Source organism: Streptomyces sp. NPDC019937, assembly GCF_040631655.1.
Classification (GTDB): Bacteria; Actinomycetota; Actinomycetes; order Streptomycetales; family Streptomycetaceae; genus Streptomyces.
In genome coordinates, this window is sequence record NZ_JBEYAL010000053.1 from 1 (window position 1) to 50,636 (window position 50,636).

19 protein-coding genes are annotated in these 50,636 nt (G+C 72.9%); 13 read left to right on the forward strand and 6 right to left on the reverse strand.

Going from position 1 to position 50,636, the window contains the following annotated elements:
* The 5 genes from ABZ562_RS36325 to ABZ562_RS36345 all read left to right on the forward strand — a co-directional run.
* Positions 1-296 (forward strand): zinc-binding dehydrogenase (locus tag ABZ562_RS36325; protein WP_361488313.1); only part of this gene is annotated, 296 nt, incomplete at its 5' end.
* Positions 297-438: 142 nt separating this feature from the next.
* Positions 439-969, forward strand: coding sequence for a GNAT family N-acetyltransferase (locus ABZ562_RS36330; protein WP_361488316.1), 531 nt, complete (start codon positions 439-441; stop codon positions 967-969).
* A gap of 90 nt (positions 970-1,059) precedes the next feature.
* The gene (locus tag ABZ562_RS36335; protein ID WP_361488319.1) at positions 1,060-2,586 is read left to right on the forward strand and encodes an ABC transporter substrate-binding protein; all 1,527 of its coding nucleotides are present in this window, start codon (positions 1,060-1,062) and stop codon (positions 2,584-2,586) included.
* On the forward strand, positions 2,583-4,367 hold the full coding sequence (locus tag ABZ562_RS36340; RefSeq protein WP_361488321.1) for an ABC transporter permease subunit: 1,785 nt from the start codon (positions 2,583-2,585) through the stop codon (positions 4,365-4,367). The genes ABZ562_RS36335 and ABZ562_RS36340 overlap by 4 nt, the downstream gene beginning before the upstream one ends.
* A gap of 118 nt (positions 4,368-4,485) precedes the next feature.
* The gene (locus tag ABZ562_RS36345) at positions 4,486-5,946 is read left to right on the forward strand and encodes an aldehyde dehydrogenase family protein (RefSeq protein WP_361488323.1); all 1,461 of its coding nucleotides are present in this window, start codon (positions 4,486-4,488) and stop codon (positions 5,944-5,946) included.
* A gap of 11 nt (positions 5,947-5,957) precedes the next feature.
* Here ABZ562_RS36345 and ABZ562_RS36350 read toward each other — a convergent pair whose 3' ends face one another.
* Entirely contained in the window at positions 5,958-6,857 is a 900-nt protein-coding gene (locus ABZ562_RS36350) for a LysR family transcriptional regulator (RefSeq protein ID WP_361488326.1), read from the reverse strand.
* Positions 6,858-7,058: 201 nt separating this feature from the next.
* On the opposite strand from ABZ562_RS36350, the gene ABZ562_RS36355 reads away from it, so the two are divergent.
* From ABZ562_RS36355 to ABZ562_RS36370, 4 genes are all read left to right on the forward strand, one after another.
* A complete protein-coding gene (locus tag ABZ562_RS36355; RefSeq protein WP_361488329.1) occupies positions 7,059-8,456 on the forward strand; it encodes a M20 family metallopeptidase in 1,398 nt (465 codons plus the stop codon).
* 35 nt (positions 8,457-8,491) lie between these two features.
* The gene (locus ABZ562_RS36360; protein WP_361488331.1) at positions 8,492-9,802 is read left to right on the forward strand and encodes an MFS transporter; all 1,311 of its coding nucleotides are present in this window, start codon (positions 8,492-8,494) and stop codon (positions 9,800-9,802) included.
* Between the two features lie 62 nt (positions 9,803-9,864).
* Positions 9,865-10,983 (forward strand): PP2C family protein-serine/threonine phosphatase, encoded by a 1,119-nt coding sequence (locus tag ABZ562_RS36365; protein ID WP_361488334.1) that lies wholly within the window; start codon positions 9,865-9,867, stop codon positions 10,981-10,983.
* Positions 10,984-11,014: 31 nt separating this feature from the next.
* Positions 11,015-13,552, forward strand: coding sequence for an ATP-dependent Clp protease ATP-binding subunit (locus ABZ562_RS36370; RefSeq protein WP_361488337.1), 2,538 nt, complete (start codon positions 11,015-11,017; stop codon positions 13,550-13,552).
* Positions 13,553-13,555: 3 nt separating this feature from the next.
* On the opposite strand, the gene ABZ562_RS36375 is transcribed toward ABZ562_RS36370, so the two are convergent.
* The 5 genes from ABZ562_RS36375 to ABZ562_RS36395 form a co-directional block, all read right to left on the reverse strand.
* Positions 13,556-14,692, reverse strand: coding sequence for a CapA family protein (locus tag ABZ562_RS36375; protein WP_361488340.1), 1,137 nt, complete (start codon positions 14,690-14,692; stop codon positions 13,556-13,558).
* A 306-nt stretch (positions 14,693-14,998) separates the two neighbouring features.
* Entirely contained in the window at positions 14,999-16,882 is a 1,884-nt protein-coding gene (locus ABZ562_RS36380; protein WP_361488343.1) for a Xaa-Pro dipeptidyl-peptidase, read from the reverse strand.
* Positions 16,883-17,004: 122 nt separating this feature from the next.
* Positions 17,005-17,244, reverse strand: coding sequence for a DUF5988 family protein (locus tag ABZ562_RS36385; protein ID WP_361488345.1), 240 nt, complete (start codon positions 17,242-17,244; stop codon positions 17,005-17,007).
* Positions 17,245-17,296: 52 nt separating this feature from the next.
* Positions 17,297-18,067, reverse strand: coding sequence for an AfsR/SARP family transcriptional regulator (locus ABZ562_RS36390; protein ID WP_361488347.1), 771 nt, complete (start codon positions 18,065-18,067; stop codon positions 17,297-17,299).
* Between the two features lie 539 nt (positions 18,068-18,606).
* The gene (locus ABZ562_RS36395) at positions 18,607-19,419 is read right to left on the reverse strand and encodes a methyltransferase domain-containing protein (protein WP_361488350.1); all 813 of its coding nucleotides are present in this window, start codon (positions 19,417-19,419) and stop codon (positions 18,607-18,609) included.
* A 244-nt stretch (positions 19,420-19,663) separates the two neighbouring features.
* Between ABZ562_RS36395 and ABZ562_RS36400 the strand changes: the two genes are divergently transcribed.
* The 4 genes from ABZ562_RS36400 to ABZ562_RS36415 form a co-directional block, all read left to right on the forward strand.
* The gene (locus tag ABZ562_RS36400) at positions 19,664-26,890 is read left to right on the forward strand and encodes a beta-ketoacyl synthase N-terminal-like domain-containing protein (protein WP_361488352.1); all 7,227 of its coding nucleotides are present in this window, start codon (positions 19,664-19,666) and stop codon (positions 26,888-26,890) included.
* Between the two features lie 42 nt (positions 26,891-26,932).
* Positions 26,933-33,541: an SDR family NAD(P)-dependent oxidoreductase gene (locus tag ABZ562_RS36405; protein WP_361488355.1), complete on the forward strand. Its 6,609-nt coding sequence runs from the start codon at positions 26,933-26,935 to the stop codon at positions 33,539-33,541.
* A gap of 42 nt (positions 33,542-33,583) precedes the next feature.
* Positions 33,584-45,607 (forward strand): SDR family NAD(P)-dependent oxidoreductase, encoded by a 12,024-nt coding sequence (locus ABZ562_RS36410; RefSeq protein ID WP_361488358.1) that lies wholly within the window; start codon positions 33,584-33,586, stop codon positions 45,605-45,607.
* Between the two features lie 17 nt (positions 45,608-45,624).
* Positions 45,625-50,636: type I polyketide synthase (locus ABZ562_RS36415; RefSeq protein WP_361488361.1), on the forward strand; the 5,012-nt coding region annotated here is incomplete at its 3' end.

Below are 50,636 nucleotides of genomic sequence, written 5' to 3' on the forward strand. Positions count from 1 at the left end.
GGGGCTCCGGCAGCAGGCGCTTCCTGCGCACCCTCAAGCGCGGCGGGTCCCTCTACCCGGTGTACTTCGGCGAGTTCGACGACGAGGAGAACGCGGAGCTGGGTGTCACGGTCACGGCCACCCAGGTCCGCTCGAACGGCACGCAGCTCGCTGAACTGGGACGCCTGCTCGACGCGGGCGCGCTGCGCGTCGCGATCGACAGCACGTTTCCGCTCGCGGACGCCCGGGCCGCGCACGAGCGCGCCGCCCGAGGGCACATCCGAGGCAAGATCGTGCTCACGGTCGCCCAGGGCTGAGCCGTTTCCCCTCCGCGCCGAGGCCCGCACCCGTGCCATCCGCGCCCTCCTGCGCCCTGAGCCGGCCTGGCGGGCCGTCACGGCCTGCCAGGCCGTGACGGCCGGTTGATCGCGCCGGGGGCTTATTGCGTACGATCTGCAGGTGCATGAATACAGCATCAGGACCGCGACAGCCGACGACCTCGACGCCGCCCGCGGGGTGATGCTCGACACCGTCTACCGCGACTTCGGGACGGGATACGTGCCGCGCTGGCACGCCGACATCATCGATCCCGGCGCCGCCTATCTGCGGTCGCCGCGGCACACGCTGCTGGTCGCGGTGGACGAGCGGGACGGGGCGGTCGCCGGGACCGCGGCCCTCGACTCCCGGGGCCCGGTCCATCCTCCCAACCCCGCGTGGCTGGCGGAGCGGTACCCGTCGGGGGGGACCGCCCAGCTGCGCCGGGTGTACGTACGGCCCGAGTGCCGCCGCCAGGGGCTGGCCCGTCGGCTGGTGCGCGCGCTGCTCGACTTCGCCGCGGCCGACGGCGGATACCGCGCCGTCTATCTGCACACCGACCCGGGCGTGCCCGGCGCCGAGCCGTTCTGGCGGTCGCTGGGGAAGGTCGTGTGCGACGAGCGGGAGGAGCCGGGGGAGAGCCGGGTCCTGCACTTCGAGGTCCCGATGGCCTGACCGCAGGGCCGAACCCGGTGAGGTTGATGGAAATGATTATCATGTAGCCTCACCCTTCCCGCTCCGCGCAGCATCTGGAGAACCTGACCCATGCCCCCTGTCCGCCGCCGGACGGCCACCGCTCTGCTGCTCGCCCCGCTGCTCTCCGGCTGCTTCGCCTCCCCGGACGGCACGGCGTACGACGCGACGGGCGGCTCCGGCGGGGGAGGCGGCGACCGGCTGCGGGTCGCCATGGCCTTCCCGCCCGCCGAGCGCTTCTCCCCGTACGGCGCCGACGCCACCCTGCTCAGCCGGCTCGGCGTCACCGAAGGGCTGACCCGCCTGGACGGCAACGGCTCCGCGTCGCCCGCGCTCGCCGAGTCCTGGACCCGGGAGGGCCGCCGCGGCTGGCTGTTCACCCTGCGCGAGGCCCGGTTCCAGGACGGCGCGCCCGTCACCCCGAAGGCCGTCGCGGGCGCGCTGAACAGCGCGGCGCACGCCGACCCGGTGCCCGCCGCGCTCTCCGGGGTTCAGCTCGCCGCCAGGCCCGTGGGGAAGCGGCGGGTCCGGGTCACCACCGAGGCCGAATACCCCGCGCTGCCGCTCACGCTCTCCAGCCCGAGCCTGGCCATCCTCTCCCCGAAGGCGTACGGCTCCCCGAAGGCGCACGACAGGGCGGCCGCCCCCGACCCGGTCGGCACCGCCACCGGGCCCTTCGTACTCGGCCGGTCCGCCGGCGCCACCCGGGCCACCCTCAACCGCTTCGACGACTACTGGGGCGGCCTCGCCCACGCCTCCGGCATCGACGTCCGCTTCATCGCCGACGGCACCGCCCGCACCAACGCCCTGCGCACCGGCGAGGCGGACATCGCCGAGGCCGTGCCGGTCTCCCAGGCGGCCACCCTCGACAAGCCCACCGTCCGGGAAGTCCCCACCGCCCGGACCACCGCCCTCTTCCTCAACACCCGCTCAGGCCCCTTCGCCGACCCGAAGGTCCGCGCCGCCGCCCGCGAGGCCGTGGGGCCCGGCGTGTTCGCGCGGGGCGTGTACGAGGGCCACGCCGACCCCGGACAGGGCGTGTTCGGCCCCGCCCTGTCCTGGGCCACGGGCGAACACCCCGCGCCCGCGGGACGCCCCGCGGCCGCACGGGTCGAGAACACCTCCATCACCCTGGGCACCTACGACAACCGGCCCGAGCTGCCCGAGGCCGCCCAGGTGCTGCAACAGCAGCTGGAGAAGGCCGGGTTCACGGTGAAGCTGGAGGTCCGGGAGTACTCCCGGCTGGAGAGCGACGCGCTCGCGGGCAGGTTCGACGCCGTCGTCGCCGCGCGCAACACCATGCTCGACACCGGCGACCCCGTGTCCTACCTCGCCAGCGACTTCACCTGCCACGGCAGCTACAACCTGGCCGGGCTGTGCGACGAGGCGGTGGACCGGGCCGTCGCCGAGGCCGACTCCCGCGCCGACATCGACGAGCGGCACAGCGCCTCGCTCGACGCCCAGACCGCCATCCTCCGCACCGACGCCGTCGTACCGCTGGTGCATCAGCGCATCATCCACGGCGTCGGCGGCTCGGTACGGGGCGTGCAGCTCGACCCGTACGAGCGCACCCTCATCGGCCCCGGTACGCACCGTTGACCGGCATACGCCGCACCGCGGCCACCATCACCGGCGGACGGTCCACCGCGCTGAGCGCGCTGTGGCGCGCCGCGCTCGCCCTCCTGCTGCTGTGCGGCATCGGACTGCTGCCCTGGCTGTCCCGCACCGACCCCGCCCGCACCGTGCTCAAGGCGCGCGCGGCCGACCGCGATCCCACCCCCGAGGTGCTGGAGGCCATCCGCCGCGACCTCGACCTGGACGCCGGGCCGTCGCACCTCCTGGGGCATTGGCTCGGCGGGCTGACCCACGGCGACGCGGGGACGTCCTGGCTCTCCGGCACACCCGTGGCCCCCATGGTCGCCCAGGCCCTCGGCTGCTCGCTGCTGCTGACGGCCGGGGCGCTGGCGGTCGCGCTGGCCACGGCCGGCGCGGTGTGCGCGCGCACCCTGTGGCGCGGCGCGCGGCGACGGCCACTGCCGCGCGGCGCGGGCAGCGGCGGCGCGCTCCTCGCCGCGCTGCCGGAGTTCCTGATCGCCTCCGTCCTGGCCGCCGTCATCGGGGTGCGGCTCGGCTGGCTGCCCGCCGTCGGCTGGTACGGCTGGGCCTGGATGCCGCTGCCCGCGCTCGCGCTCGGCCTGCCCGTCGGCGCGGCGCTCGGCCGCGTCCTGGACGACGTCCTGCCCGGCGCCTTCGCCGAGCCCTGGGTGCGGGCCGCCGCCGCACGCGGCCTCCCCGCCCGGCGCATCGCCCGGCAGGCGCTGCGCCGGGCCGTCCCCGGGGTGCTGCCCAACCTGGGCCTGTTCGTGGTCGGCTTCACCGGCGGCGCGGTCGCCGTCGAGCAGGTCTTCGACATCCCCGGGCTCGGCCGGCTCACCCTCCAGGCGGCCCTGGCCCAGGACCTGCCGGTCCTCCAGACCGGAACCCTCGTGCTCATCGTGTTCGCCACCACCGCCGGTGGCCTCGCCCGCCTCGCGGCCCGGCTGCTGCTCGGCCCGGCGTTGCGCGACGGCGAACTGCCCACCCTCCACCACCCGTCCGGGCCGCCCGCCCGCGCGCTGCCCCTGCTGTACGGGGCCGTCCTGCTGGCCGTCGTCGCCGTCGGCGCGCTCCGGGACCCGATGGCCCTGGACACCACCGCCCGCCTCGACGGCCCGTCCTGGCAGCACCCGTTCGGTACGGACGCGCTCGGCCGCGATCTGCTGGCCCGGGTGGGGCACGGCGCCCTCACCACCCTCGCCCTCGCCCTCGCGGTGAGCGCCTGCGCCCTGGCCGTGGGGCTGCTGCTCGGCATGGTGCCCCGGCTGGCGGGCGGGCTCGTGGAGACCGCCAACGCCGTACCGCCCGTGCTCGCCGGGCTGCTGGTCGCGGGCACGGCCGGGGCCGGTCCTTACACGCCCGCGCTCGCCGTCGCCGCCGTCGCCTGGACGCCTCTGGCCGCGCACACCGCCGCCCTGCTGAACCAGGAGCGCGCCGCCACCCACCTCGCCGCGACGCGCGCCCTCGGCGCGGGCCGCCGCCATCTGTTCCGCCGCCATCTGCTGCCCGCCGTGCTGCCGCCGGTGGCGCGCCACGCGCTGTTGCGGCTGCCCGCCGTGGCGCTGGCCCTGGCCTCCCTCGGCTTCCTGGGCCTCGGCGCCCAGCCGCCGTCCGCCGAGTGGGGTCGGCTCCTCGCCGAAAACCACCCCTACGCCGAGCGGGCGCCCTGGGCCGTGCTCACCCCCGCCGCCGCGCTCGCCCTGCTGGGGATGGTGGCGGTCACCTCGGCCGGGGGAGTGCGATGGCCGGGGCGGCGGGCGCGGCGGTCGGCCGCCCGCGGCTGACACGGCTCTCGATTGACACATCTCGAAACGGCGACGGAGACTGGCGCGCACATCCGTGGTGAACTCAAGTTCACTGCGCGCACAGGCCGTTCGGCACGCGAGAGCGAAGGACACCGGAATGACCATCACCCGCGACCTGCTCATCGGCGGCGAGGACACTCCGGCCGCCTCGGGCCGCACCGCCGACGACCTCGACCCGTACACCGGCGAGGTGTACGCCACCGTGGCGGCCGGCGGGCCCGAGGACGTGGCGCGCGCGGTGGCCGCGGCCGACGCGGCTTTCCCGGACTGGGCCGCGATGGCCCCCTTCGCCCGCCGGAAGATCTTCCTCACCGCGGCCGACCTGCTGGAGTCCCGTGCCGCGCAGGCCGCGGAGATCATGCGGCACGAGGCGGGCGGCACCGCGCCCTGGGCCCACTTCAACGTGGCGCTGGCGGCCAACATCCTCCGCGAGGCCGCCGCCGCCATCACCGCGCCGCGCGGCGATGTGCTCAGTGCCCAGGAGGCCGGGGCGCTGGGCCTCGCCGTGCGCGAACCGATGGGTGTCGTCGCCGCGTTCGCCCCGTGGAACGCGCCGGTCATCCTCGGTGTCCGCTCGGTCGCGGCCCCGCTCGCCGCGGGCAATACCGTGGTGCTGAAGCCGAGCGAGGACGCGCCGCTGGCCTGCGGGCTCTTCGTCGCCGATGTCCTGCGTGACGCCGGGCTGCCCGACGGTGTGCTCAACGTGGTCACCAACGCCCCCGAGGACGCCGCGGAGGTGGCCGAGGCCCTGATCGCGGATGAGCGGGTACGGATGGTGAACTTCACCGGATCCACCGGTGTCGGCCGCGTCATCGGCGCCCACGCCGCGCGCCACCTCAAGCCCGCCGTCCTGGAGCTGGGCGGCAAGAACGCCATCATCGTGCTGGACGACGCCGATGTGGACTACGCGGTGGACGCCGCCGCGTTCGGCGTGTTCATGAACTCCGGCCAGATCTGCATGTCGGGCGACCGCATCCTCGTCCACGAAAGCCTCGCGGAGGAGTTCACCGCGAAGTTCACCGCCAAGGTCGCCGCGCTGCCCTGCGGCGACCCCGCCGACCCCTCGACCGTGGTCGGCCCGCTGGTGCGCGCCGAAGCGGCGCGGCGGGTGGCGGCGCTCGTACGGGACGCGGTGGCCAAGGGCGCGACCGTGCTCACCGGCGGCGGGGACCCCGAGGGTTCGGTCCACCCGGCCACGGTGCTGAGCGGGGTCACCGAGGACATGGATCTCTACCACGCCGAGGCGTTCGGCCCGGTGTGCGTGGTCGCCACCTTCGCCGACGACGCCGGGGCCATCGCCCTGGCCAACGCCACCGACCACGGGCTGACCTGCGGCATCATCACCGAGAACGGCACGCATGGGCTGCGGGTCGCGCGGCGCATCCGTACCGGCATCGTGCACATCAACGACCAGTCGGTGGCGGACGAACCCCAGGCCCCATTCGGCGGCATCAAGCAGTCGGGATACGGGCGCTTCGGCGGCCGCTGGGGCATCGAGGCGTTCAGCGACACCCGCTGGATCACCCTGGCCACCGAGCAGGCGCACTACCCCTTCTGACCGCCTCGGCGTCACGCCGTCTCCAGGCGCCGGATCAGATGGTCGCGGAAGGCGGAGACGGCGGCGGGCAGGGTACGGCGGGCCATGGACTGGATCTGGACGCTGCGCCGTGACAACTCGGGGTTGACCAGCGGCACCGCGGCCAGGCCGTCGGCGTCCAGTCTGCCCCGGTAGGTCAGATATCCCGCCAGCGTGACCCCGCCGTTCTTGCGGACGAAACCATCCAGCGCCCCGGAGTAATTACTGATGAAGGCGGGCTCGAATTCCAGGCCTTCCGCGGCGACGCAGATATCGAAGAGCTGCCGTACCGTCGTGCCCTGTTCCATGAGCGCCAGCGGATAGGGCAGCAGATCGGCGAGCGCAATCGCCTCCCGTTCCGCCAGCGGATGCCCGGCGGGCATCAGGGCATGGATCGGATGCGTTTGCGCGTACTCCACCCTGATGCCCTCTTCGGGGCCCAGCGAATAGGTGAGGGCGAGATCGGCGGCCCCGTCCCGTACTTCCTGGGTGGCGCCCGACGGCGAGGTGACCCGGAGCCGGAACCGCACCCCGGGATGGCTTTCGCGGAAGGTGACGACCGCCTCCGGCAGGACGTCCCGGCCGAAGCCCTCGGAACCGGCCAGCCGGATGGTGCTGCGGTACGGACCGCCGAGTCCGCGCAGGTCGGCGACGATCTGCTCGGACTCCAGCCGACTGCGCCGGGCGTACGCGGCGAGCAGTTCACCGGCCTCGCTGAGGACCATGCCCCGGGGCTGCCGCTCGAACAGCGGGACCCCGATGTCGTGCTCCAGCCGGGCGATCCGGCGGCTGATGGCGGAGGCCGCCACATGCAGCCGCGCCGACGCCTGGCTGATGGAACCGGTGTGCGCGACCTCCAGGAAACAGCGCAGCGAGGTCCCGGACAGATGCATGCCGGGTGACCCTACCCGCCCGGCCGTCCGCCCGTGAGACCAGGGCCGCCTTGCCGCACGGGCAATGCTGCCTTCTCGGACCGACAATTGTGCGCCCGAAGACCGCTCACTAGCCTTCTGTCGTCATACCGGCGTCATGCCGCCGTCCCACCGGAATTCATATTCCCGAAGGACGAACCCCCGCGATGAGGAAGGCCCTCGGTGACGCGTTCCGCAGCAATCCAGCATGCCTGCGACTATTTCGACTCCGGCGCGTTTCTCGCGGATGTGTCCCGACGGGTCGCCCTCCCCACCGAGAGCGGCGACCCGGCCTCGCTCCGCCCCTTGCGCACGTATCTCGAAGAGGAAATCGTCCCGGCCGTCGAACGGCTGGGCGCCACCGCCCGCATCGTGGACAACCCGGTCCCCGGCCACGGCCCGTTCCTGGTGGCCGAACGCCACGAGGGCGAGGGCCTGCCGACCGTCCTCACCTACGGACACGCCGACGTCGTCCCCGCCGAGGCGGACCGGTGGCGCACCGGCCTCCACCCCTGGCGCCTGGTGGTGGAGGACGAGCGCTGGTACGGCCGCGGCGCCGCCGACAACAAGGGGCAGCACACCGTCAACCTCGCGGCCCTGGAACACGTACTGCGCGCCCGCGGCGGCCGGCTGGGCTTCAACCTCAAGGTGCTCATCGAAACCGGCGAGGAGTGCGGCTCCCCGGGGCTGCGCGCCCTGTGCGCGGACCTGCGCGACGACCTCGCCGCCGATCTGCTGATCGCCTCCGACGGCCCCCGCGTCCACGCGGAGCGCCCCACCCTGTTCCTCGGCTCACGCGGCGGCGCCAACCTCACCCTGCGCGTGAACCTGCGCGAGGGCGCCCACCACTCCGGCAACTGGGGCGGGCTGCTGCGCAACCCCGCCACCGTCCTCGCGGGTGCGCTGGCCACCATCGTCGACGGCCGCGGCCGCATCCTGGTCCCCGCGCTGCTGCCCCCCGCCATCCCGGACGCCGTGCGGCGGGCGCTGGCCGGCCTCCCGGTCGGCGGCGGCGCCGAGGACCCGGACATCGACGAGGACTGGGGCGAGCCCGGGCTGACCCCGGCCGAGCGGCTGGTCGGCTGGAACACCTTCGAGGTGCTCGCCCTCGGCGCCGGAAACCCGGACAAGCCCGTGGGCGCCATCCCCGGGACCGCCGTCGCCCACTGCCAGCTGCGCTTCGTGGTCGGCACCGACGTGGCGAACCTCGGCAAGGCCCTGCGCGACCACCTCGACCAGCACGGCTACCCCATGGTCGACGTCGAGGTGGGCCGCACCATGCCCGCCACCCGCACCGACCCCGAGCACCCCTGGGTGCGCTGGGCCGCGGGCTCGGTGGAGCGCACCACCGGCGCCCCGCCCGCCATCCTGCCCAACCTCGGCGGCACCATCCCGAACGACGCGTTCGCCGACGAGCTGGGCCTGTGCACCGTATGGGTGCCGCACTCCTACCCCGCCTGCGCCCAGCACGCGCCCGACGAGCATCTGCTCGCGCCGCTCGCCCGCGAAGCGCTCCAGATCATGGCCGGCCTGTTCTGGGACCTCGGGGACACCACCGGGGACCCGACACCCCACGCCTGACCTCACCCGGACCCCGCACACCCCTGGAGCCCGCCTTGGACGCGACGAACCCCGGCACCACCACGGCCTCCGAGGCGACCGGCCCCGCCGGCCCCGGCACCCCGGTCAAACCGCATCGCGTCATCATCGCCGCATCGGTCGGCAACGCCCTCGAATGGTTCGACGTCGCGATCTACGGATTCTTCGCCGCCACCATCGCCAAGCTGTTCTTCCCCTCCACCGACGACACCGTCTCGCTGCTGCTGGCGTTCGGCACCTTCGGCATCTCGTACCTGGTACGACCGCTCGGCGCCGTCGTCCTCGGCCGCTACGCGGACCGGGTCGGCCGCAAGGCCGCCCTGATGCTGTCGATCAAGCTGATGATGCTCGGCACCCTGCTCATCGCGGTCATGCCCACCTACGCGGCCATCGGCCTGACCGCACCGCTCGGCATCCTGCTGGCACGGCTCATCCAGGGCTTCTCGGCGGGCGGCGAATTCGGCAGCGCCACCGCGTTCCTGGTCGAGCACGCGCCCCGGATGCGCGGCTTCATGTCCAGCTGGCAATTCGCCAGCCAGGGCGTCAGCACCCTGCTGGCCGCCTCCTTCGGCACCGTGCTCTCCAGCACGCTCAGCACCGGGCAGCTGGAGTCCTGGGGCTGGCGGGTGCCGTTCTTCTTCGGCCTGCTGATCGGGCCGGTGGGCTACGTCATCAGGCGCTACGTGGACGAGGCCCCGGCCTTCGCGGAGGACACCGGAACCGGGCCCGGCCCGGTGACGGAGGTGCTGCGCCACCACAAGGGGCGCGTCCTGCTGGCCGTCGCCGCCCTCGCCGTCTCCACCGCCATCACCTACCTGATCACCTACATGCCGGTCTTCGCCGTCAAGGAACTCGACCTGCCCGCCTCCACCGGATTCGCCGCGACCATGGTCACCGGCGCCGTCCTCACGGTCGTGACACCCCTGGTCGGCCACCTCTCCGACAAGACCGGCCGGATCCGCGTCATGGCCACCTCCGCCGCGCTGATCCTGCTGCTGATCCGCCCCGTGTTCGCCTTCCTGGTGGCACACCCCGGATTCGGGGTGATGCTCACCGTGATGTTCCTGATCGGCCTGTTGAAGGCCGGATACTTCGGGGCGCTGCCCGCCCTGCTGTCCGACCTGTTCCCGCGCTCCAGCCGCGCCACCGGGATGTCGATCAGCTACAACATCGGTGTGATGCTCTTCGGCGGAACCACCCCCGTCGTGATCGTCTGGCTCGTCGACCTCACCGGCGACAAACTCGCCGTCACCTGGTATTTGACCGCTCTCGCCGCCGTCAGCCTGGCCGCCGTGGCGATCGCACGCCGCCGGTTCGGCGTCCGCTGACCCGGCGGGCTGTGACGAAACGGGGGTGGCGCAGGAGGCAGGGAGAGGCGTAAGTAGTAGATGTGGATATTCGGCAGGGTGCCCCGGAACTCGGCCGGCCAGGGCAACAGGGGAGGCGGGCCCTGGTCGCGATCCCCCTGGCACTCATCGTCCTGATCGTGCTCGGCGATGTGTTCACTCCGGCGAGTGTCCGCCTCAGCCCTCTGCTCATCGCCGCCCCCGCCATGACCGCGTCCTTCGCCGGACCGCTGCTCACCGGCGGTGTCGGGCTGGTGGCCGTGGGTGCCCAGATCGGTATCAACGCCGGGCAGGACCGGCTGACGGCGCCCAACCGGATGGCCGAGCTCTTCACCCTGATCTCGGTGTCCGCCCTCATCGTGCTGTTCCGCGCCGTGCTCGACCGGCACGCCCGCGAGCTGAGCCGGGTCCGGGCGGTGGCCGACGTGGCGCAGAAGGTCCTGTTGCGCCCGCTGCCCGACCGGGCCGGCCCGCTGCGGATCGCCTCCGTGTACCTCGCGGCCGAACCGGGCGCGGAGATAGGCGGCGACCTGTACGCGGCGGCCCGCACCTCACACGGCACCCGCCTGATCATCGGCGATGTGCGCGGCAGCGGCCTCACCGCCGTCGCGGACGCCTCACTGGTCCTCGGCGCCTTCCGCGCCATCGCCCACTGGCCCGTACCGCTGCCCGAACTCGTCTCGCACCTGGACGCCGCCCTGTCCGCGGAACGCACCGAACCCACCGACCGGGCGCCGGGGGCGGGGGAGTCGTTCGTCACCGCCGCCGTGCTGGAGATCCCCGACGACCAGCCGGTGGTACGGATGGTCAACTGCGGACACCCGCCGCCGTTCCTGCTGCGCGACTCCACCGTCAAGGCCCTCGAAGGGCGAGCCCCCGCACTGCCGCTGGGCCTCGGCAGCCTCGCGGCCGGCCGCTACCGGGTCGAGGACTACCCCTTCGAACCGGGTGATCTGCTGCTGCTCTACACCGACGGTGTGATCGAGGCGCGCGACGCCGATGGCACCTTCTACCCGCTCACCGAACGGCTCCACATCTGGGACGGCGAGGGGCCCCGGCGTTTCGTGGACCATCTGCGCCGTGACCTGCTCGCCCACATCGGCGGCCACCAGGGCGACGACGCCGCCCTGGTCGTCCTGGAACGCCGCCCCCCGGAAAGCTGACCGCCGCGCGAACCACCGCTAAAGTGGTGATATGGGCAGCGGGAACGACGGCCCTGACGACTTCGGGCCAGACCCACTCGGCGACTTCCTCGCACGCTTCCTCGGAACCGGGCCCGGCGGGCAGCGGTCCGATCGGCATGTCGACTTCGGCCGGCTGATGAGCGAGACCGCACGCCATCTCGTCTCCTCCGCCGCGTCGTACGCGGCCGAACACGGCAGCACCGACCTCGACACCGAACATCTGCTGCGGGCGGCTCTCAGCGCCGAACCCACCCGCACCATGGTCTCCCGCGCCGGGGCCGACCCCGACCGGCTCGCCGCCGAAATCGACCGGCAGGCCGGGGACGGCCCGCCACGCGGCTCGGTCGCCGTCACCCCCGCCGTCAAGCGGGCGCTGCTCGACGCCCATGAGATCGCCCGGGCCCGCGGCTCCTCGTACATCGGCCCCGAACACGTACTCATCGCCCTCGCCGCCAACCGGGACTCCACCGCCGGGCAGATCCTCCACGCCGCCCACTTCGAACCCCGCGGCGCACCCACGGCCGGCCGCCCCGCCCCGGGCCCCGGCACCGACCAGCGGCCCGTGCCGGACCGCCGTGGCACCCCCACCCTCGACCGGTACGGCCGCGATCTGACCGACCTCGCCCGGGAGGGCCGCGTCGACCCGGTGATCGGCCGCGACGAGGAGATCGAGCAGAGCATCGAGGTGCTGGCCCGGCGCGGTAAGAACAACCCCGTCCTGATCGGCGAGGCGGGCGTCGGCAAGACCGCCGTCGTCGAGGGACTGGCCCAGCGCATCGCCGACGCCGACGTCCCCGACATCCTGCTCGGCCGCCGCGTCATCCAGCTCGACTTCGCGGGCATCGTGGCCGGGACCCGCTACCGCGGCGACTTCGAACAGCGCCTCACCGCCATCATCGACGAGATCCGCGCCCACTCCGACGAACTCATCGTCTTCATCGACGAACTGCACACCGTCGTCGGCGCGGGCGGCGGCTCCGAGGGCGGCACGATGGACGCCAGCAATCTGCTCAAACCCGCCCTCGCCCGCGGCGAGCTGCACGTCATGGGCGCCAGCACACTCCAGGAGTACCGCCAGTACATCGAGAAGGACGCCGCGCTCGCCCGCCGCTTCCAGCCCATCATGGTCCCCGAACCCACCCCCGCGGCCGCCGTCTCCATCCTGCACGGGCTCCGCGACCGCCACGAGGCACACCACCAGGTCCGCTACACCGACGAGGCGCTGCTCGCGGCCGTCGAGCTCGCCGACCGCTACCTCGCCGACCGCTTCCTCCCGGACAAGGCCATCGACCTGATGGACCAGGCCGGCGCCCGGGTACGGCTGCGTTCCAGCGCCCGCGGCACCGATCTGCGCGCCCTGGAGCGCGAGCTCGAACAGCTGACCCGGGACAAGGACCAGGCGGTCGCCGCCGAGCAGTACGAGCGCGCCACCGCCCTGCGCGACCGCATCGCCGAACTCGGCGCCCGTCTCACCGAGGGCTCCGGCACCCAGTTCCACGGCTCCCGGGTCTCCGAAGTCACCGTCGAGGACATCGCCGACATCGTCTCCCGGCAGACCGGCATCCCCGTCAGCAGCCTCACCCAGGAGGAGCGCGAGCGGCTGCTCGGCCTCGAAGAACACCTCCACAAGCGGGTCATCGGCCAGGAGGAGGCCGTCGCCGCCGTCGCCGACGCCGTGCTGCGCTCCCGGGCCGGACTCGGCGACCCCCACCGCCCCAGCGGCAGCTTCTTCTTCCTCGGCCCCACCGGCGTCGGCAAGACCGAACTCGCCCGCGCCCTCGCCGAGGCGCTCTTCGGCAGCGAGGACCGGATGGTCCGCCTCGACATGAGCGAATACCAGGAGAAGCACACCGTCAGCAGACTCGTCGGCGCGCCACCCGGATACGTCGGCCACGAGGAGGCCGGGCAGCTGACCGAGGCGGTGCGCAGACAGCCGTACGCGCTGCTGCTCATGGACGAGGTGGAAAAGGCCCACGCGGACGTGTTCAACATCCTGCTCCAGGTGCTCGACGACGGCAGGCTGACCGACGCCCAGGGCCGCACCATCGACTTCAAGAACACCGTCATCGTCATGACCAGCAACCTCGGCTCCGAGGCCATCACCGGGCGCGGCGCCGTCCTCGGCTTCGGCGGCGGCGACGCCGAGGCCGACGAGGCGTCCCGCCGCGAACGGGTGCTGCGCCCGTTGCGCGAACACTTCCGGCCCGAATTCCTCAACCGCATCGACGAGATCGTGATCTTCCGCAGGCTCGCCGACGAACAGCTCCGCCAGATCACCGATGTGCTGCTGGAGGAGACCCGCCGCCGGATGCGCGCCCAGGACATCCCGGTCGACTTCACCCCCGCCGCGGTCGACTGGCTGGCCCGCCACGGCCACCAGCCGGAGTACGGCGCCCGCCCGCTGCGCCGTACGATCCAGCGTGAGGTCGACAATCCGCTCTCCCGGATGCTGCTCGGCGGCCAGCTGCGTCCGCACAGCCCGGTCGAAGTCGACGTGGAGAACGACACGTTGGCGTTCCACATCGAGCAGGAGCCCGCGGCCGGCTGACCGTCAGCGCCCCATGGTCAGGCCGTCCTTCTTCGCGCCCCGGCTGAGGACCGCCTCCTGGATGGTGGACAGGGCGTGGGTGTAGCGGCTGTTGCCGGGGCTCTTCTCCAGTGCCCGGGGGAGGTTGACCACGGTGATCGGGTCGTTGTCCACGGCGTGCGGGATGAACTCCGCCTTCTCCACCTCCCACGGCTTGCCCTGCGCGGTGGGCGAGGCGAAGGTGAAGCGGGCCGCCGAGCCCATCTGCCCGCGCTCGTCCGGCATCACGCCCGCGACCTGGTCACCCATGCCGTAGACCACCCAGGTGCCGTTGACCTTCTCGTAGGCCTGGGGGACATGGGCATGGGTGCCGATGATGAGGTCGATGTCGCGGCGGCCGTGGCTCCGGGACGCGGTGAGCTTCTTGGCGAGGGACAGCTGGAGCTTGTCCGGCGCCTCCTGCCACTCGGTGCCCCAGTGCGTGGACACCACGACCACATCGGCCCCGGCACGGCGGGCGGCACGGGCGTCCTTGATGATGCGATCGGCGTCGATGAGGTTGACGATCCAGGGCTTCCCCTCGGGCACCGGGATGCCGTTGGTGCCGTACGCGTAGGCCAGCTGGGCCACCTTGGCGCCACCGGCCTCCATGAGGGCCGGGGTGGTGCTCTCCCGGGCGGACCGGGCCGATCCGGTGTGCCGGACACCGGCCTTGTCGAGGGCGTCGAGGGTGCGGGTCACGCCCTCCGTCCCGGCGTCCAGCGTGTGGTTGGAGGCGGTGGAGCAGGAGTCGTAGCCGAGCTTGCTGATCGCCTCGGCGATCTGGGGCGGGGTCTTGAACGTGGGATATCCGGTGAACGGCCCGCCCGCCGCCCCGTACACCGTCTCCATGTGGCAGATCGCCAGGTCGGCCTTGGCGACCACGGGCGCGGCGCCGACCAGCATGCGGTGGAAGTCGTAGCCCTCGCCGCCGGAGTCGGCGCGCGCCTGACGGATGACGGAGGCGTGGGCGAGGAGATCGCCGGTGGCCACCAGGGTGAACTTCTTCCGGGGCTCGGCGCGTTCCACGCCCGCTGTCTCGGAGGGCTTCTGTTCGGCGTGGCCGGTGGCGGGGCCGCCGCCACTGCCGCACGCGGTGGCGGTGGCGAGCAGAGAGGCCACGAATATCGCCGTTCGGTGGCATCGGTGAGGGAACACGTTTCACTCCGCACTCACGAGGGGCAAATGGGTGGATTGTCGTATTTATACGTACGACAGAAGATCACCCATCGGTGCGGTGCCGAGCTTCACCGGAACGGCAGAGCGGAAACACTCCATGAGCTCACAGCGTGAGCACGATCTTGCCGTGGACGTGGCGTCCGGCCTGCGGTGCCACGGCGTCGCGGATCCGCTCCCGGGGCCGGCGTGCGGCTCCGGGCCCGCAGCGCCGCCACGCCGTTCGTAGCGGTGGTCATGCCCTGCTGACGCTCATCCACGCCGCGCGGCCACCGGCACGATGACACGGCTGGCCGTCAGATCGACGGTCACCTTGGCCCCGGTGGGGTCCTCGAAGTAGAGGAAGTCGGCGTCGGTTCCCGCGAGGACGAGACCGAGCCGGTGGCCGGGCTCGATCCGGTAGTCGTTCGGCAGCGTCCGCCAGGTGACGCGGTAGGACGCCCCCGGGGTCAGCGGTTCGGGTGTGGTCACCGAGTGCCGGTTCTGCGCGTCCATCCAGCCCCGGGCGATCACCTCGGAGGGGCCGTGCACCGTCACATTCGCCGTCTTCTTGTAGCAGGCGTCGTCCGTGGCGGTGCTCTCCCCGTGGCAGGACTCCTCGGCGAGTCCGCGCAGCCCGTCGTGGATGCCGTTCAGCGGATCGTTGCGCGCCCAGTCGATCCGTTCGGCCGCGCCGTAGTCGACCAGCAGCGCGGTGAGGTTCGACGTCGGCTTGTCGAGCCTGACCCTGAGGTCCACGGTCGGGGTGCCCGAGAGCCGTACGCCGGTGCGCAGCGGCGGGGTGACAAACGCGAGCCTGCCGGGGCGGGCGGTGGCCGGGTCGGCGGTGAGGTCCGCCTCGCTCAGCTTCAGATCGGTGAAGGTGCCGGTGCTCGTGCCGGTGGCCGGACGGAGTGCCGGCGAGCCGTCGGGCTTCGGACGCAGGGACACCGGGGAGGTGCGGGCCGGCCAGTCGGCCCGGGTGGTCCAGGTGGTGGGGCCGGACTGCAGGTCGACCCGGGGCTCGTCCATGATGCCGTTCCGGATGCCGTACAGCCAGTGGTCGAACCACCGGTGCACGGTGTCGACCCAGCGGGCGCGCCGCCCGGGCCAGTCGAACGGGTCGGTGTGGCCGTAGCGCCCGAGCCACAGCTTGCGCGGGACGCCGCGCTCGGCCAGCGGGGTCCACCAGTTGGCGAGCTGGTCGATCCGCACGTTGTAGTCGCTGAGGTCGTGGACGGCGAAGACGCTCGCCCGCACCTTGCTCACCTGGGGAGCGGGCGGCGTGAGGTAGTCGCGCTCCTTCCAGTAATCGTTGTAGTCGCCGGTGGCGTCGTCCTCGCCCGCGGCCAGCCGGTCGCGCACCGCCTGGCACTTCGCGGGCGGGTCGGAATCCAGCGAACCGGCCAGCCAGGGGCCGAACCCGTTCCAGTGCTTGGCGCCGTTGGTCCGGGCGAAGTCGTACCAGGAGCTGATCCCGGAGATCGGGACGATCGTCTCCAGCCCCTCCACTCCGGTGCCCGCCACGGCGTTCGCCAGGGTCCCCTCGTAGGAGTGGCCGATCATTCCGGTCCTGCCGCTGGACCAGGTGGCCTTCACCTCGCTGCCGTCGGCCCGGCGGGCGGTGGCCCGGCCGCTCAGCCAGTCGATCGCCGACGTGGCGGCGGCGACGTCGGCCTTGCCGCCGACGGTGGGGCAGCCGTCGGATCTGCCGGTGCCGGTCACGTCGACGTCGACGACGGCGTAGCCACGGGGCACGAAGTAATTGTCGTAGAACAGGGGGAACGTGGCGGGGGAACCATCGGCGGCGTAGGCCTTCCTCTCCGCCTCGAAGCCCCGGCCGACGGTGTCGTTGTACGGGCTGGCCAGCATGATGACCGGGACCTTGAGCCCCCGTTCGGTTTCCCGGGGGCGGATGACGTCCACGGCCACGCGGTCCTTGGCGCCGTCACCGTCGCTGTCGACGGGGGTCTGGACCATGAGGTGTTCCCGGATGGCGTCCTGGTAGGAGAACACCGGTTGGGTACGGCCCCGGGCCACGCTGACCGAGGGGCCGGGGGAGGGGCGCGCCGCGGCGGGGCCGGGGGCGGTGGCGGCGAGGGACGTCGATATCGCGACCGCGACGACCGCGGCCCCTCGCCATCGTGTGATGAGCACGCGGTCCTCCTGATTGCGTGAGTCCTGCTGATCGGAAGAGCCCTGTCACGCCGAGGGGGCGCCGGACCGATCGGCCATCGGTCCGGCGCCCCCTCGGGGGAGGTGTTTCCGAGCCCGGGCGGCTACTCGGCGATTTTGGTGCGCATGATCCAGCGAAAGACCGCCGGGACGAGATCGCCGTCGACGAGTTCGAAATGCTCGTATCCATTGCGGTGCTGGATTTTGAGCTTCCTGGCGGCAAGGGACGACCGCCCGGTCCGGTGCGCCCGGGGAAGATCCTCCGGGCCCCCTTCGAGGACGACCTCGATCGGCCCGCCGTCGGGAAAATATGTGCTCTGTTCCGTCATCTGTTCACCCGTCACCTGTGCACCTCGCCCCTCGTGGATCGGCGATGTACCGGACCTGGCCGCGCCTTCACGCGGGAACCTGCAATTCGAGCCGGTCATCCGAGGTGAGGATGGCCCGCTGCATGTCCTGAAGGGCCCGGCACGGTTCGAGTCCGAGTTCCTCATTCAGCGTCTTCCGCGCCGTCTGATACACATGCAGGGCGTCCGCCCGCCGACCGCAGCGGTAGAGCGCCAGCATCAGCTGACGATGCAGTGCCTCCCGCAGCGGATGCTCGGTGGTCAGCTGGTACAGATCACTCACCAGTTCGCGATGGCGGCCGAGCATCAGCCGTGAATCGGTCAGCATTTCGACACATTCCAGACGGGCTTCCTTCAGCCAGGTCTGAAAGCCCTCGAGAATCGGGCCATGGCACACATCGTCGAGCAGTGGATCACGCCAGAGGTCGAGCGCGCTTTCGAAACTGGCCGTGGCCTGCTTGTAGCGCCGCTCCCTGAGGTGATCCCGGCCCTCGCCCACCAGTCGTTCGAAACAGTGGAAATCGAGGTCGTCGGAGCCCAGGCGCAGAACATATCCCGGGGGCCGGGTGAGAACCGGGCTTTCGCTCTGCTGGGGCCGGCGCAGGAACTTGCGGATCTGGGAGACGTACACATGAAGGCCCGCGATCGCCCGGCGCGGTGGGTCCTCGCCCCAGATCTCCGTGATGAGCTGGTCGATCGGGACCACCTGATCCGCCCGGACCAGGAGGACGGTCAACAGGACTTCGATCTTCCGAGCCCTGATGGATAACTTCCGCCCCTCCTCGGCCACCCGGAGAGGCCCCATGATCTCATATCGCACTACGTGCCCCGTCCGAGTCGCCGATTCGTGCGGTCATGGGGCAGTCGGCGACGTTGCCGGAAATCCCCGCGAAATTCTTCGTCTTTTCATGCCCGTCCGGGGGTGGCGCCTGTCTCCTGGAGACGAACGAATGTGCGGGCCCGCGTCGCATCCGTACCGCTGAGCCGCCCGCCTGTGGGAAGTGGACCGGCTGTTTATCGCCGCACGGGGACGGACAGCGCTGCCGGATCCGCTTACTCACGTCGTTCGCGACTGCCATTACTCACCCCTCTTTATCACGGACCTGCCGGTGCTTCGGAAGCCGCGAACGCGCAGTTCACTGCCCATGGCAGGTGCCCTTCGTCCTGAGCGAGTCCTATGACTACCCACCTCACCTAGAATCCGAATATATAAGCCCTAGAGGCGCCTCCTCGGAAAGGCGTGGATTCGCTACCGAGTGGAAGATCGGAGTCCGGATATCTCGGCCTTGTGTGAGAAGTGGGAAATCGCGGGACTTCAGGGGCCGGTCGCCCCGTGGAAACCGACCCCGGAATCCTTGGTCAAAGCTTGTGGGCCACCACGATCGCACAACCGGCACTGGGCACCGTGGGCAGCGCCGACTTGGCGGCGTCGAGCACTTCCTGCACGCTCACCCCGTGCCGCTCCTCGAACTCCCGGCGGCACTTCAGAATGCCGTCGATCATGCGGCCGGCGGTGTCCTTGGTGTGCTCGGTGACGTCGGTCAGCTCGTCCAGCAGCAGCCCTGCGTCGCTGATCAGGCCGGGCCAGTCCGCCAGCTGGGTCAGCGAGGTGACCGCGCCGGGATCGTTCTCCGGCTGATAGCTGCCATCGCTCGGCGGGGTCACATCCGTCAGCACCAGCCGGCCACCGGGCGCCAGCACCCGGGCCATCTCGCGCAGCGCCGTGGGCCGGTGCATGTGGTTGATGGACTCGAACGCGAGGACCGCGTCGAACGACGCCTCCCCGAAGGGCATGGCCATGGCATCGGCGTACTGGAACGACACCTGGTCGGACATGCGCTCGGAGCGCGCCGCCTCGGTCGCCTGCCTGACCTGAAGCTCGCTGATGGTGATCCCCAGAACACTGGCCCCGGTCGTCGACGCCACCCGCAGCGCCGGCTTGCCGATACCGCAGCCCACATCCAGCACCCGGTCTCCCGGCCCCACCCGCAGCCGCTCGATGAGCAGATCCGTGAAGCGGTCCGTCGCCTCCCGGACCGAGCTGGTGTCGGACGGGCCGTCCCAGTAGCCGAAGTGGAAGTTGTCGTCCCACGCCATCTGCAGCAGCGGTCCGAGCGAACTGTAGTAGTCCGACACCTGGCCGCCTGGCGGCGCGGGTGATGGGGATGTCATGGCACTCCTCCTGTGTGCTCGGCGCTCCGAACGGCCATCAAGTGGCCACGGGTGACCACCTGTTCAGCGATGGTCCGGGGTTCCGGTAACGCGTCTCTAAAGTGACCGGCCGCGGGCTTTTGGTCTGCCTTTAGAACCGCGCCCCACGATGGGCCACGTGCTCGCACCGATCATCAATCCGGAGCGGGAGTGCCGCCCATGACCCACCACATCCCTGCCCACCTCGAGCGCCGTATGTGGTGTGATGGCTAGCGCCCCGCCCACCCGGCCACCTCAGCCCGCGGAGCCCATCGCCGTCGTGGGAATGGCCTGCCGACTGCCCCACGCACCCAGCCCGTCAGCGTTCTGGCAGCTGCTGCGGCAGGGCCGCCACGCCATCACCGCGATGCCTGCCGACCGCCGGCGCCCCGGCCCGCCGGCCGATCCGGCCGCGCCCTCCGCTCCGTCCACCGGCTGGTACGGCGGATTCCTGGACCACGTCGACACGTTCGACGCCGAGTTCTTCGGCATCCCGCCGCGCGAAGCGGTGGCCATGGACCCCCAGCAGCGGCTGATGCTCGAACTCGGCTGGGAGGCCTTCGAGGACGCGGGAATCCGCCCCGAAACGCTGAAGGACACCCCGACCGGCGTCTTCGTCGGCGCGATCTGGGACGAGTACGCGGCCGTGCTGCGCCGCCACCGGCCCCTCGCGAGCACCCGGCACGCCATGACCGGCGTCCACCGCGGCATCATCGCCAACAGGATCTCCCACCGCTACGGGCTGCGCGGCCCCAGCCTCACCCTCGACACGGCACAGTCCTCCTCCCTGGTGGCCGTCCACACCGCATGCGAGAGCCTGCGCCGCGACGAATGCACCCTGGCGCTGGCCGGTGGCGTCAACCTCATCCTCACCGAGGAGAGCATGGAGGCCGCCGCGGCCCAGTTCGGCGGACTCTCCCCGGACGGCCGCTGCCACACCTTCGACGCCCGCGCCAACGGCTTCGTACGCGGCGAGGGAGGCGGCGCCGTCCTGCTCAAGCCCCTCGCCGTGGCGGTGCGCGACGGCGACCGGGTGTACTGCGTGATCCGCGGCAGCGCGGTCAACAGCGACGGCGCCACCGACGGCCTGACCACCCCCGATCCGGCGGCGCAGGAAGCCGTGGTGCGCCTCGCCCACCAGCGCGCCGGAACCGCCCCCGGCGACATCCAGTACGTCGAGCTGCACGGCACCGGCACACCCGTCGGCGACCCCATCGAGGCCGCGGCGCTCGGCGCCGCCCTCGGCAGTGCCCGTACGGCGGACGACCCCCTGCCGGTCGGCTCGGCCAAGACCAACGTCGGCCACCTGGAGGGCGCCGCGGGCATCGTCGGACTGCTCAAATGCGCCCTCGCCATCACCCACCGGCACCTCCCGCCCAGCCTCCACTACACCACCACCAACCCGCGCATCCCGCTGGCCGAACTCGGACTGCGCGTGCAGGACGAACTCACCGCGTGGCCACGCCCGGAGCGGTCATTGCTCGCCGGCGTCAGCTCCTTCGGCATGGGCGGCACCAACTGCCATCTGGTGCTGGCCGAACCCCCGCCATCCGCGGCGGCCACCCCGCCCGAGCGCCCGGCCCCGCCCGTCGTGCTGTGGCCCCTTTCCGCCAGGACCCCCGCCGCGCTGCGCGCCCAGGCCGCGCGGCTGCGCGACCACCTCGCCGACCACCCCGGCACGGACCCCGCGGACATCGGCCACGCGCTGGCCACCACCCGGACCGCCTTCCCGTACCGCGCCGTGCTCCTCGGCGACGGCCACCACCCCGACGAGCTGCAGCGCGGCCTCGACGCGCTCGCGCGGGGCGCACGGACCGCCGGACTCGTCCGGGGCCGGGCGGCCGGACGGGGGCTTGCGCTGCTCTTCAGCGGCCAGGGCAGCCAGCGCCCCGGCATGGGCCGCGAACTCTACGCCGCACACCCCGCCTTCGCCGACGCCCTGGACGAGATCTGCGACACCCTGGCCCCGCACCTCGAACTACCGCTACGGGACGTCATGTTCGCCGAACCCGGTACGCCCCACGCGGCGCTGCTGGACCGGACGTCGTACACCCAGCCCGCTCTGTTCGCCATCGAAGTCGCCCTCTACCGGCTGGTGGCCTCCTGGGGCCTGAAGCCCGATTACCTGATGGGGCACTCGGTCGGCGAGATCGCCGCGGCACAGGTGGCCGGGGCGCTCTCCCTCCCCGACGCCTGCGTGCTGGTGGCCGCCCGTGGCCGGCTCATGCAGGCGATCACGGCGGACGGGGCGATGGCCGCCTGGCAGGCCACCGTGGACGAAGCCACCGAACTGCTGGCCGGGAGGGAAGACCGGATCGGCATCGCCGCGGTCAACGGCCCCTCCTCCGTCGTGGTCTCCGGGGACCGGGACACCGTCCACGACACCACCGCCGTCTTGCGGGAGCGCGGCCGCAAGGCCCGTCCGCTGAAGGTCAGCCACGCCTTCCACTCCCCGCACATGGACCCGATCCTCGGAGAACTGCGTACCATGGCAGCCCACTTGGCCGTCACCAAACCGACGATCCCCGTCATTTCCAATGTGACCGGCCGCGTCACCACCGCCGAACGACTCGCCTCCCCGGACCACTGGGCCCGCCACGCCCGCGACGCGGTGCGGTTCGCCTCCGGAATGAACACCCTCCGCGCGGCGGGCATCACCACCTTCCTCGAACTCGGACCGGACGCCCAGCTGACCGCCATGGCCCGCGAATGCCTCGCCCAGCACGGCACCGAGGACGGCCCCGACCGGCCGCGCCCCCTCGCCGTGGCCGCACTGCGACGTGACCGGCCGGAGGTGCGCACCTTCGCCACCGCCCTGGCCGAGGCACATGTCCACGGAGCCGACCTCGACTGGGAGCGGGCCCTCGGCGGACACCGCCCCCGCACGGTAAGCCTGCCGACGTACGCCTTCCAGCGGGAGCGCTACTGGCCCGGGGCGGAGCCCACGTCCCCGGCCACGGACAGCGCGGCCACCGCCTCGTCGCCGACCGGGCGGCCGGCGGAACCGACCGGCGCGGAGCGCGATCGTGCCCTGCTGGACGTGGTGCGCGACGCCGCGGCCGCCGTCCTGGAACACCCGGGCCCGGAGGCCATCGACCCGGCCCTCAGCTTCAAGGACCTGGGCTTCGACTCCCTCGCGGCCACGGAACTGAGCGAGCGGCTGAGCGAGGCCACCGGGCTGCCGCTGCTCGCCACGCTCACCTTCGACCACCCCACGCCGCTGGCCGTCGCCGCCCATCTGCGGAGCCTCGCCGACCGGACCCCGGACGCGTCGACGAACGCCCCGACCGCCCGGGTGAGCCCGCCACCGGCCACGGACGACGACGATCCCATCGCGGTGGTCGCCATGAGCTGCCGCTACCCCGGCGGGGCCGACACACCGGAGGCGCTGTGGCGGCTGGTGTCCGAGGGCATGGACGCGATCGGCGCGTTCCCCGGGGACCGGGGCTGGGACCTGCCCAGGCTCTTCGACCCGGACCCGGACCGCCCCGGCACCAGCTATGCCCGCGAGGGCGGTTTCCTGTACGACGCCGCACGCTTCGACGCGGAGTTCTTCGGCATCAGCCCGCGTGAGGCGCTGGCGATGGACCCGCAGCAGCGGCTGCTGCTGGAGACCGCGTGGGAGGCGTTCGAGCGCGCCGGCATCCGCCCCGCCGCGCTCCGCGGCAGTGCGACGGGAGTGTTCGTCGGGGCCACGCCCCAGGACTACGGCCCACGGCTGCACGAGGCGCCGATGGGGCTCGACGGCCATCTGCTGACCGGCAGCACGCCCAGTGTGGTGTCCGGGCGGATCGCGTTCACCTTCGGCCTGGAGGGGCCCGCGGTGACGGTGGACACCGCGTGCTCGTCCTCGCTGGTGGCCCTCCATCTGGCCGCCCAGGCGCTACGCCGGGGGGAGTGCCGCATGGCATTGGCGGGCGGCGTGGCCGTGATGGGCGCCCCGGGCATGTTCACCGGCTTCTCCCGTCAGCGCGGCCTGGCCCCCGACGGCCGGTGCAAGCCGTTCGCGGCGGCAGCGGACGGTACGGGCTGGGGCGAGGGCGCCGGACTGGTACTGCTGGAGAGGCTGTCGGACGCGCGGCGCGACGGCCACCCGGTGCTGGCTCTGATCCGGGGCTCGGCGGTGAACCAGGACGGCGCGTCCAACGGACTGACGGCGCCGAACGGGCCGTCACAGCAGCGGGTGATCCGCCAGGCCCTGGCCGCCGCCCGGCTCGCCCCGTCCGAGGTGGACGCCGTGGAAGCACACGGTACGGGCACCACGCTGGGCGATCCGATCGAGGCGCAGGCCCTGCTCGCCACGTACGGACAGCGGCGACCCACGGACCGCCCCCTGTGGCTCGGATCCATGAAGTCGAACATCGGCCACACCCAGGCCGCGGCGGGGGTGGCCGGCGTCATCAAGATGGTGATGGCCATGCGGCACGGGCACCTGCCCGCCACCCTGCACATCGACGAGCCGAGCCCGCACGTCGACTGGGACAGCGGCGCCGTGCGTCTGCTCACCGAACCGGCCGCGTGGCCGCACGGCGGACGTCCCCGCCGCGCGGGCGTCTCCTCCTTCGGCATCAGCGGAACCAACGCCCATCTGATTCTGGAACAGCCCCCCGCCCCGGACACCGCGACCGCCGTTTCGTCTCCGGACGGGCCCACGCCCTGGGTGCTGTCGGCACGGAGCGCGGAGGCGCTGCGCGGACAGGCCCGTGCGCTGGTCACCGCGCCGGCCACCGATCCCGACGCGTCCGCCACGGAGCTGGGCTGGTCGCTGGTCACCACGCGGTCGGTGTTCGCACACCGGGCGGTGCTGGTCGGCGAGGACCGCGACGCGCTGACGGCGGCAGCCCGGGCACTGGCGGCCGGTGACAGCCACCCGGGCCTCGTGGGCCCCGGCGCGGTACCTTTCGGAGTCGTACCTCCCGGAGCCGTGACGGCGAGCGGTCCGGGCCCCGTGCTGGTGTTCCCGGGGCAGGGCTCGCAATGGCAGGGCATGGGCGCCGAACTCCTCGATACGTCCCCGGCGTTCGCGGCCCGGGTGGCCGCGTGCGAACGGGCGCTGACGCCCTATGTGGACTGGTCGCTGACGGAGGTGCTGCGCGGCACCGACGGCGCGGGGGATCTGCGTCGGGTCGATGTCGTACAGCCCGTGCTGTGGGCCGTGATGGTCTCGCTGGCCGCGGTGTGGGCGGAGTACGCAGTGCGCCCGGCCGCCGTCGTGGGCCACAGCCAGGGCGAGATCGCGGCGGCCGTGGTGGCGGGGGCGCTGTCGTTGGAGGACGGTGCGAAGGTGGTGGCGCTGCGCAGCCGGGCGCTGTGCCGCCTGGCCGGTGGCGGCGCCATGGCCTCGCTGGGACTGGGCCGTGAGCAGGCGACCCAGTTGCTGACCGAGCTGGGCGACCGGGCCGCCGCGGTGGTGGTGGCGGTCGTCAACGGGCCCGGGTCCACGGTGGTGTCCGGACCGCCCGGACAGGTGGCCGCCGTGGTGGCCGCGTGCCAGGAGAGGGAGGAGCGTGCACGGTTGGTCGAGGTGGACTACGCGTCCCACAGCCCCCAGGTCGACGAGATCACGCAGGAGCTGACCCACCTGCTGGACGGCATCCGTCCGGCCACGTCCACCGACACCGGTGTGGCGTTCTACTCGACGGTGACCGGCGGCCGGATCCAGCCCGCCGGCCTCGACACCCGCTACTGGGTGCGCAACCTGCGGGAACAGGTGCGGTTCGCCGACGCGGTCGATGCGCTCCTGGCCGACGGCCACCGCGTGTTCATCGAGGCCAGCACCCATCCGGTGCTGACCATGGGGATGCGGGAGTGTTTCGAGGAGGCGGACACCGCCGCCGTCGCCGTACCCACACTCCGGCGTGACCACGGCGGCCGGGCCCAGCTGATGCGCTCACTGGGGCAGGCGTTCACCGCCGGGGTCGACATCGACTGGACCGCCCTGTTCCCGGCCGACCCGCCGCCCCGTACGGTCGGACTGCCCACCTACGCGTTCCAGCGCGAGCACTACTGGCTGGACACCGCCACCTCACGCGGCGGCGATCCCGCCGACCTCGGTCTCACCTCCGCCGAACACCCCCTGCTGGGCGCCGCCGTGGAATTCGCCGACGGCAGCGGCCCGATGCTGACCGGGCGCATCTCGCCGCACACACACCCCTGGCTGAGCGGGCATGTGGTGGGCGGCGTGGCGCTGGTGCCGGGCGCCGCGCTGGTGGAATGGGCGCTCCGGGCGGGTGATGAGGCCGGTTGTGGTGAGATCGAAGAGCTGACATTCCGGGCGCCGTTGGCGCTGCCCGCGACAGACGGCCTCCGCGTACAGGTGGCGGTGAGCGCCCCCGCCGACGACGGGCGGCGTGAGGTGCGCGTGTACGCCCGACCCGACGGCGACAGTACGCCCGTGGAGTGGACGTGCCACGCCACGGGCGTCCTGCGCCCCTCCGCACCGGAGGACCAAGCGGCCGAGCCCGGGGCATGGCCCCCGGCCGGTGCGCGGCCGATCGCGACGGACGGGCTGTACGAACGGCTCGCCGCCTCGGGCTACGCGTACGGCCCGGCCTTCCACGCCGTGTGCGCGATGTGGCGCGACGGCGCGGACGTACTGGCCGAGGCGGAACTGCCGGCGGCCGCCGGGGAGCCGGGCGGGTACGGCATCCACCCGGCCCTGCTGGACGCGGTGCTGCAACCGGCCCTGGTACCCGAAGAGGGCCGGGCACCGGCCGACGAGCGGCTGTGGCTGCCGTTCACGATGGGCGGCGTGACGCTCTGGGCCGCCGACGCGACCACCGTACGCGTCCGGCTCTCCCCGCACCGGCAGGGTGCGGACGGCGAGCGCGCGATGCGGGTGGCCGTGTCCGACGCCGCGGGGGCACCCGTGCTCACCATCGACACGCTCGTGATGCGCCCGGCCACCCCCGAGCAGCTACGTCCCTCGGACGGCCGTGGCCACGGCCACGGCGCGGCCGAACGCACCGCGCCGGAGTCCGGCAACGGCGCACGAGACCACGGGGTACGGGGCGGGCGGCGGCGCTCCGCGTCCACCGCGGCAGGCGCGCGCTCGGCCGACTGGGCCGCACGGTTGCGGGGACTGTCGGCGGCCGAACGGCAACGGGCGGTGCTCCACCTGGTCCGCCAGCACGCCGCCACCGTGCTGGGGCACACCGACCCCGACGCGGTACACGCCGGGGCCAGCTTCAAGGAACTGGGCTTCGAATCCCTGACCGCCGTCGAGTTGCGGGACCGCCTCGCGGCGGCCACGGGGCTGCGCCTGCCCGCTGCCCTCATCTTCAGACATCCGACCCCGGAAGGCATCGCCCGCTACTTGGCGCAGCGGCTTTCCCCCGAAGGCAAGGTCCCGACCCAGAAGTCGACGGAAGCGATGAATGTCGCGGAAAGGCTGGAGTCCGCGTCCGCGGATCAGGTTCTTGACTTTATTGACAACGAGCTTGGTGTGTCCTGAATGTACCGGGCGCGACGATCGCTGAAGGCCGGGTGAACCCTAGTGGCGAACGAAGAGAAGCTGGTCGAGTACCTCAAGCGGGTCTCCGCTGACCTGCACGATACGCGGCAGCGTTTGCGTGCGGCGGAGGAGCGCGCCCAGGAGCCGGTGGCCGTGGTGGGAATGGCCTGCCGCTTCCCGGGCGGCGTCACCTCCCCTGAGGAATTGTGGGATCTGCTCAGCTCCGGCGTCGACGCGATCGGGGATTTCCCCACGGACCGCGGCTGGGATCTGGAAAACCTCTACCACCCCGACCCCGAGCATTACGGCACCAGTTGCGTCCGCCAGGGCGGATTCGTCGAGGCCGACCAATTCGACGCCGCGTTCTTCGGCATCAGCCCGCGTGAGGCACTGGCGATGGACCCGCAGCAGCGGCTGGTGCTGGAAATCGCCTGGGAAGCCCTGGAACGGACCGGAATCGACCCCGCCACTCTGAAAGGCACCCGCACCGGCGTCTACACGGGCGTGTCCAGCCAGGACTATCTGGCCCGGGCACCGCGCATTCCCGAGGGCTTCGAGGGGTACGCCACCACGGGCACCCTCACCAGCGTCATCTCGGGCCGGGTGGCCTACACGTTCGGCCTGGAGGGACCGGCGGTGACCGTGGACACCGCGTGTTCCGCCTCACTCGTGGCCATCCACCTCGCCTGCCAGGCCCTGCGCCAGGGCGAATGCACCCTGGCGCTGGGCGGCGGCGTCACCTCGCTCGCCACGCCCATCATGTTCACCGAGTTCTCCCGGCAGCGGGCGCTGGCCCCCGACGGCCGCTGCAAGTCCTTCGCGGCCGCCGCGGACGGTACCGGCTTCTCCGAGGGCGTCGGCCTGGTGGTGCTGGAGCGGCTGTCGGACGCGCGACGCAACGGCCACCGGGTGCTGGCGGTGCTTCGGGGTTCGGCAATCAACCAGGACGGCGCCTCGAACGGTCTGACCGCGCCCAACGACGTCGCCCAGGAACGCGTCATCGGCCAGGCGCTGGCCAGCGCCCAGCTGTCGCCGGGCGATGTGGACGCGGTGGAGGCCCACGGCACCGGTACGAAGCTGGGCGACCCGATCGAGGCCGAAGCGCTGATCGCCACGTACGGCCAGGACCGCCCCGCCGATCGACCGCTGCTGCTGGGCTCCCTGAAGTCCCACATCGGGCACACCCACGCCGCCGCCGGGGTGGCGGGCGTCATCAAGATGGTGACCGCCCTGCGGCATACGGTCCTGCCGGCGAACCTGCACCTGGACGAGCCGACCCCGCATGTGGAGTGGGAAGGCAGCGGCGTGCGGCTGCTGACCGAGCCGACCGCCTGGCCCGAACTGGACCGACCACGCCGGGCGGCGGTGTCCTCCTTCGGCATCTCCGGCACCAACGCCCACGTGATCCTGGAGCAGGCTCCGGAGGTGCCTGAGCCTGTGGGGGCCCGGCCGGTTGTGGGTGTGGTGCCGTGGGTGGTGTCGGCGCGGAGTGTGGAGGCGTTGCGGGGTCAGGCGGCGGCGTTGGCGGGGCGGGTGGCCGATGGGGAGGTGACGCCTGCCGAGGTCGGTTGGTCGTTGGTCAGGTCGCGGTCGGTGTTCGAGCATCGTGCGGTGGTGGTGGGTGAGGACCGTGCGGAGTTGCTGGCAGCGGTCGAGGGGCTGGCGGCCGGGGAGCCCCACCCGGATGTGGTGCACTCGGGTGTGCCGGCCCTGGCGGGTGGTGCGGGTCCGGTGTTGGTGTTTCCGGGGCAGGGTTCGCAGTGGGTGGGGATGGGTGCTTCCTTGCTCGATGTGTCGCCGGTGTTTGCGGCGCGGCTGGCGGAGTGTGAGCGGGCGTTGTCGCCGTATGTGGATTGGTCGCTGAGTGGCGTATTGCGTGGTCTCGGGGGCGGTTTAGGCCGGGTTGATGTGGTGCAGCCGGTGTTGTGGGCGGTGATGGTGTCTTTGGCTGCGGTATGGGCCGGGCACGGTGTGAGGCCTGCGGCGGTGGTGGGCCATAGTCAGGGTGAGATCGCGGCGGCTGTGGTGGCGGGGGCGCTGTCGTTGGAGGATGGCGCGAGGGTGGTGGCGCTGCGTAGCCGGGCCCTGCGCCGGCTTGTTGGTGGTGGGGCGATGGCGTCGCTCGGTGTGGGGCAGGAGGAGGCCGGCCGGCTGCTGTCGGGCTTGGGCGATCGGGCCGCCGGGGTGGGTGTGGCGGCCGTCAACGGGCCGTCTTCCACGGTGGTTTCGGGTCCGCCCGAGAAGGTGGCCGCAGTGGTGTCCGTGTGCCGGGAGAATGGCGACCGGGCACGCCTGATCGATGTGGACTACGCCTCGCACGGGCCCCAGGTCGACGAGATCCGCGATGAACTGGCGCATCTGCTGACCGGCATCCGCCCAATCGACATCTCCGGTACGGATATCGCCTTCTACTCCACAGTGCGTGGCCACCGCATCGACACCACCGGACTGGACACCACGTATTGGGTGACGAATCTGCGGGAGCGCGTACGCTTCGCCGACGCGATCGAGGCGCTGCTGGCCGATGGGCACCGGGTGTTCATCGAGGCCAGCACCCACCCGGTGCTCACCGTCGGCATGCAGGAGACGTTCGAGCGGGTGGGCGTCGACGCGGTGACCGTGCCGACGCTGCGCCGCGACCACGGTGGCCGGGCGCAGCTCGTACGGTCCCTCGCGCAGGCGTTCGTCGCGGGCGTCCCCGTGGACTGGACGACCCTGTTCCCGGCCGACCCCACGCCACGGACCGTGGATCTGCCGACCTACGCCTTCCAGCACGAGCGGTACTGGCTCGACGGCCTTACCGGTCGGGGCGCCGACCCCACCGACCTCGGGCTCGTCCCCGTCGGGCACCCGTTGCTGAGCGCCGCCGTGGAGCTGGCGAACGGCGACGGTCGGCTGCTGACGGGGCGGATTTCGGCGCGTACCCACGCGTGGCTCGGCGAGCACGTGGTGGCGGGCGCGGTGCTGGTGCCGGGGGCGGCGCTGGTGGAGTGGGCGCTGCGGGCCGCCGACGAGGTCGGCGCCGGTGGTGTGGAGGAGCTGGCGCTCCAGGTCCCGCTGGTACTGCCGGAAACGGGCGGGCTTCGCCTGCAGATCGTGGTCGGGCCGCCCGGCGCCGACGAGCGGCGCGAGGTGCACCTCTACTCCCGTCCCGAGGGAGAGGGCGAGTCGTCCGCCGGGTGGGTGTGCCACGCGGAGGGCGTGCTGAGCCCGGCCCCGGAGGGCGAGGGGGAGAGCGCGGCGGAAGGGCTGGGCGGCGTATGGCCTCCGGCAGGGGCGGACCCCGTGGCGCTGGAGGATTTCTACGCACAGGTCCGGGCCTCGGGGTATGCGTACGGTCCGTCCTTCCAGGGGCTGCGCGCGGTGTGGCGCGACGGGACGGATCTGCTGGCCGAGGTGGTGTTGCCGGAGGCCGCGGGCGAGCACACCGGGTTCGGTATCCACCCGGCGCTGCTCGATGCGGCGCTGCATCCCGTCCTGCTGACCGGCCAGGACCTGACGGACACCGAGTCGGCTCACGGGCGGGTGTGGCTGCCGTTCACCTGGAACGGGGTGTCGCTCCGGGCCCAAGGGGCGACCAGCGTACGGGTCCGGCTGTCCCCCCGGGAGGGAGGCGGCGCCAGCGAGCGGACCGTGCGGGTGACGGTGGCCGATGCGGTGGGCGCCCCCGTGCTGAGCGCCGACGCGGTGGTGCTGCGCCCGGCGAGCGAAGACCAGCTGCGGAGCGCGCAGGCCCCGGGCGCGGACGGTCTGTTCGCCATCGACTGGACTCCCTTGCCTCTCGCACACGACAACAGCAGCACCGATGGCATGAGCTGGGCGGCTCTGGGCAGCGAAGCCACCCCGGATCTGCACTCGTTGATCGCCGCGCTCGACGGTGGAACACCGGCTCCTGCGGTTGTCCTGGCGTATCAGCCCGCTGCCGTCGCGTCGGCCGACGTCCATGCCATGGCGGCCGATGGGCTGGCGTCGGCGGAGCGGGTCCTGAGGCTGTTGCAGGACTGGCTGGCCGAACCCCGGCTCGCCGAGTCACGGTTGGTGGTGGTGACGCGTGGGGCCGTACCAGCCGACGACACCGGAAGTGTGGATGTGCCCGGTGCCGCGCTCTGGGGCCTGGTACGCAGCGCGCAGGCGGAGAATCCGGGCCGGCTCGTGCTGTTCGACGTGGAATCGGAGGCACCGGACCTCGACCACGGCAGTGTGCTGAACGCCGTACTGCGAGCCGTGGAGACGGACGAGTCGCAGCTGGCCCTGCGCGCGGGGCAGGTGCTGGTGCCCCGGCTGGTGCGGGCCGTCGGGGGCGGACTGGTGCCTACCGCGGGGCAATCCACGTGGCGGCTCGGGGTCGTCGGCGCCGCGACCGTGGAGAGTGTGCAGCCCGTGGCGTGTCCGGAGGTGCTGGAACCGCTGCGCGCCGGGCAGGTTCGTATCGCGGTCCATGCGGCGGGCGTGAACTTCCGCGACGCGTTGATCGTGCTGGGCATGTATCCGGGTGACGCCGTGTTCGCGGGCAGCGAGGGTGCCGGTGTGGTCCTGGAGACCGGGCCCGAGGTGACGGGCCTGGCCGTGGGCGACCGGGTGATGGGCCTGTTCGAGGGCGCGTTCGGCCCGCTGGCGGTGGCGGACGCACGTACGGTCGTCCCCATCCCTTCCGGCTGGAGCTTCCAGCAGGCCGCCGCGGTACCCGTGGTGTTCCTCACCGCCTGGTACGGGCTGGTCGAGCTGGGCGGACTCCGGTCGGGGGAGTCGGTGCTGATCCATGCCGCGACGGGTGGTGTGGGGATGGCGGCGGTGCAGATCGCCCGCCACCTGGGCGCGGAGGTCTACGCCACGGCGAGTCCCGGCAAGCACGCGGTGCTGGAGGAGATGGGCATCGACCGTGCGCACCGGGCTTCGTCTCGTGATCTGGATTTTGAGCACGTGGTGTGGGAGGCCACTGGTGGCCGTGGTGTGGATGTCGTATTGAACAGTCTGACTGGGCCGTTCGTGGATGCTTCCCTGCGGTTGCTGGCTGGTGCTGGTCGGTTGCTGGAGATGGGGAAGACCGACGTTCGTGATCCGGAGCAGATCGCGGCCGAGTATCCCGGGGTACGGTACGTGGCATACGACCTGATCACAGCTGCGGGGCCGGAGCGTATCGGCCGGATGCTGGGCGAGCTGAGCGGGCTGTTCGGTTCGGGTGTTTTGGTGCCGCCTCCGGTGCGGGTGTGGCCGTTGTGGCGGGCGCGGGAGGCGCTACGGCACCTGAGCCAGGCCAAGCACACCGGCAAGCTGGTGCTCGATGTCCCGGCCCGGGTGGATCCCGAGGGCACGGTGCTGATCACGGGCGGTACCGGGACTCTGGGCGGGCAGGTGGCCGAGCATCTGGTCCGTGTCTGGGGGGTCCGGTATCTGCTGCTGGTCAGCCGCAGCGGTCCCGATGCCCCCACCGCCAAGGAACTAGCCACCCGCCTCAACGAGTTGGGTGCGGACGTACGGATCGAAGCGGCCGACGTGGCCGACCCCATCACCGTCAGCGCTCTCGTCGCGGGCATCGATCCGGCGCATCCGCTGACCGGTGTCATCCACGCCGCGGGCGTGCTGGACGACGCGATGCTTCCCGCGCAGTCCCCGGAGCGGCTGACCCGGGCATGGGCGGCCAAGGCCACGGCCGCGGCCAATCTGCACGCGGCGACGGCACATCTGCGACTCGCCACCTTCGTCATGTTCTCCTCCTTCGCCTCCGATCTGGGAACTCCCAGCCAGGCCAACTACGCGGCGGCCAACGCCTTCTGCGATGCCCTCGCCGACCACCGCCAGGCCGCCGGGCTGCCGGGGTTGTCGGTGGCCTGGGGGTTGTGGGCGGCCACCAGCGGCCTCACCGCCCGGCTGGACACCGCCAACCTCGCCAGGATCGGGCGCCTGGGGATCACGGCCCACACCACCGAGGAGGGGCTGGCCCTGCTGGACGCTGCGTACCGCCAGGGCCGTCCCCATCTGCTGGCGCTCAAGCTGGACCCCCGGGCCCTGGCCGCCCAGGACACCGCCACCCTGCCCACCCCGCTCCGGGCGCTCGCGACCACCGGCGGCAGCGGCCGTGGCAGGCCGACCGCGGCGGCCGGTGGCCAGCCGGCCGACTGGGCCGGCCGGCTCCGCGGACTGCCGTCGACCGAGCAGCACCGGCTGCTGCTCAACCTCGTACGCGGCCACGCCGCCACTGTGCTGGGCCACGCCGACCCCGCCACGGTTCACCCCGACGCCTCGTTCAAGGACCTGGGCTTCGATTCGCTGACCGGGGTCGAACTGCGCAACCGGCTGAGCGCTGCCACCGGGCTGCGGCTGCCCGCGGCGCTCGTCTTCGACCATCCCGAAGCGGCCGCGCTCGCCGAACACCTGCGCCATCAACTCGCGCCGGACGACGCCGGGGGACGGGGGCGGGACATCCCGCACCCGGTCTTCAACGAGCTGGTCAGGCTGGAGAACAGCCTGACCGCCGTGGCCGTCGACGAGCTGGATTGCGGGGCCGTCACGACCAGGCTGGAGACATTGCTTTCGCGCTGGAAAACGATGTGTCCCTCGGACGAGGACGACGGCGGCGCCGTGGAGCGGCTGCAGGTCGCGACCGCCGATCAGGTGCTGGATTTCATCGACAACGAGCTTGGCCTGTCATGACCGACGTGGCGCGCCCTTTCGTGGAAGGCCGGGTGACCCTCTGTGCCGCATGCTGATGAAGAGAAGCTGGTCGACTATCTGAGGCGAGTGGCGGGCGATCTCCACGAGACACGCCGCCGGCTCCGCGCCATGGAGGACCGCTCCCAGGAGCCGGTGGCCGTGGTGAGCATGGCCTGCCGGTATCCGGGCGGTGTACGGACGCCCGAGGACCTGTGGCGGCTCGTCGCCTCCGGCGACCACGCGATGGGGGAGTTCCCCACGGACCGCGGCTGGGACCTGGAGAACCTGTTCCACCCGGACCCCGACCACCCCGGCACCAGCCACGCCCGTGAGGGCGGCTTCCTGTACGACGCCGACCGGTTCGACCCCGAGTTCTTCGGCATCAGCCCGCGCGAGGCCGTGGCCGTCGACCCCCAGCAGCGGCTGCTGCTGGAGGTGGCCTGGGAACTGCTGGAGCGCGCCGGGATCGACCCTGTCACGCTCAAGGGCAGCTCGACGGGCGTCTACGCCGGGACCGCCCTCCCCGGCTTCGGCACGCCGCACATCGACAGGAGCGCCGAGGGCTATCTGGTGACGGGCAACGCCCCCAGTGTGCTGTCGGGCCGGGTGGCGTACACGCTCGGGCTCGAAGGGCCCGCGGTGACGGTGGACACGGCGTGTTCGTCGTCGCTGGTGGCGATGCATCTGGCCTGTCAGGCGCTGCGGCAGGGCGAATGCGGGCTGGCCCTGGCCGGTGGCGTGACGGTGATGGCCATCCCGAACGTGTTCACCGAGTTCTCCCGGCAGCGGGGCCTCGCGCCCGACGGCCGGTGCAAGGCGTTCTCCGCGGACGCGGACGGCACCGCCTTCGCCGAGGGCGTCGGCCTGGTGCTGCTGGAGCGGCTGTCCGACGCCCGCCGCCACGGCCATCGGGTACTGGCGGTCATCAGGGGCTCGGCCATCAACCAGGACGGCGCCTCGAACGGCCTGACCGCGCCCAACGGACCCTCCCAACAGCGCGTCATCACCCAGGCGTTGGCGAACGCCCGACTGTCGACGGCCGAGGTGGACGTGGTCGAGGCCCATGGCACCGGCACCCGGCTGGGCGACCCCATCGAGGCGCATGCGCTGCTGACCACGTACGGCCAGGACCGGCCCGACGGAAAGCCCCTGTGGCTGGGGTCCGTCAAGTCGAACATCGGCCACACCCAGGGCGCGGCGGGCGTGGCGGGCGTCATCAAGATGATCATGGCGATGCGGCACGAAACGCTGCCCGCCACCTTGAACGTCAAACGACCCACCCCTCATGTGAACTGGGACGCGGGCGCCGTACGCCTACTCACCGAACCCGTCCCCTGGCCATCGGGGGAACGCCCGCGCCGGGCCGCGGTGTCCTCGTTCGGCATCTCCGGAACCAACGCCCACCTCCTCCTCGAATCCGCACCGGCCGACGCTCCAAGGCGTACGCCCACCGAGAGCACACCGCCCGGCGGCCGCGCGCTGCCCTGGGTGCTGTCCGCCCGTACCGGCCAGGCGCTGCGCGACCAGGCCGCGGCACTGGCCGCCCATGCCGACGCCCATCCGGGGCTGCCCCTGGCCGACGTGGGCTGGTCGCTCGCCAGGACCCGTACCGCCTTCGAACACCGGGCGGTGGTCCTCGGCGATGACCGCGACCAGCTGCTGACGGCCGTACGCGCGCTGGCCGATGGCCGGGACCACCCCGGGCTGACCCGGGCCGGGGCGGCCCGCTCCGGTGCCACGGCGTTCATGTTCACCGGTCAGGGCAGCCAACGGCCCGGCATGGGCGCGCAGTTGTACCGGACCTTCGCGGTGTTCGCCAGGGCCCTGGATGAGACCTGCGCCCATCTGGACCCACTCCTGGGGTGCTCGCTGCGCGACATCCTCTTCGCCGCCGAGGACCCCGCCGAGCACACCGCCGAGGCCCGCTCCCTGCACCGCACCGGACTGACCCAGGCGGCCCTCTTCGCCCTGGAGACCGCCCTCTTCCGGCTGGTGGAGTCCTTCGGGCTCGCCCCCGGATATCTGACCGGCCACTCCGTCGGCGAAATCGTCGCCGCACATGTGGCGGGCGTTCTGTCACTCCCGGACGCCTGCACGCTCGTCGCCGCCCGGGGGCGCCTCATGCAGGCGCTCCCGGCCGGTGGCGCCATGGCCGCCGTCGAAGCCACCGAGGAACAGGTCGTCCCCCTGCTCAGCGGGCATGCGGACCGTCTCTCCCTGGCCGCCGTCAACGGCCCCACCGCCCTCGTGGTGTCCGGCGCCGCGGACGCCGTAGAGGAGGTGGTGCGCACCCTCAGGGAGCGCGGCCACCGCACCAAGCGGCTGCGCGTCAGCCATGCCTTCCACTCGCCGCTCCTCCAGCCCATGCTGGACGACTTCCGCGAAGTCGCCCGCACCCTCACCTACCACGCGCCGCACATCCCGGTGATCTCCAACCTCACGGGTGAGCCGGCCGACGCCGACCAGCTGCGCGACCCGGAGTACTGGGTACGCCACGTCCGCGAGCCCGTACGGTTCCACGACGGGCTGCGGACCCTGCGCGCCGAGGGCGTGGTGCGCTACCTCGAACTCGGCCCGGACGCCGTCCTCACCACCATGGCCGAGGACGCCCTCGCCACCGAGGGGACGGCCGACGGGACGGCGCCGGTGTTCGCCGCCGCCCTGCGCCACGGCCGCGACGAGCCCCGCACCCTGCTCTCCGCCCTGGCCCGCATCCACATCGACGGCGGCACCGCCGACTTCTCCGCCGCGCTCCCGGACGGCGCGGGCCACGTCGACCTGCCCACCTACCGCTTCCAGCGCGAACGCTACTGGCGGCCGGCCCCGAACGGCACCGCAGACGTACGCGCCGCCGGACTCGGTGCCACCGGCCACCCCCTCCTCCAGGCCGTCGTGGAAACACCCGACGGCGAACTGCTCCTCACCGGGCGGCTGTCGCTGAACACCCACCCCTGGCTGGCGGATCACACCATCGCGGGCAGCGTGCCACTGCCCGGGACGGCCCTCCTGGAGCTGGCCCTGCTCGCCGGTGCGCGGACCGGGTGCGGCCTGGTCGACGACCTCACCCTCGAGACTCCGCTGCTCCTGCCCGCATCCGGCGCGGTATGCGTCCAGCTGGCCATCGCCGCCCCCGACGACGCGGGCCGACGGACGCTCACCCTCTCCTCCCGCCCCGCGGATGAGGACGACGAGGCCCCGGGAACCACGGACACCTGGCGCCGCCACGCCATAGGGCTCCTCGCCCCCGCGGCCCCGGCAGCGCCCGCCCCGGAGGCATCCCCGGCGTCGTGGCCACCGGCCGACGCCGTCCCGGTCGACGTGGCGGACCTGTACCGGCGCCTCACCGAGCAGGGGTACGCGTACGGCCCCGCCTTCCGCGGACTGCACGCCGCGTGGCGGCACGGTGAGGACCTGCTGGCCGAGGTGCGCCTGACCAGCGAGCAGCGCGGCGAGGCCGAGGGCTTCGGCCTGCATCCCGCCCTCCTCGACAGCGCACTGCACCCGGTGGAGGAACTGTTCAACGCCGACCGCGCGCGTCGTGGGCGCACACCGAGCACCGTCAGGCTGCCGTTCTCCTTCAGCGGGGTCCGGCTGTTCGCCACCGGCGCCAGCCGGCTACGGGTCCGCATCACCCCGACCGGCCCCGACACCGTCGCGCTCACCCTGACCGACGACCACGGCGCCGTGGCCGCCACCATCGAAACCCTCGGGCTGCGCGAGATCCCCGCCGACCGGTGGCGCGCCCCGCGTACCGACTCCTTGTACCGGCTCGACTGGCAGCCCCAGCACCAGCCCGAACCGCTGCCCGCAGGCCAACCGGCACCGGCCGGGGGCTGGGCCGTCATCGGCCCCGACCCCCTGGACGTGGATGGCGGCCGCGAACCCGTCCCCACCCACCCGGACCTGGCCGCGCTGCAGACCGCCATCGGCGCAGGGCTGCCCGTTCCGAGCCTCGTCATCCTGAGGTGCCCCGGCCGCGACATCGCGTCGCCCGATCCCGACCAGGCCCCCGCGCGGGTGCGCGCGGCCGCCCACCAGGTGCTGGACACGCTGCGCGCATGGCTGACCGACGAGCGGTTCGGCACGGCCCGGCTGGTGATCACCACCCACGGCGCGATCGCCGCCACCGCAGAGGACCCACCCGCCGACCTGACCACCGCACCCCTGTGGGGCCTGGTCCGCGCCGCACAGGCCGAACATCCCGAGCGCATCCTGCTGCTGGACCTGGACGACGACCCGGCCTCCCGCCACGCCCTGCGCACCGCCTTCCCGGCCGCCGTGGCGGCCGGTGAAACCGAGCTGGCGGTACGGGCCGGGACCGTACGCGTGCCCCGTCTGGCGCGGGTCCGCCCCGACGGGGCGCCGCCTCCCGCCCTCGACCCGGACGGAACCATCCTCATCACCGGCGGCACCGGGGCCCTCGGCCGACTGGTCGCCCGGCATCTGGCCACCGCGCACGGCGCCCGGCGTCTGCTGCTGGTCTCCCGGCGCGGCCCGGCCGCACACGACATCGACGCGTTCACCGCCGAACTGGCCGGCCTGGGGGCGGAGGCGCGGGTGGCGGCCTGTGACGTCGCCGATCCGGACGCGGTGGCCGGTCTGCTGGCCACGATCCCCGCCGCCCATCCGCTGACGGCCGTCGTCCACGCCGCCGGCGTGCTGGACGACGGGGTGGTCACCTCGCTGACCCCCGATCGGTTCGACGCCGTACTCGCCCCGAAGCTCGACGCGGCATGGCATCTGCACCGGCTGACCCGTGAGATGGCTCCGGCGGCGTTCGTGATGTTCTCCTCCGCCGCCTCCGTCATGGGCAACGGAGGCCAGGCCAACTACGCGGCCGCCAACATGTTCCTCAACGCCCTCGCCGAACACCGACGCGCCGAGGGCCTGGCAACCCACACGCTGGCCTGGGGGCTGCTGGCCCCGGCCGGTGGCATGACCCATGACCTCGACGACACCGACCTGGCCAGGATGGCGCGCTCCGGTGTCGCCCCCATCGCGGACGACCAGGTGCCGGTGCTGCTGGACACCGCGCTGACCACCCCGTACCCCGTCCTCGTACCGGCCCGGTTCGATCCGGCCGCGTTGCGCGCCCGGGCCGCCACCGGGCCGCTGCCACCCGTACTGCGGGCCCTGGTGCCCAGCCCCGCCCGGCCACCCGCCCAGGACGCCGGGCCGGTGGCCTGGGCCGAGCGGCTGGCCGGCCTGCCCGCCGCCGAACGGGACCGTCTCCTCGGCGAGCTGGTCCGCGACCAGGTCGCCACCGTGCTCGCCCATCCGGCACCGGAGACCATCGAGCTGGGCCGGGCCTTCCAGGAACTCGGCTTCGACTCCCTGACCGCCCTCGACCTGCGCAACCGGCTCAACGCGGCCACCGGGACCCGGATCCCGGCCACCGTCATCTTCGACTATCCGACCCCCGACGCCCTGGTGGGCTTCCTGCGCGAAAAGCTGATCGGGGCCCGCGACGGAACACCACTCGCCCCCGTGGCCTCGACGGTGGCCACCGACGGTGACCCCATCGCCATCGTCGGCATGGCCTGCCGCTACCCGGGCGGTGCCGACTCGCCGGACGAGCTGTGGCGGCTGGTGTCCGAGGGCGTCGACGCGATCGGCGCGTTCCCCGCGGACCGGGGCTGGGACCTGGCCGGGCTCTTCGACCCGGATCCGGACCACCCCGGCACCAGCTACGCCCGCGAGGGCGGTTTCCTGTACGACGCCGCACGCTTCGACGCCGAGTTCTTCGGCATCAGCCCGCGCGAGGCGCTGGCCACCGACCCGCAGCAGCGGCTGCTGCTGGAGACCGCCTGGCAGGCCTTCGAGGACGCGGGCATCGACCCGGTGACCCTGCGCGGCAGCCGGACCGCCGTGATCACCGGCGTCATGTACGACGACTACGGCAGCCGCTTCCTGGGCCGCACCCCGGAGGGTGTCGAGGGCCGCCTGATGACCGGCAGCACCCCGAGCATCGCCTCCGGCCGGGTCGCGTTCACCTTCGGCCTGGAGGGGCCCGCGGTGACGGTGGACACGGCGTGTTCGTCGTCGCTGGTGGCCATGCACCTCGCGGCCCAGGCGCTGCGCCAGGGCGAATGCGCGCTGGCCCTGGCGGGCGGCGTGACCGTGATGGCCACGCCGAACACCTTCGTCGAGTTCTCGCGGCAGCGCGGACTGGCCACGGACGGCCGCTGCAAGCCGTTCGCGGAGGCGGCCGACGGAACGGGCTGGGGCGAGGGCATCGGACTCCTCGTCCTGGAACGGCTGTCGGACGCCCGGCGCAACGGCCACCAGGTGCTCGCCCTGCTCCGGGGCTCGGCCGTCAACCAGGACGGCGCCTCCAACGGCCTGACCGCCCCCAACGGCCCCGCGCAGCAGCGGGTGATCCGGCAGGCGCTCGCCACCGCCCGCCTCACGCCGGCGGACATCGACGCGGTGGAGGCCCACGGCACCGGTACGACGCTGGGCGACCCGATCGAGGCACAGGCACTGCTCGCCACCTACGGACAGGAGCGGGCCGGCGGACGGCCCCTGTGGCTCGGCTCCATCAAGTCGAACATCGGCCACACCCAGGCAGCCGCCGGGGCCGCGGGCGTCATCAAAATGGTGATGGCGATGCGGCACGGACTGCTGCCCGCCTCCCTGCACATCGACGCACCGAGCCCGCATGTGGAGTGGCAGGACGGCGTACGGCTGCTGACCGAGGCGGTGGAATGGCCACACGAGGACCGGCCCCGCCGGGCCGCCGTGTCCTCCTTCGGCATCAGCGGCACCAACGCCCATGTGATCCTCGAACAGGTACCGGAGCCGACCGACACGGCGGAGCCCGCCGCCCACCAGGGCGTGGTGCCCTGGGTGCTGTCCGCACGTGGCGTCACGGCGCTGCGCGAGCAGGCCCGGGCCCTGGCCGCCCACCTCGGCACCACCCCCGGGGCCACGCCCGCCGAGGTGGGCTGGTCACTCATCAGGACCCGCACCCTCTTCGACCACCGGGCCGTGGTCGTCGGCGAAAGCCGGACGGAACTGCTGGCCGCCGTGGAAGCACTCGCGGCCGACGAAACCCACCCGGGCGTCGTGCGGTCTCATACGGGGACGGGCCCCCGCGCGGCCGGCCCGGTGCTGGTGTTCCCCGGCCAGGGATCGCAGTGGCAGGGGATGGGCGCCGAACTCCTCGACACCTCACCCGTGTTCGCGGAGCGGGTGGCCGCCTGCGAACGGGCCCTGGCCCCCTATGTCGGCTGGTCGCTCACCGACGTACTGCGCGGGCGCGGCACGGAAGGCGCCGCCGAGCTGAGCCGCGTCGATGTGGTGCAGCCGGTGCTGTGGGCGGTGATGGTGTCCCTGGCCGCCGTGTGGGCCGGTCATGGCGTGACACCCGCCGCCGTCGTGGGCCACAGCCAGGGCGAGATCGCCGCCGCCTGCGTGGCCGGGGCGCTCTCCCTCGACGACGGCGCCCGCATCGTGGCCCTGCGCAGCCGCGCCCTGCGGCGACTCGCGGGCGGCGGGGCGATGGCCTCCCTCGGCGTGGGCCGGGAACGGGCCGAGCGGCTGCTCACCGACCTGGGCGAGCGCGCGGCCGCGGTGGTGGTGGCGGCCGTCAACGGGCCCGCCTCGACGGTGGTGTCCGGACCGTCCGAGCAGGTGGCCGCGGCCGTGGCCGCCTGCCGTGACTCCGGCGAGCGGGCCCGGACGATCGAGGTGGACTACGCCTCCCACAGCCCCCAGGTCGACGAGATCACCGGCGAACTCACCCGGCTGCTGGAAGGCGTTCAGCCCGCACGAGAGCCCGGTTCGGACGCGGTCTTCTACTCCACCGTGACCGCCGGTCCTGCCGACCCCGCCGGACTCGACACCGCGTACTGGGTGCGCAACCTGCGTGACCAGGTGCGGTTCGCCGACGCCGTACGGGCCGCCCTGGCCGCTGGCCACCGCGTGTTCATCGAGGTCAGCACCCACCCCGTCCTCACTGTCGGCATGCAGGAAACTTTCGAGGAAGTGGGCAGCGATGCCATCGTGGTCCCCACCCTGCGGCGCGACCACGGCGGTCTGGCCCAGCTGGTGCGCTCGATGGCCCAGGCGTTCACCGCCGGGGTCGAGACGGACTGGGCCCCCCTGTTCCCGGCCGACCCCACGCCCCGTACCGTCCCGTTGCCGACGTACGCCTTCCAGCGCGACCGCTACTGGCTGGACGGGGCGGACGGACGCGGCGGCGACCCCGCCGACCTCGGACTGACCTCCGCCGACCACCCCCTCCTGGGGGCCGCCGTCGAACTCGCCGACGCAGGCAGCCATCTGCTCACCGGCCGCATCGCCACCGGCGGCGGCCACGGCTGGCTGACCGAACACGTGGTGGCCGGGGCACCCCTGGTGCCGGGCGCCGCGCTGGTCGAATGGGCGCTACGGGCCGCCGACGAGGCCGGATGCGCGGTGGTGGACGAACTGACCCTGCGAACCCCGCTGATCCTGCCCGAATCCGGCGGGCTGCGCGTCCAGGTGGCGGTGGGCGCGGCCGACGAGGACGGCCGCCGCGAGATGCGCGTCCACTCCCGCCCGGACACCGGCAGCGACGACACATGGCGGTGTCACGCCGACGGCGTCCTCGCCCCGTCCCCCGGCCACCCGGCACCCGAGCCCTTCGGGGCATGGCCGCCACCGGGCGCGGAACCGGTGGACGCGGACGGCTTCTACGACCGGGCCGCCGCCGACGGATACGCGTACGGGACCGCCTTCCAGGGCGTACGCACGCTCTGGCGGGACGGCGTCGATGTGCTGGCCGAGGTGGCGCTGCCCGAGGCCGCCGGTGACCGCGACGGCTTCGGCATCCACCCCGCGCTGCTGGACGCCGTACTCCACCCGGCCGCCCTGCTCACCGGACGGCCGCCAGGGCAGGACGACGACGGCCGGATGTGGCTGCCGTTCACCTGGAACGGAGTGTCCCTGTGGGCCGCCGGGGCGACCACGGTACGGGTCCGGCTGTCGCCGCAGGAGCGGAACGCGGACGGCGAGCGGGCGCTGCGAGTGACCGTGGCCGATGCCCAGGGCGACCCGGTCCTCACCGTCGACTCGCTCGTGCTGCGCCCCGCCCGTCCGGACCAGTGGCGCACCCCGGGCCGACGCGGCGCGGACGGGCTCTTCACGCTGGACTGGATCCCGCTGCCGGGGGCACCGGAGTCCGTGGCCGACGGCGGCGACTGGGTGGTGCTGGGCCCGGCGGACTGGGACACCGAGGGCGCCGTACGCCACCCGGATCTGGCGTCGCTGCTCGCGGCGGCCGACGGTGGCAGGCCCCTCCCCTCGGTGGCGCTGACCGGTGTCCCGCCCGCCCCGGCCGCCACCCCGGCCGAGGGCATGGCGGCCGTCCAGCGCATGGTGAGCCTGCTGCGGGAGTGGCTGGCCGAACCCCGGCTGGCCGACGCCCGGTTGGTGGTGGTGACGCGAGGCGCCGTCGCGGCCGGTGCGCCGGACGGGGACGGCCCCGGAGCGGATGCCGTGGACGCGGCCGGGGCGGCGGTGTGGGGGCTGCTGCGCAGCGCGCAGGCGGAGAACCCCGACCGGTTCGTCCTGCTCGACCTCGACCCCCGTGGCCGCGCGGATGATGCGCCGGGCGCAGGTGTCCTGGAGGGGGTGCTGCGCGCGATGGGGATGGCCGAACCGCAGGTGGCGGTTCGGGCGGGCCGGGTGTGGGCGCCGCGGCTGACGCGCGCCGGGGCCGCCGGAAGCGGCGGCCTGGTGGCCCCCGTGGCGCAACCGGCCTGGCGACTCGCCGTGGAAGGCGCCGCGACCATCGAGAACGTGACCCCGGTGCCCTGCCCCGAGGTGCTGGAACCGCTCGGCCCCGGTGAGGTCCGTATCGCGATCCACGCGGCAGGAGTCAACTTCCGCGACGCCCTGATCGCCGTGGGGATGTACCCGGGTGGCGGCGTGTTCCGGGGCAGTGAGGGCGCGGGCGTCGTCACGGACATCGGCGCCGGGGTGACCGGGCTCGCCGTGGGCGACCGTGTGATGGGCCTGTTCGAAGGCGCTTTCGGCTCACTGGCGGTGGCGGACGCGCGGATGGTGGTGGCGATCCCGGACGGCTGGACCTTCCAGCAGGCCGCCGCCGTACCGGTGGTGTTCCTCACCGCCTGGTACGGACTGGTGGACCTGGCCGGACTGCGGCGCGGGGAGTCGGTGCTCATCCACGCCGCGACCGGCGGCGTCGGCGCGGCCGCCGTCCAGATCGCCCGCCACCTGGGCGCCGAGGTGTACGCCACGGCGAGTCCCGGAAAGCACGCGGTGCTGGAGGAAATGGGCATCGACCCCGCACACCGGGCCTCGTCCCGCACCCTCGACTTCGAGACCGAACTACGGGACGCCACCGGCGGCCGTGGCGTGGATGTGGTGCTGAACAGCCTCGCCGGCCCCTTCGTCGACGCCTCCCTGCGCCTGCTGGCCGACGGCGGACGGCTCTCCGAAATGGGCAAGACCGACATCCGCGACCCGCGGCACATCGCCGCCACCCACCCCGGTGTCCGCTACCGGGCCTTCGACCTGGTGCCCGACGCCGGGCCGGACCGCGTCGGCGAGATGCTGCGCACGCTACGGGAGCTGTTCACCGCCGGGGCGCTGCGGCCCGCACCCGTACGGACATGGCCGCTGAGCAGGGCGCGAGAAGCGCTGCGGCAGCTCAGCCAGGCCCGCCACACCGGCAAGCTGGTCCTCGACGTGCCCGCCACCGTGGACCCGGACGGTACGGTACTCATCACGGGCGGCACCGGCACCCTGGGCGGCGTCGTCGCCGAACACCTCGTACGCACCTGGCGGGTCCGCCACCTGGTGCTGGCGAGCAGGCGCGGCCCGGACGCACCGGGCGCCGCCGAACTGGCCACCCGTCTCCTCGAACTGGGCGCCCACGTGCGAGTGGTCGCGATGGACGTCACGGACGCGGCCGCGGTGAAGGAGCTGGTGGCGGGGATCGGTCCGGAGCATCCGCTGACCGGAGTCATCCACGCCACGGGTGTACTCGACGACGCGGTGCTCACCTCCCAGACCCCGGAGCGGGTGGCACGAGTATGGGACGCCAAGGCCACGGCGGCGGCCCATCTGCACGCGGCCACCGCGCATCTGCGGCTCGGCATGTTCGTGATGTTCTCCTCCGCGGCCGGGGTGCTGGGCAGCCCCGGGCAGGCCAACTACGCGGCGGCGAACGCCTTTTGCGACGCCTTGGCCGCCCGCCGCCGGGCCGAAGGGCTGCCGGGACTGTCGGTGGCCTGGGGGCTGTGGGCCGACGCCAGCGGCATGACCGGCCACCTGGCCGAGGCCGACCTCGCCCGCATGGCCCGTACGGGCGTGGGCGCCCTCGGCACTCAGCAGGGCCTGGCCCTGCTCGACGCCGCCGTCCAGCACGGCGGCGACCTGCTGGTGGCGGCCGACGTGAACCCCCGCACCCTGGCCGCCCTGCCCGCCGAGCGCCTGCCCGCCATCCTGCGCGCACTCGCCACCACCAGCGGCGGTGGCGGCACCGGACGGCGTACGGCGGCGGCCGCCGACGCGGAACAGCCCGTCGACTGGGCCGACAGGCTGGCCGGGCTGTCGCCGACCGAGCGCCACCGGCTGGTGCTGGGCCTGGTCCGCGCTCACGCGGCCACCGTGCTGGGACACACGGACGTGAACGCGGTACAGGCCGAGACCAGCTTCAAGGAACTCGGCTTCGATTCGCTGACCGCCGTGGAACTGCGCAACCGGCTCGCCGCCGCCACCGGGCTGCGGCTGCCCGCCGCGATGGTCTTCGACTACCCCGAGGCCGCGGTGCTCGCCGATTACCTGCTGGAACGGCTCGCACCCGACGACGCACCCACCGCGGGCCGGGACGGCGTGGACCCCGTTCTGGGCGAGCTGGCCAGGCTGGACCACACCCTGGACTCCCTCGACACGGACGACGAGGGACGGCACAGGATCGCCACACGGCTGAGCGGACTGCTGGCGAAGGTGAACGGCGGATCGACCGAGGCGCCCGGCCCGACGGACTTCGACGCCCTCGAATCCGCTTCGGACGACGAGATGTTCGCGCTCATTGACCGTGAACTGCCCTGATGGAGGAGCGAGGACAGATGCCGGGTACGGGTACGGGTACGGAAGAAAAGCTCCGCCAGTATCTCAAGCGAGTGACGGCCGATCTGGGGCAGACGCGTCAGCGCTTGCGCGAGGTGGAGGAGCGGGCGCAGGAACCGGTGGCCATCGTCAGCATGGCCTGCCGCTTCCCGGGCGGGATCGCCTCCCCCGAGGACCTGTGGCACCTCGTCGCCTCCGGCCAGGACGCCATCGGGGACTTCCCGAAGGACCGCGGCTGGGACCTGGACGGCCTGTACCACCCGGACCCGGACCACTCCGGCACCAGCTACGTCCGCCGGGGCGGCTTCCTGCGAGGCGCCGACGGATTCGACGCCACCTTCTTCGGCATCAGCCCGCGGGAGGCACTGGCCGCCGAACCGCAGCAGCGCCAGCTCCTGGAAGTCTCCTGGGAACTGCTCGAACGCGCCGGAATCGACCCCACCTCGCTCAAGGGCACCCCGACCGGGGTCTACGCCGGCGCCGGAATCCTCGGCTTCGGCACCCCCCACATCGAAAGGAGCGCGGAAGGATATCTGCTCACCGGCAACACGCTCAGCGTCGTCTCGGGCCGGGTCGCCTTCACCCTCGGCCTCGAAGGACCCGCGGTGACCGTGGACACCGCGTGTTCCTCATCCCTGGTCGCCATGCACCTGGCCTGCCAGGCGCTCCGGCAGGGCGAATGCACCCTGGCCATGGCCGGCGGCGTCACGGTGATGACCACCCCGCACACCTTCGTGGAATTCTCCCGCCAGCGCGGGCTGGCCCCCGACGGCCGCTGCAAGCCCTTCGCGGCGGCCGCCGACGGTACGGGATTCTCCGAAGGCGTCGGCCTGCTGCTCCTGGAACGGCTCTCGGACGCACGACGCAACGGACACCAGGTCCTCGCGGTGCTCCGGGGTTCGGCGATCAACCAGGACGGCGCGTCGAACGGTCTGACCGCCCCGAACGGGCCGTCGCAGCAGCGAGTGATCCGACAGGCCCTCATCAACGCCCAGCTGTCCTCCGCCGAGGTGGACGCCGTCGAGGCCCATGGCACCGGGACCACGCTCGGCGACCCCATCGAGGCGGACGCGCTGATCGCCACCTACGGCCAGGACCGGCCGCAGGGCCGCCCCCTGTGGCTGGGGTCGTTGAAGTCCAACATCGGCCATACGCAGGGCGCGGCGGGTGTGGCCGGTGTGATCAAGATGGTGATGGCGCTGCGCCACGAAATGCTGCCCGCGACCTTGTACGTCGATGAGCCGACCCCGCACGCGGACTGGAGCGGTGGCGCGGTACGGCTGCTGACCGAGCCGGTGGCGTGGCCGCGCGGCGAGCGCCCGCGGCGCGCGGGTGTGTCGGCGTTCGGTATTTCCGGCACCAACGCGCACGTGATCGTGGAGCAGGCACCGGACGCACCCGAGGCGGAGCCGGTGCCCGAACACGGTGGTGTGGTGCCGTGGGTGCTGTCGGCGCGGAGTGTGGAGGCGTTGCGGGGTCAGGCGGCGGCGTTGGCGGGGCGGGTGGCCGGTGGTGAGGTGACGCCTGCCGAGGTCGGTTGGTCGTTGGTCAGGTCGCGGTCGGTGTTCGAGCATCGTGCGGTGGTGGTGGGTGAGGACGGTGCGGAGTTGCTGGCCGGGGTGGGGGCGTTGGCGGTGGGGGAGTCGCATCCGGGTGTGGTGTGTTCGGGTGTTCCGGCGCTGGCGGGTGGTGCGGGTCCGGTGTTGGTGTTTCCGGGGCAGGGTTCGCAGTGGGTGGGGATGGGTGCTTCCTTGCTCGATGTGTCGCCGGTGTTTGCGGCGCGGGTGGTGGAGTGTGAGCGGGCGTTGTCGCCGTATGTGGATTGGTCGCTGAGTGGCGTATTGCGTGGCACCGGGGGCGGTTTAGACCGGGTTGATGTGGTGCAGCCGGTGTTGTGGGCGGTGATGGTGTCGCTTGCGGCGGTATGGGCCGGGCACGGTGTGAGGCCTGCGGCGGTGGTGGGCCATAGTCAGGGTGAGATCGCGGCGGCTGTGGTGGCGGGGGCGCTGTCGTTGGAGGATGGCGCGAGGGTGGTGGCGCTGCGTAGCCGGGCTCTGCGCCGGCTTGCTGGTGGTGGGGCGATGGCGTCGCTCGGTGTGGGCCAGGAGCAGGCCGGACAGGTACTGGCCCGGCTCGGGGAGCAGGCCGCGGCGGTGGGCGTGGCGGCGGTCAACGGCCCTGCGGCGACGGTGGTTTCGGGTCCTCCTGAGCAGGTGGCCGCAGTGGTGTCCGTATGCCGGGAGAACGGCGACCGGGCACGCCTGATCGATGTGGACTACGCCTCGCACGGCCCCCAGGTCGACGAGATCCGCGACGAGCTGATGCGCGTACTGGACGGCGTGGCCCCCGTCGCCGCGCCCTCGAACGACGTGACCTTCTACTCGACGGTGACCGGCGGCCGCGCCGATCCGGCCGCTCTGGACGCCGCGTACTGGGTGACGAACCTGCGGGAGCCGGTGCGGTTCGCGGAGACGGTCGAGGCGCTGGTGGCCGATGGGCACCGGGTGTTCATCGAGGCCAGCACCCACCCCGTGCTCACCGTCGGCATGGAGGAGACCTTCGAGCGGGCGGGCGTCGACGCGGTGACCGTGCCGACGCTGCGCCGCGACCACGGTGGCCGGGCGCAGCTCGTACGGTCCCTCGCGCAGGCGTTCGTGGCGGGCGCCCCCGTGGACTGGACGGCTTTGTTCCCCGCCGAGCCGACGCCCCGCACCGTGGACCTGCCCACCTACCCGTTCCAGCACCAACGCTTCTGGATGGCCGGATCGGGTGGGAATGGCGACCCCGGTGGCCTCGGCCTGGTCGCCGCCGGGCATCCGCTGCTGGGTGCCGCGGTCGAACTTGCCGATGGCAGTACGCACCTGCTCACCGGCAGGATCACGGCCGCCGGTGGCGAGGGGTGGCTCAACGACCATGTGGTGGCCGGGACCGCACTGGCGCCGGGCGCGGTGCTCGTGGAGTGGGCGTTGCGGGCGGCCGACGAGGTCGGCTGCGGTGGGGTGGAGGAGCTGGCGCTCCAGGTGCCCCTGGCGCTGCCCGAGTCGGGGAGCTTGCGCGTACAGGTCGTGGTGGGTGAGGCGGCAGAGGACGGGCGGCGTGAGGTTCAGGTGTACTCCCGTCCCGGGGACGCCGGCTCCGTAGCGGGGTGGGTGTGCCATGCGGAGGGCGTACTGAGCCCACCACGTGAGGACATCGAGTCGACGCCCGAGGGCTTGCGGGGTGCGTGGCCCCCGGCGGGCGCGCAGCCGGTGGAGCTGGACGGGTTCTACGAGCAGGCCGCGGTGGCGGGATATGCGTACGGGCCGTCCTTCCGGGGGCTGCGCGCGATGTGGCGCGACGGCTCGGATGTCCTCGCCGAGGTGGCGCTGCCCGAGGCAGCGGGGGATGAGGAGGGCTTCGGGATTCACCCGGCGATTCTGGACGCCGCGCTGCACCCGGCCCTGCTGATCGCCTCGTCCGAGCAGGGGCGGGGCGACGACCAGGTGTGGTTGCCGTTCGCCTGGAACGGCGTGTCCTTGTGGGCCACCGGCGCCACCACCGTGCGGCTACGGATCTCCCCGCAGCAGCACGGAGTGGACGGCGAGCGGGGACTGCGGATGGTGGTGGCCGACGCCGCCGGGGATCCGGTCCTGACGGTGAACTCCCTGGTGACCCGCCCGGCACGCATCGAGCAGTTGCGGACTGCGGGTGCGGGTGCGGGTGGCGTGGACGGGCTGTTCGCGCTGGAGTGGACGCCGCTGCCTGCCGTGCCGGTCGCGGCGGATGACGACGACTGGGCGGCGGTCTTGGGCCCGAACGACGCGGACGAGGATCTGGGGTCGTTGATCGCGGCACTCGGTGACGAAGGACCGGTCCCGTCCGTCGTCCTCGCCTGCCTTTCGCACTCCGACACGGGGGCCGTGTCGGCGGACGGCGGCCTGTCTCTGGCGGAGCGGACGTTGAGGCTGTTGCAGGGGTGGCTCACCGAACCGCGCCTGGCCGATGCCCGGTTGGTGGTGGTGACGCGGGGTGCGGTCGCCCACGCCGAGCATGACGCCCCGGACGTAGCAGGTGCCGCCGTATGGGGTTTGGTGCGCAGTGCGCAGGCGGAGCACCCGGGACGCTTCCTCCTGCTCGACCTCGCGCCCGGCGCTGACCCGCTCACAGACGGTGTGCGGGACGCGGTCGCCTGTGCGGTGGAACGGGACGAGCCCCAGCTGGCGGTACGGGACGGCCAGGTGCTGGTGCCCCGGCTGAAGCGGGCCGGCAGCGACCAGCCGTTGGACGTGCCCGTCGCGCTCGACCCCGACGGCACGGTGCTCATCACGGGCGGAACGGGCACGCTGGGCGGCCTGGTCGCCGAACACCTCGTCCGTACGTGGCAGGTCGGCCACCTTCTGCTGGTGAGCCGCCGTGGGCCGGCCGCCCCCGGCGCACGGGACCTGGCCGAGCGGCTGGAAGACCTCGGCGCGCGGGTACGAATCGCCGCGGTGGACGTCACGGACGCGACCGCGGTGACGGAGCTGGTGGCGGGGATCGATGCGGAGCATCCGCTGACCGGCGTCATCCACGCCGCGGGTGTGCTCGACGACGCGGTACTCGCCTCGCAGACCCCGGAGCGTCTGGCGGCGGTGTGGAGGGCCAAGGCCACGGCGGCGGCCCATCTGCACGCGGCGACGGCGGGTCTGCCGCTGGGCATGTTCGTGCTGTTCTCCTCGGCCGCCGGAGTGCTGGGCAGCCCGGGACAGGCCAACTACGCGGCCGCGAACGCCTTCTGCGATGCCCTGGCCGCTCACCGCCGGGCCATCGGCCTTCCGGCGCTGTCGGTGGCATGGGGGCTCTGGGCCCGGTCCAGCGGCCTGACCGGCAAGCTCGCCGAGGTGGACCGGGCCCGGATGTCCCGTTCGGGCATCGCCGCGATGCCCACCCCCAAGGCGCTGGCCCTGCTGGATGCCGCGTGCCGGCTCGCGCGTCCGCTGGCGGTCGCGGTGGACCTTGATGTGGTGGGGGTGGCTGGGGGTGATGTGCCTGC

Coding starts and splice junctions, on each gene's coding strand:
- ABZ562_RS36335 (WP_361488319.1), top strand. CDS start 1,060: ATGCCCCCTGTCCGCCGCCGGACGGCCACCGCTCTGCTGCTCGCCCCG.
- ABZ562_RS36345 (WP_361488323.1), top strand. CDS start 4,486: ATGACCATCACCCGCGACCTGCTCATCGGCGGCGAGGACACTCCGGCC.
- ABZ562_RS36350 (WP_361488326.1), bottom strand. CDS start 6,857: ATGCATCTGTCCGGGACCTCGCTGCGCTGTTTCCTGGAGGTCGCGCAC.
- ABZ562_RS36370 (WP_361488337.1), top strand. CDS start 11,015: ATGGGCAGCGGGAACGACGGCCCTGACGACTTCGGGCCAGACCCACTC.
- ABZ562_RS36395 (WP_361488350.1), bottom strand. CDS start 19,419: ATGACATCCCCATCACCCGCGCCGCCAGGCGGCCAGGTGTCGGACTAC.
- ABZ562_RS36400 (WP_361488352.1), top strand. CDS start 19,664: ATGGCTAGCGCCCCGCCCACCCGGCCACCTCAGCCCGCGGAGCCCATC.